Origin of the sequence: Facklamia sp. P9177 (assembly GCF_050409585.1) — a bacterium.
In the GTDB taxonomy this organism is placed as follows: Bacteria; Bacillota; Bacilli; order Lactobacillales; family Aerococcaceae; genus Facklamia.
Genome location: NZ_JBNUPE010000004.1, coordinates 114,035 through 171,705 on the forward strand (window position 1 = coordinate 114,035; position 57,671 = coordinate 171,705).

At 35.4% G+C, this 57,671-nt stretch carries 57 protein-coding genes, 1 tRNA gene and 1 riboswitch; of the genes, 45 read left to right on the forward strand and 13 right to left on the reverse strand.

Annotated elements, in window-relative coordinates:
• Positions 1 to 20: 20 nt before the first annotated feature.
• The 3 genes from ACQV18_RS03390 to ACQV18_RS03400 form a co-directional block, all read right to left on the reverse strand.
• Positions 21 to 623, reverse strand: coding sequence for a TVP38/TMEM64 family protein (locus tag ACQV18_RS03390; RefSeq protein WP_428872776.1), 603 nt, complete (start codon positions 621 to 623; stop codon positions 21 to 23).
• A gap of 89 nt (positions 624 to 712) precedes the next feature.
• Positions 713 to 1,639 carry a selenium metabolism-associated LysR family transcriptional regulator gene (locus tag ACQV18_RS03395; RefSeq protein WP_428872777.1) on the reverse strand — a complete coding sequence of 309 codons (927 nt, stop codon included), beginning with the start codon at positions 1,637 to 1,639 and terminating at the stop codon, positions 713 to 715.
• Between the two features lie 104 nt (positions 1,640 to 1,743).
• Positions 1,744 to 2,892 carry an aminotransferase class V-fold PLP-dependent enzyme gene (locus ACQV18_RS03400; RefSeq protein ID WP_428892575.1) on the reverse strand — a complete coding sequence of 383 codons (1,149 nt, stop codon included), beginning with the start codon at positions 2,890 to 2,892 and terminating at the stop codon, positions 1,744 to 1,746.
• A 199-nt stretch (positions 2,893 to 3,091) separates the two neighbouring features.
• Here ACQV18_RS03400 and ACQV18_RS03405 point away from each other — a divergent pair, with 199 nt between their 5' ends.
• The 5 genes from ACQV18_RS03405 (at position 3,092) to ACQV18_RS03425 (ending at position 8,214) form a co-directional block, all read left to right on the forward strand.
• Entirely contained in the window at positions 3,092 to 4,171 is a 1,080-nt protein-coding gene (locus ACQV18_RS03405; RefSeq protein WP_428892576.1) for a sulfurtransferase, read from the forward strand.
• A gap of 74 nt (positions 4,172 to 4,245) precedes the next feature.
• Positions 4,246 to 5,472 carry an ABC transporter substrate-binding protein gene (locus tag ACQV18_RS03410; protein ID WP_428874888.1) on the forward strand — a complete coding sequence of 409 codons (1,227 nt, stop codon included), beginning with the start codon at positions 4,246 to 4,248 and terminating at the stop codon, positions 5,470 to 5,472.
• A gap of 1 nt (position 5,473) precedes the next feature.
• Positions 5,474 to 6,379: an ABC transporter permease gene (locus ACQV18_RS03415; RefSeq protein WP_428892577.1), complete on the forward strand. Its 906-nt coding sequence runs from the start codon at positions 5,474 to 5,476 to the stop codon at positions 6,377 to 6,379.
• Complete coding sequence (locus ACQV18_RS03420) at positions 6,369 to 7,163, forward strand: ABC transporter permease (RefSeq protein ID WP_428892578.1); 795 nt, start codon at positions 6,369 to 6,371, stop codon at positions 7,161 to 7,163. Before ACQV18_RS03415 ends, ACQV18_RS03420 begins: the two co-directional genes overlap by 11 nt.
• A 10-nt stretch (positions 7,164 to 7,173) precedes the next feature.
• A complete protein-coding gene (locus ACQV18_RS03425; protein ID WP_428892579.1) occupies positions 7,174 to 8,214 on the forward strand; it encodes an ABC transporter ATP-binding protein in 1,041 nt (346 codons plus the stop codon).
• Between the two features lie 54 nt (positions 8,215 to 8,268).
• On the opposite strand, the gene ACQV18_RS03430 is transcribed toward ACQV18_RS03425, so the two are convergent.
• Positions 8,269 to 8,985 (reverse strand): rhodanese-like domain-containing protein, encoded by a 717-nt coding sequence (locus ACQV18_RS03430; RefSeq protein ID WP_428885228.1) that lies wholly within the window; start codon positions 8,983 to 8,985, stop codon positions 8,269 to 8,271.
• A 169-nt stretch (positions 8,986 to 9,154) separates the two neighbouring features.
• Between ACQV18_RS03430 and ACQV18_RS03435 the strand changes: the two genes are divergently transcribed.
• The 23 genes from ACQV18_RS03435 to selA all read left to right on the forward strand — a co-directional run bounded on the left by ACQV18_RS03435 (position 9,155) and on the right by selA (position 31,210).
• Positions 9,155 to 9,613 (forward strand): hypothetical protein, encoded by a 459-nt coding sequence (locus tag ACQV18_RS03435; protein ID WP_428874884.1) that lies wholly within the window; start codon positions 9,155 to 9,157, stop codon positions 9,611 to 9,613.
• Positions 9,613 to 11,130, forward strand: a complete 1,518-nt coding sequence (locus ACQV18_RS03440; RefSeq protein ID WP_428874883.1) for a TIGR04282 family arsenosugar biosynthesis glycosyltransferase — start codon at positions 9,613 to 9,615, stop codon at positions 11,128 to 11,130. Before ACQV18_RS03435 ends, ACQV18_RS03440 begins: the two co-directional genes overlap by 1 nt.
• Positions 11,127 to 11,807: a TIGR04283 family arsenosugar biosynthesis glycosyltransferase gene (locus tag ACQV18_RS03445; protein WP_428872789.1), complete on the forward strand. Its 681-nt coding sequence runs from the start codon at positions 11,127 to 11,129 to the stop codon at positions 11,805 to 11,807. Before ACQV18_RS03440 ends, ACQV18_RS03445 begins: the two co-directional genes overlap by 4 nt.
• Positions 11,808 to 11,819: 12 nt before the next feature.
• Positions 11,820 to 12,542 (forward strand): glycine/sarcosine/betaine reductase selenoprotein B family protein, encoded by a 723-nt coding sequence (locus ACQV18_RS03450; protein ID WP_428872790.1) that lies wholly within the window; start codon positions 11,820 to 11,822, stop codon positions 12,540 to 12,542.
• A gap of 127 nt (positions 12,543 to 12,669) precedes the next feature.
• Positions 12,670 to 13,323: a cytochrome c biogenesis CcdA family protein gene (locus ACQV18_RS03455; protein WP_428892580.1), complete on the forward strand. Its 654-nt coding sequence runs from the start codon at positions 12,670 to 12,672 to the stop codon at positions 13,321 to 13,323.
• A 10-nt stretch (positions 13,324 to 13,333) separates the two neighbouring features.
• Positions 13,334 to 14,011, forward strand: a complete 678-nt coding sequence (locus ACQV18_RS03460) for a TlpA family protein disulfide reductase (protein WP_428892581.1) — start codon at positions 13,334 to 13,336, stop codon at positions 14,009 to 14,011.
• Positions 14,012 to 14,059: 48 nt separating this feature from the next.
• The gene (locus ACQV18_RS03465; protein ID WP_428872794.1) at positions 14,060 to 14,749 is read left to right on the forward strand and encodes a TVP38/TMEM64 family protein; all 690 of its coding nucleotides are present in this window, start codon (positions 14,060 to 14,062) and stop codon (positions 14,747 to 14,749) included.
• Entirely contained in the window at positions 14,727 to 15,413 is a 687-nt protein-coding gene (locus ACQV18_RS03470; protein WP_428892582.1) for a TVP38/TMEM64 family protein, read from the forward strand. The genes ACQV18_RS03465 and ACQV18_RS03470 overlap by 23 nt, the downstream gene beginning before the upstream one ends.
• A gap of 6 nt (positions 15,414 to 15,419) precedes the next feature.
• Positions 15,420 to 16,322, forward strand: coding sequence for a nucleoside hydrolase (locus ACQV18_RS03475; RefSeq protein WP_428872797.1), 903 nt, complete (start codon positions 15,420 to 15,422; stop codon positions 16,320 to 16,322).
• 20 nt (positions 16,323 to 16,342) lie between these two features.
• Positions 16,343 to 16,729 carry a hypothetical protein gene (locus ACQV18_RS03480; protein ID WP_428872798.1) on the forward strand — a complete coding sequence of 129 codons (387 nt, stop codon included), beginning with the start codon at positions 16,343 to 16,345 and terminating at the stop codon, positions 16,727 to 16,729.
• 19 nt (positions 16,730 to 16,748) lie between these two features.
• Positions 16,749 to 17,459: a YdjY domain-containing protein gene (locus ACQV18_RS03485; RefSeq protein ID WP_428874878.1), complete on the forward strand. Its 711-nt coding sequence runs from the start codon at positions 16,749 to 16,751 to the stop codon at positions 17,457 to 17,459.
• 137 nt (positions 17,460 to 17,596) lie between these two features.
• Positions 17,597 to 17,693, forward strand: a tRNA-Sec gene (locus ACQV18_RS03490).
• Between the two features lie 150 nt (positions 17,694 to 17,843).
• A riboswitch (adenosylcobalamin-variant (AdoCbl-variant) riboswitch) is annotated at positions 17,844 to 17,939 on the forward strand.
• Positions 17,940 to 18,087: 148 nt separating this feature from the next.
• A complete protein-coding gene (locus ACQV18_RS03495; RefSeq protein ID WP_428892583.1) occupies positions 18,088 to 18,321 on the forward strand; it encodes a glutaredoxin family protein in 234 nt (77 codons plus the stop codon).
• Positions 18,315 to 18,683, forward strand: coding sequence for a class Ib ribonucleoside-diphosphate reductase assembly flavoprotein NrdI (gene nrdI, locus ACQV18_RS03500; protein WP_428872801.1), 369 nt, complete (start codon positions 18,315 to 18,317; stop codon positions 18,681 to 18,683). Before ACQV18_RS03495 ends, nrdI begins: the two co-directional genes overlap by 7 nt.
• A complete protein-coding gene (nrdE, locus tag ACQV18_RS03505; protein ID WP_428892584.1) occupies positions 18,676 to 20,871 on the forward strand; it encodes a class 1b ribonucleoside-diphosphate reductase subunit alpha in 2,196 nt (731 codons plus the stop codon). Before nrdI ends, nrdE begins: the two co-directional genes overlap by 8 nt.
• Before the next feature lie 9 nt (positions 20,872 to 20,880).
• A complete protein-coding gene (gene nrdF / locus ACQV18_RS03510) occupies positions 20,881 to 21,876 on the forward strand; it encodes a class 1b ribonucleoside-diphosphate reductase subunit beta (protein ID WP_428872803.1) in 996 nt (331 codons plus the stop codon).
• 18 nt (positions 21,877 to 21,894) lie between these two features.
• Positions 21,895 to 24,060, forward strand: coding sequence for an anaerobic ribonucleoside-triphosphate reductase (gene nrdD, locus ACQV18_RS03515; protein WP_428892585.1), 2,166 nt, complete (start codon positions 21,895 to 21,897; stop codon positions 24,058 to 24,060).
• Entirely contained in the window at positions 24,060 to 24,632 is a 573-nt protein-coding gene (gene nrdG, locus ACQV18_RS03520; protein WP_428873008.1) for an anaerobic ribonucleoside-triphosphate reductase activating protein, read from the forward strand. The genes nrdD and nrdG overlap by 1 nt, the downstream gene beginning before the upstream one ends.
• A 1,209-nt stretch (positions 24,633 to 25,841) precedes the next feature.
• A complete protein-coding gene (locus ACQV18_RS03525; protein WP_428872807.1) occupies positions 25,842 to 26,348 on the forward strand; it encodes a hypothetical protein in 507 nt (168 codons plus the stop codon).
• Between the two features lie 198 nt (positions 26,349 to 26,546).
• Positions 26,547 to 27,524 carry a selenide, water dikinase SelD gene (gene selD / locus ACQV18_RS03530; protein ID WP_428873009.1) on the forward strand — a complete coding sequence of 326 codons (978 nt, stop codon included), beginning with the start codon at positions 26,547 to 26,549 and terminating at the stop codon, positions 27,522 to 27,524.
• 22 nt (positions 27,525 to 27,546) lie between these two features.
• Positions 27,547 to 27,885 (forward strand): sulfurtransferase-like selenium metabolism protein YedF, encoded by a 339-nt coding sequence (yedF, locus tag ACQV18_RS03535; RefSeq protein ID WP_428872808.1) that lies wholly within the window; start codon positions 27,547 to 27,549, stop codon positions 27,883 to 27,885.
• 26 nt (positions 27,886 to 27,911) lie between these two features.
• Positions 27,912 to 29,825 (forward strand): selenocysteine-specific translation elongation factor, encoded by a 1,914-nt coding sequence (gene selB / locus ACQV18_RS03540; protein ID WP_428892586.1) that lies wholly within the window; start codon positions 27,912 to 27,914, stop codon positions 29,823 to 29,825.
• Positions 29,825 to 31,210, forward strand: a complete 1,386-nt coding sequence (gene selA, locus ACQV18_RS03545; protein WP_428892587.1) for an L-seryl-tRNA(Sec) selenium transferase — start codon at positions 29,825 to 29,827, stop codon at positions 31,208 to 31,210. Before selB ends, selA begins: the two co-directional genes overlap by 1 nt.
• A 204-nt stretch (positions 31,211 to 31,414) precedes the next feature.
• On the opposite strand, the gene ACQV18_RS03550 is transcribed toward selA, so the two are convergent.
• On the reverse strand, positions 31,415 to 32,659 hold the full coding sequence (locus tag ACQV18_RS03550; protein WP_428872811.1) for a glycosyltransferase family 4 protein: 1,245 nt from the start codon (positions 32,657 to 32,659) through the stop codon (positions 31,415 to 31,417).
• 263 nt (positions 32,660 to 32,922) lie between these two features.
• On the opposite strand from ACQV18_RS03550, the gene grdA reads away from it, so the two are divergent.
• The 3 genes from grdA to grdD all read left to right on the forward strand — a co-directional run bounded on the left by grdA (position 32,923) and on the right by grdD (position 36,262).
• Positions 32,923 to 33,396, forward strand: a complete 474-nt coding sequence (grdA, locus tag ACQV18_RS03555) for a glycine/sarcosine/betaine reductase complex selenoprotein A (protein ID WP_258435592.1) — start codon at positions 32,923 to 32,925, stop codon at positions 33,394 to 33,396.
• A 148-nt stretch (positions 33,397 to 33,544) separates the two neighbouring features.
• Positions 33,545 to 35,092, forward strand: coding sequence for a glycine/sarcosine/betaine reductase complex component C subunit beta (gene grdC, locus ACQV18_RS03560; protein ID WP_428875758.1), 1,548 nt, complete (start codon positions 33,545 to 33,547; stop codon positions 35,090 to 35,092).
• Positions 35,093 to 35,107: 15 nt separating this feature from the next.
• Positions 35,108 to 36,262: a glycine/sarcosine/betaine reductase complex component C subunit alpha gene (gene grdD / locus ACQV18_RS03565; protein WP_428874629.1), complete on the forward strand. Its 1,155-nt coding sequence runs from the start codon at positions 35,108 to 35,110 to the stop codon at positions 36,260 to 36,262.
• 684 nt (positions 36,263 to 36,946) lie between these two features.
• Here the strand turns inward: grdD and ACQV18_RS03570 are convergent.
• Positions 36,947 to 37,477, reverse strand: a complete 531-nt coding sequence (locus tag ACQV18_RS03570; RefSeq protein ID WP_428881684.1) for a hypothetical protein — start codon at positions 37,475 to 37,477, stop codon at positions 36,947 to 36,949.
• Between the two features lie 106 nt (positions 37,478 to 37,583).
• Positions 37,584 to 37,811, reverse strand: a complete 228-nt coding sequence (locus tag ACQV18_RS03575) for a DUF3343 domain-containing protein (RefSeq protein WP_428872815.1) — start codon at positions 37,809 to 37,811, stop codon at positions 37,584 to 37,586.
• A gap of 204 nt (positions 37,812 to 38,015) precedes the next feature.
• Between ACQV18_RS03575 and ACQV18_RS03580 the strand changes: the two genes are divergently transcribed.
• From ACQV18_RS03580 to ACQV18_RS03625, 10 genes are all read left to right on the forward strand, one after another.
• A complete protein-coding gene (locus ACQV18_RS03580; RefSeq protein WP_428892588.1) occupies positions 38,016 to 38,531 on the forward strand; it encodes an SGNH/GDSL hydrolase family protein in 516 nt (171 codons plus the stop codon).
• A gap of 299 nt (positions 38,532 to 38,830) precedes the next feature.
• Positions 38,831 to 39,229, forward strand: a complete 399-nt coding sequence (locus ACQV18_RS03585; RefSeq protein WP_428872818.1) for a GrdX family protein — start codon at positions 38,831 to 38,833, stop codon at positions 39,227 to 39,229.
• Between the two features lie 36 nt (positions 39,230 to 39,265).
• The gene (locus ACQV18_RS03590; RefSeq protein ID WP_428872819.1) at positions 39,266 to 40,552 is read left to right on the forward strand and encodes a glycine/sarcosine/betaine reductase component B subunit; all 1,287 of its coding nucleotides are present in this window, start codon (positions 39,266 to 39,268) and stop codon (positions 40,550 to 40,552) included.
• A 23-nt stretch (positions 40,553 to 40,575) separates the two neighbouring features.
• Positions 40,576 to 41,877: a glycine reductase complex selenoprotein B gene (gene grdB / locus ACQV18_RS03595; RefSeq protein WP_428874630.1), complete on the forward strand. Its 1,302-nt coding sequence runs from the start codon at positions 40,576 to 40,578 to the stop codon at positions 41,875 to 41,877.
• Between the two features lie 701 nt (positions 41,878 to 42,578).
• Entirely contained in the window at positions 42,579 to 43,433 is an 855-nt protein-coding gene (locus tag ACQV18_RS03600; RefSeq protein ID WP_428874631.1) for a glutathione S-transferase C-terminal domain-containing protein, read from the forward strand.
• A 111-nt stretch (positions 43,434 to 43,544) separates the two neighbouring features.
• Entirely contained in the window at positions 43,545 to 44,075 is a 531-nt protein-coding gene (locus tag ACQV18_RS03605; RefSeq protein ID WP_428872823.1) for an NADPH-dependent FMN reductase, read from the forward strand.
• A gap of 189 nt (positions 44,076 to 44,264) precedes the next feature.
• Positions 44,265 to 44,468 (forward strand): cold-shock protein, encoded by a 204-nt coding sequence (locus ACQV18_RS03610; RefSeq protein WP_258435605.1) that lies wholly within the window; start codon positions 44,265 to 44,267, stop codon positions 44,466 to 44,468.
• A gap of 198 nt (positions 44,469 to 44,666) precedes the next feature.
• A complete protein-coding gene (nagE, locus tag ACQV18_RS03615) occupies positions 44,667 to 46,151 on the forward strand; it encodes an N-acetylglucosamine-specific PTS transporter subunit IIBC (protein ID WP_428872824.1) in 1,485 nt (494 codons plus the stop codon).
• A 135-nt stretch (positions 46,152 to 46,286) separates the two neighbouring features.
• The gene (locus ACQV18_RS03620; RefSeq protein WP_428872826.1) at positions 46,287 to 47,222 is read left to right on the forward strand and encodes an AEC family transporter; all 936 of its coding nucleotides are present in this window, start codon (positions 46,287 to 46,289) and stop codon (positions 47,220 to 47,222) included.
• A 10-nt stretch (positions 47,223 to 47,232) separates the two neighbouring features.
• Positions 47,233 to 47,898 carry a YggS family pyridoxal phosphate-dependent enzyme gene (locus ACQV18_RS03625; RefSeq protein ID WP_428872827.1) on the forward strand — a complete coding sequence of 222 codons (666 nt, stop codon included), beginning with the start codon at positions 47,233 to 47,235 and terminating at the stop codon, positions 47,896 to 47,898.
• 65 nt (positions 47,899 to 47,963) lie between these two features.
• Here the strand turns inward: ACQV18_RS03625 and lepB are convergent, their stop codons facing one another.
• The 3 genes from lepB to ACQV18_RS03640 form a co-directional block, all read right to left on the reverse strand.
• Complete coding sequence (gene lepB / locus ACQV18_RS03630; protein WP_428872828.1) at positions 47,964 to 48,470, reverse strand: signal peptidase I; 507 nt, start codon at positions 48,468 to 48,470, stop codon at positions 47,964 to 47,966.
• 354 nt (positions 48,471 to 48,824) lie between these two features.
• Positions 48,825 to 51,110: a glycogen/starch/alpha-glucan phosphorylase gene (locus ACQV18_RS03635; RefSeq protein WP_428872830.1), complete on the reverse strand. Its 2,286-nt coding sequence runs from the start codon at positions 51,108 to 51,110 to the stop codon at positions 48,825 to 48,827.
• A 187-nt stretch (positions 51,111 to 51,297) separates the two neighbouring features.
• Positions 51,298 to 52,131 (reverse strand): DUF368 domain-containing protein, encoded by an 834-nt coding sequence (locus tag ACQV18_RS03640; protein ID WP_428875749.1) that lies wholly within the window; start codon positions 52,129 to 52,131, stop codon positions 51,298 to 51,300.
• Between the two features lie 140 nt (positions 52,132 to 52,271).
• Between ACQV18_RS03640 and ACQV18_RS03645 the strand changes: the two genes are divergently transcribed.
• Genes ACQV18_RS03645 through gloA form a run of 4 tightly spaced genes read left to right on the forward strand, consistent with a single transcriptional unit; the run spans position 52,272 to position 54,644 of the window.
• Positions 52,272 to 52,523 carry a hypothetical protein gene (locus tag ACQV18_RS03645; protein WP_428872832.1) on the forward strand — a complete coding sequence of 84 codons (252 nt, stop codon included), beginning with the start codon at positions 52,272 to 52,274 and terminating at the stop codon, positions 52,521 to 52,523.
• Positions 52,510 to 53,790 (forward strand): hypothetical protein, encoded by a 1,281-nt coding sequence (locus ACQV18_RS03650; protein WP_428874634.1) that lies wholly within the window; start codon positions 52,510 to 52,512, stop codon positions 53,788 to 53,790. The genes ACQV18_RS03645 and ACQV18_RS03650 overlap by 14 nt, the downstream gene beginning before the upstream one ends.
• A 36-nt stretch (positions 53,791 to 53,826) precedes the next feature.
• Positions 53,827 to 54,234: a cytidine deaminase gene (gene cdd, locus ACQV18_RS03655; protein WP_428872834.1), complete on the forward strand. Its 408-nt coding sequence runs from the start codon at positions 53,827 to 53,829 to the stop codon at positions 54,232 to 54,234.
• A 20-nt stretch (positions 54,235 to 54,254) separates the two neighbouring features.
• Positions 54,255 to 54,644 (forward strand): lactoylglutathione lyase, encoded by a 390-nt coding sequence (gloA, locus tag ACQV18_RS03660; RefSeq protein WP_428872835.1) that lies wholly within the window; start codon positions 54,255 to 54,257, stop codon positions 54,642 to 54,644.
• Between the two features lie 61 nt (positions 54,645 to 54,705).
• Here gloA and ACQV18_RS03665 read toward each other — a convergent pair whose 3' ends face one another.
• The 3 genes from ACQV18_RS03665 to ACQV18_RS03675 all read right to left on the reverse strand — a co-directional run bounded on the left by ACQV18_RS03665 (position 54,706) and on the right by ACQV18_RS03675 (position 57,554).
• Positions 54,706 to 55,785, reverse strand: a complete 1,080-nt coding sequence (locus tag ACQV18_RS03665; protein WP_428892589.1) for a tyrosine-type recombinase/integrase — start codon at positions 55,783 to 55,785, stop codon at positions 54,706 to 54,708.
• Between the two features lie 412 nt (positions 55,786 to 56,197).
• Entirely contained in the window at positions 56,198 to 56,821 is a 624-nt protein-coding gene (locus tag ACQV18_RS03670) for a DUF5067 domain-containing protein (RefSeq protein ID WP_428892590.1), read from the reverse strand.
• A gap of 94 nt (positions 56,822 to 56,915) precedes the next feature.
• Positions 56,916 to 57,554 carry a S24 family peptidase gene (locus ACQV18_RS03675; protein ID WP_428892591.1) on the reverse strand — a complete coding sequence of 213 codons (639 nt, stop codon included), beginning with the start codon at positions 57,552 to 57,554 and terminating at the stop codon, positions 56,916 to 56,918.
• Positions 57,555 to 57,671: the final 117 nt, after the last annotated feature.

The window sequence follows — 57,671 nt, forward strand, 5'->3', positions numbered from 1 at the left end:
ATATAGTGATAGCCTCTTTTTTAAAAGAATGATGTTAACCAATGTAAAATATAAGTTGTTCCAAAACCATAACAAGCTAAGGAAACAGGTTTGCCAAATAGCAAGGATAAAATGAAGTACTTGCGAGTCATAGTAGTGATTCCAGCTCCATAACAGAGAATATCAGCTGGCGAGAAGGGAAAAAACATTAAAAAAGTAAAAAGCCAATTTCCCATGTTTTTTCTTTCGTAAAGTCTGATCATTTTACCATAAGACTTATCGCCGAGTATGGCTCGGACAGTAGGTTTTCCATATCTTCTACCAATCCAAAAGTTGACCCAAGATCCGAGATAGATGGGTAACAAATTGAGGACGAAACCCCAAAAGGGACCAAAGGCTAAGATTCCGATGGGAATAGTAATCGCTCCCGGCATAACTGGAATAATGGTTTGGGCTATCTGAATGATAATAAAAATCAAGGGCGCCCAAAAGCCAAAACCTTTAATCATTACTAGCATTTTTCTCTCGTCGGTAAAAACACCTGCTTGAATTCCCCACATAACTAATATGAAAGTAACTATGAGTCCCAAAATATTGAGGAAATGCATCCATTTTCGGGTTAAAATTTGTCTTTTTTCATCCATCGGGTCACACTCCTCAAAAACATTTTAACATATGTTGATGATATGACAATCATAGATGAAAATTAACCAAAATCAGACAGACTTAAGTCTTAATTAATTGATTGATCGGACTGAAAAGGTTCAACCGATAATTGATAGTTACGAATATAATTGATAAAGTTTTTAACGGATTCAGGAAGGTGTGTATTTTTACGATAAACCAAGTAAAAGTTTCGTATAGAATTCACTCCTTCAATATCGAAGGTTAAAACTTCTTTATGTTTCACATCAGGCTGAACAGCTAGCTCTGATAGAATGGAAATCCCAACCCCCAACTTAATAAATTGTTTTATCGTTTCATTATTATTTACTTCAAAAACTTTATTCAGTTTGAGTGGATCGATATCCAACTCTCTCAGTATCAATGCTGATTCTTTAAGTGTTCCTGAACCTTCCTCGCGAGTAATGAAAGGTTTTTCTAAGATCTTCTTAATTGGATAAGCTGTTTCTTTATATTGTATGAATTCTTGATTATAAGGGGTAACAATGACTAATTTATCCGAAAAGAGCTTCTCAAAAGTCAAGTTACTATTCATCGATTGAGAGCCAACAATACCAATATTTAAAGACCCTAGGGCAATATCATTAATAATATCAATGGTATCACTTTGGTGAAGGGAGACCCGCATCTCTTTATTATCTTTGGCAAATTCCGAAAGAGCTAACGGAAGAAGATAAGAAGCAGCAATGGATGAGGCACCGATTGTGATTTCATGGTTGTTTCTTTGAGAAAAGGTGGTTTCAATGTTACGTGACATTTTTAATAAGGATTGTGCGTACTTATAAAATTCCTGTCCTTGGGTAGTTAATTCATGGCTTTTAGTTGTGCGTGAAATTAATTCGATGCCTAATTCATTTTCCAATTGTTTAATGTGCAAAGAGACAGTTGGTTGAGAGAGGTAGAGTTGGTTAGCAGCTTCTGAAAAACTACCCCATTCTACTATTGTTATAAAGGTTTGGATTTGTTTTAATTCCACAAAAGTCACTACTTTCTGATATCGATTTAATATTGATTTTTGATTTTAAGGTGAGAGAGGTATTTATTAGAAAAAATAATAAATAATTGTCGAATCGTTTAAAATTACTCAGATAGATCTTTTTGAATGTCTTTAAGACATTCAACGGCGACCATGAGGTCTTCTTTTTTCGTATAATGCGATAGTGAGAATCGCACAACTCCTTGTTCCTTGGTTCCTAATGCTTCATGCATTAAAGGAGCACAGTGACCACCACCTCGTGTTATAATTTCAGCTCGGCCAATCAGTTCTTCAACTACGATGGCCGAGTCAAAATCGCCTAGATTAATTGAAAGAATTCCACAGCGGTCTACAGTAGGATTAAAATGACCATAAAATTTTATTTGGGGAATGGATTGAAGTTCCTTATAAAAGATGTTTAAGAGATTCCTTTCATAATCTCTTACTTTATTCACTCCATAATCAATTAAATAATTTACACCTGCTGCAAGACCAGCAATTCCATGACTATTTAAAGTTCCGGCTTCTAAGCGTGAGGGGTAATCAAGAGGTTGATGATGACTAAAGGTATCAATGCCTGTTCCACCTGATTTTAGTGGATGAATCTCTACATCTGGGTGAACATATATACCACCAGTTCCTTGCGGACCTAAAAGACTTTTATGTCCTGTAAAACAAAGAACATCTATGTCCAAAGCTTCTACGTCGATAGGTATACAGCCAATTGTCTGTGAGGCATCTACAATACCTAAAAGATTGTGTTGGTGTAGAATTTGAGTGATTTCCTTGATCGGATTAATGTCACCAGTAACATTGGAAGCATGAGTGATGACCATTCCTTTAGTGTTGCTTTGAATGGTATTATTTACTGTTGCCGGATCAATAATTCCTTTCGAATTGATGCCTAAAATAGTCAGTTCAAGACCATTTTCTTCTAGTTCATAGAGAGGTCTTAGAACGGAATTATGTTCCATGACAGTCGTAATAACATGGTCACCTTTCTTAAATAATCCTTTAATAACTGTATTTAAACTATCTGTAGCGTTATGAGTGAAAATTATTTGCCGAGGGTCTTTGCCGTTAATCAATTGATTCAAAGATTGACGGGCTTGAAAAATGCTTCGAGAAGCTTGCATGGCTGAATCCGAAGAACCTCTGCCAGCATTGCCAGAATGCTGAATGGCGTCAATGACCGCATCAATGACTACTTGAGGTTTATTTAGGGAAGTGGCTGCATTATCTAAATAAATCATAAGATCTTCTCCTCTTTAAAATTTATATTATCATTCCCATTATATCTTAATAGATAAGGGCCTTCATGGTTAATTTGAATTGATATCGCTTTCATCAGTTATTCTGATAAATGCTCAAGGCTGTTCTAACAAAGCTTGTCGGTGCATATTTGAAGTGATATGATTAGCCAGTAAAAAAATATATATAAGGAGGTGTCTTATGAAAAAAATGTTTTCATGGTTGATGTTGACTGTATTATTTGTTGGGCTTATGCAACCATTTGCTAGAATTAATGCTGAAGATGAAGTTGAAGAAAACACTACCGAAGCTTCAAGTGAGGAGCAATACCCTGTCGATCCGGACAAACAAGTTTATGTTGATGCAGAATGGATTAAAAATGTCTTAGATGGTAATTCAGACATTGAAAAATATGTATTGGCGGAAGTCACTTGGGGCGAAGCCGATGCAAGTCCAGATTATTTGAGAAAACACTTGCCTGGAGCGATTCATATTAATACGGATTCGGTTGAAGAGGGTCCTGTATGGAATTTGCGATCTGCCGAAGAAATTGAAGAATCTTTATTAAAATATGGGATTGATAAAGATACGACGTTGATTTTATATGGACCTGATACAGGTGTAGACCGTGTAGCTTATGCTGCATTGTACACAGGAGTTGAATCCGTTAAAATTCTAGATGGCGGCTTAGCTATTTGGGAAGCAGCAGGTTACGAAATAGAAGAAGGTGAAGTGGTCCCTGCAGCTGTTAAAGAATTTGGAGTCGAAGTGCCTGCTCATTCTGAATATCTTATATCTTTAGATGATACTGTGGATGCTTTAACTAATAATGACAACTTTCGCTTAGTCTCTCTACGTTCTGAAAATGAATGGTTAGGTATAGAATCAGGATACTCTTATATTCCTAAAGCGGGAGAACCTAAAGGAGCAGTTTGGGGACGTCCATTATTGAGGGGCTCTGGAGAAGCTAATAGTTCAGGAATGGAAGATTTTAAAAATGAAGACGGTACAAATAAAAGCTTCGATGAGATTTTGGCTTTTTGGCAAGAAGAAGGTTTTGATGTTGAAAATGATTTAACCTTTTATTGTGGAACTGGTTGGAGATCTAGCCTTCCATTCTTGTTGATGTATGAGCGGGGTTTAGATGTTACCATGTTTGATGGTGGATGGAATGAATGGCAAATGAATGATGATTTGGAAGTTCAAATTGGTGATCCTCAATCAGATTCGGTAAAATATAAAACAGTTGGAGATTTAGAAGAAGGAAAAGAAACCAATTAGAAAGCATCTTCAAAAATACAAGGAAGCGTGCTCGCCATTGACGACGAGCATGCTTTTTATTAAGGAGAATATTAATGAAAAAAATTCTAAAATTATTAAGTTTAGCTGTTATAACCAGTTTAATAGTCAATACTACATATGTTTTTGCCAATGAGGGAGGCCCATTAAACAACTTATCTTTTGAAGAAATAGTAGAGCAAGCAAAAGGAAGTGAAGTTAATTTTTATGGATGGGGCGGCGATGAAAAGCTTAACCAGTGGTTAGATGAAGTATATGGACCAAGACTTAAAGAAAAATATGATATTACGTTAAACCGTATTCCGATGGATATCGATCAAATTTTGAGTCAATTAGTGAGTGAGAAGCAAGCTCAAACTAGCGAAAGTGAAATGGATATGATTTGGATCAATGGCGAGAATTTTAAATCTGCTCGAGAAAATGAACTCTTATATGGTCCATTCACAGAAATTTTACCAAATTATCAAGAATTTCTAGATATAGAAGATATAGAAAACAATCAGGATTTTGGCTATCCAATTGAAGGTTTTGAAGCTCCTTACTCAAAATCTCAGCTTGTTTTAATTAAAGATTCAGAAGTAACTAAAGAAACTCCTACAGATGCTGAATCCTTGTTAGCATATGTAAAAGAAAATCCTGGAAGCTTTACTTATCCGGCATTGCCAGATTTTACCGGTTCCGCTTTTGTTCGGAATATTATCTATGAATTTGTTGATTATCAAGAATTTCAAAAGATGGAAACAGATAAAGAAGAGCTGAAAGTTCTCATTCAACCGGCTTTGGATTACTTAAATGAATTGGCTCCTTATTTATGGAGTGAGGGGAAAACTTATCCAAGCGATGGTCCTGCCTTAAACAATTTATTTATGGATGGAGAAGTTGCTTTTCATATCAACTATAACGCTTATGAAATTGCTCGATCAATTGAACAGGGAATGTATCCATCGACTGCCCAATCATTTGTTTTTGAAAAGGGCACAATAGGTAATACTAACTTTATAGCAATTGGTAAAAATGCATCACACAAAGCAGCCGCTATGGTAGCAATAAATGAAATGCTATCGCCAGAAATGCAATTATCAAAATACGAACACCTCGGTCTAATTCCGGTAATCGATAATGATAAATTAAATGATCAATTAAAAGCAGACTTTGAGGAAGTAGAAATTGGCGAGGGGATAATACCACAAGAACAACTTTTATCTAAGCGACTGCCAGAAATGCCCGCACAATTAGTGCCTTTGATCGAAGAAATTTGGCTAGATGAAGTGGCAGGAAAATAAAATGGAGCTTACGAAGAAGCGTTTTTATGCAGTTCTCTTATTTATGCCTCAGTTCATTTTAAGTTTGTTTTTACTGTTAGGTGTAATGATTGGAATAGTGCAGTCTTTTGGATACATTCCTTCTTTAAATTTAAATGAGTTCAGTCTGACTTACTATCAAGATTTATTAAATGACAAACAATTTAAGCAATCAGTGTTTTTTTCATTGAAAATTGCTTTTTATTCAGCTTTCCTTTCAACGATTATGGGTCTAGCTTGGGCTTACTTTTGGCTTGTTCAAGAAAAGTTAAGTAGATGGCAACAGACGCTAGTAAAAATTCCTATAATTGTTCCTCATTTAGTGGTCGCACTGTTTACTTTACAACTGTTTGGACGAACCGGAATATTTGCACGAATTTTATTTGCAATGGGAATTTCAAATGCCCAAGCTTGGTTTGATGCATTAATGTTTCAACCAAATGGTTGGGGCATTATTTTTTCTTTTATGTGGAAAGAAATTCCTTTTGTTTTATTTTATTGTTATCCTATAATAAGTTCAATCAATAATAAACTTGGCGAAGCTGCACAGACGCTTGGAGCCAGTCGCTTACAAAGTTTTATTAAGATTGTGCTACCCTTATCAAAAAACACAATCTTAGCTGCCTTTTTCATTATATTTATGTACGCTTTTGGTTCCTACGAGCTAGCAGCTTTATTAGGACCAACTTTACCTAAGGCATTACCAATTGCAGCTTATCAAGCATATATGCATCCTGATTTAAGCCAACGACCTTTGGCAATGGCATATAATGGAATTTTAATACTCATTAGTTTGATAGCCGTTGTAGTAATTTATCTGATAGCATTTTATCCACAACTAAAGAAACAACTATTCAGTGAAGAAAAGGTGGGTCGAGATGTATCGTAAGACTATTCATTTCTTAATATTTATAGTTATTTTTTTGCCAATTAGTATTTTATTAATCTGGGCATTTACTGCTCGCTGGCCATGGCCTCATTTGATCCCGCACAATTTGTCCCTAAGAGGGTTTGAAAATCTGGTACGGCAACCTAATCAATTACTAACACTTATACTATCTTCAGTATTTATTTCGTCATGTGTAGCCATGCTGTCATCTTTGATTGCCTTAATGACTGCTAGAGCGACGGTAATGGCTAAAGGCTTCTTTAAGAATTTTATTCAGTTGACTATCGCCCTACCTTTTCTAATTCCTGTGATTGTTTTTGCTACAGGTATTCATCAAAAAATGTTTGAATGGGGCTGGGCTAATAAGCTTTGGGGCGTGATATTAGCCCATTTGATTTATTCCTTACCCTATGCTTCATACTTAGTGATTGATGCCTACCATGCGGTTGGCCTTCATTTAGAAGAGCAAGCATGGGTATTAGGAGCAAATAAGTTGGAAGCATTCTGGAAAATAACTTTTCCACTGCTGCTCCCTGTTCTTGCGACCAGTTTAGCTACGTCATTCATTGTTTCTTTTAGTCAGTATTTCCTGACTTTAATGATAGGTGGGGGGAAGATTCAAACCCTATCAGTAATTATTTTTCCTTATTTACAAAGAAACGATCGTACAATTGCTAGCATATACGCTTTGTTCTTTTTAATTATTAGCTTTTTAGTTATGGGACTACTCTCTTGGCTTTCCAATTTTTATCAAAGTAAATATGAAAAATTCGACTATTATTAGGAGGTGAACCGTGTCTTTAATCATTAGAAATATATCAGTGAGTTTGGGTCATAACAAAGTCTTAAAAGAACTTAATCTTGAAGTTAAAAAAGGAGAGTATTTAGCTTTACTTGGGCCTTCTGGATCTGGAAAAACTACTTTTTTGAAAACACTAGCTGGACTAATTGAAAATGCTGAGGGAGATATTTTACTTAATCAAACTTCTATTATGAAAGAACCAAGTCATTCCCGTCCAGTTTCGGTGGTTTTTCAAGATTTAAGACTTTTTCCGCATTATAACGTTAAAGAAAATATTGCTTTTCCAATGAGGTTAAAGAAAATGAAAGCTAAAGAGATCGATGAGCGGGTAGCATCTTTATTGAATGATGTGCATTTACCTGGTTTACAAGCTTCTTCCATCCATAAACTATCAGGTGGTCAACAACAAAGGGTAGCACTCGCAAGAGCCTTAGCCAATGAACCTCAGGTTCTTTTGTTGGATGAGCCTTTTTCCGGACTCGATGAGCCTCTTAGAAGGGAGATGGGCCAGTTAGTACATAACTTACATGTTAAAAAAGGGCTGGTAACCATCTTAGTGACACATGATAAGCGAGAAGCGGTACAATTTGCTGATCGTATCGCTTTTCTGCATGAGGGTAATTTAGTGCAAGTGGATTATCCTAAAAATGTCTTTGATCATCCTAAAAATGAATATGTGGGTAGTTTCTTTGGAGTGTTGAACCGTTTAAAAGTTATTGAAGAAAGTAGAAAAGACTGGTTAGAGATGGATTTTAATGTTAAATTAAAAGACTATATTGGCAAAGAAATTTTTGTCAGACCAATTCGTGTGGAAGTTAAGACAGAACGTTTATTTTCCTCTTCCAGTCTCATTTTCCCTGCTAAACTAACCCATTTTTTTGAATACCCAGAGTATGTAGATTTAAAATTTCAATTAATCAATTCAAGTGAACAATGGAGTGTCAATGTCTTGCACCAGTCATTAAAAGATTATAAAGTAGGCGAAAAATATTGGCTTTATGTTAATCATGCAGATATTATTAGTTTTGAATGATAGATTTAAATAGAAAAAGCCCAATTATAAGTTGGGCTTTTTGCTTACAATCGTTTATGAAGCTTTTTCAATAATTGGAATTTTTTTATTTTCTTTTGTACCATCTAGAGAATTCTTGACATTAGTATAGCCCTTTTCGGTTAAGAAGTTAGCTATTTGAGCGGATTTATTACCAGAATAACAGAAAGTAATAATTTCAACTTCTTTGTCTTCAGGTAATTGTTCTAAAACAGTTTCTGGCTTATCAACTGAAGCATGAATGGCTCCTTCTACACTTGCTTTTTCAAAGTCTTTAAGATCACGTGCATCAATGAAAATGGTTTCGCCTGCTTCGGCTGCTTCAATGAAGGTATCTGGCAAGATAGATTCATAAGTCACTAAAGTATATTCAAAGTCTTTAACCCCTACAGCATCTTTAACATCTTCAAAGCCATTATCGATTAAAAGATTAGCAGCTTCTGCAGACTTATTACCTGTGTTGCAATAAACAATAATTGGCATCTTTTGGTAGTCTTCTAATCGTTCTAATTGTTCTTCTAATTGATCTAAAGGGATATTAATGGCATGTGAAAGATGTCCTTCTGCATAGTCTTCTTCAGGTCGGACATCAATTACCAAATATTTTTCCTTTTTCTTTTTATCTAGTTGGATTTTTTCAAGTTCTTCGCCTGTCATTATCTCAGCTTGGGCGTAAACGTTCGAAAGACCCAAAGCAAAAACTGCTACAAAAGTGACAATAAGTTTTAAAGATTTTAAAAGTGTTTTTTGCATTATACCCACTCCTTTATTTTGATGTCTTTATTTTATTAAAATGGTCATCTAATCACAAATAGACTTATTAAATAAATACGGGCTATTTATTAGTAATATCAATAAAACATTCATTCAAAAAAAAGTAGCTGTATGCTATAATGAGCAAGGTTATAAGAGGAGGTCCAAAATGTTAAGTAAAATATATTGGGCGATTGAAATATTAATAGTCACAGGTGGTTTTTTTGTGAATGAATATGCTAGTAAGCGGATAGGACTCTATCGCCATGTGTATTATCGAGAATTTCAATTTAATCAGTTTTGGTTTGCTGAAAACTATCATTGGATTTGGTATGTTGTAGCTATTTTCATTATTTTAATTGCTATTATTGCTCTATTTAAAACTAAAAGCTGGATTCAATTTTGTTATCAATTTTCTTGGAAAACACATTGGGCGATACTGTTGATCGTTTCTCTGTCTGAACTAATTATTATGAGCTTTTTTACAGATAAAAGTCTTTTAATTATGTATCCGTATTTCCTAGTAGGATTACCACTTTTAGGAGTTGGAAATTTGATAGGTTGTTTATTAATTTTTTTATTCCATCCTCAGACTAAAGAATGCGAAATTAAGATAGGAGCCATATAATGTCGACTGCAATTATTTATTTTGTCAAATTACCTTTAATTGGATATAACAAAACTAGATTACAAGGGTTTTTACCTAAGGAAGATATTCACCATCTATCGATTCACCTTTTACAACAAACTTACAAAGAAATTTGTAAGGTGGATGCAGACATCTTTCTTTTTGTAGCACCTGCTGATCAAAAATTAGCCATTCAAAAATACTTAGCTATTGATAGTGATAAGATATTCGGCCAGCTTGAAACAGCTCATTTAGGAGAACGAATGTCGCGAGCCATGCAGCAAATTTTTAACCGTGGCTATGATAAAGTTCTTTTATTAGGCTGTGATCTAGTTGACATCAAGCAATCTTTGGTTGAGCAAATGATTGACATGCTAGACACTGAAGATGTTGTTTTAGCTCCTACCTTAGATGGAGGTTATGGCATTATAGCCAGCCGTTTGTTCTCTAAGTCTCTTTTTGATTTAGAGAATTATTCACACGATGAAGTATGCCAAAGGACGATCAATAAAGTTTCTGCAGCAAAACTTTCCTATGCGTTGACAGAAACCATTCGTGACCTAGACACGCGGGAAGATGTGGTGCGTTATCTATCAGGAGATCCAGATGCAGTTTATTTTAATCAGGGGGAATATAATGCCAACTTTCTAATTGATAAGGGCAGAAAGATTTTTAGGATTGCTTTAGGTTCGCAAATGAATTTAGACAATCAAATTGAATATGAATACTTGGCACTGAAGGGTTTGGCTTCTTCAGGGGTTGTGCCGAAGGTATATCAATGCCAGCCTCATACTAAGTTGTTAGGTAAGGGTTATTTAATTGAAGAATACCTCCCCGGTCATCCCTTAGACTATCAAAAGGACTTATCCAAAGCTGCTAATATTTTGGCTAGAATCCATAGTGTAGATAGCCAGACCATTCCTCATCTTATTAAGGCTAATAATCCCTTCCAACTGATGTATCAGGAATTTGTTGACATGTATAGTCATTATCAAAAATGGAAGGGCAGAGATCTTGAGGTTATTGATCTAATCGATGCATTGATGGCAGGTCTGAAAAAATATTCGTTCAATAATAAATTAAGCAATCCTTGCGTTATTAATACAGAACTTAATTCACATAATTTTTTGATTAATTCTAAAGGTGATTCCTATTTAATTGACTGGGAGAAGCCTTTGGTTGGTGAGAGGGAACAAGATATCGCTCATTTTCTAGCTCCCACAACCACATTATGGAAAACAGATCACTTACTTTCATATGAGCAAATCTCCGCTTTCATTAAAGAGTATGATAAGTCCTCCCAGGTGAAAATTAATAAAGATAAGCTTAAACAATATCTTCATTTTACTTGTTTAAGAGGAGTCACTTGGTGTTCGATGGCTTATGTTCAATATTTAGAAGCACAAAAAGTTAAGTCAAATGACCACTCTTTTGAAACCATCTCCCGCTTTATTAGCCCTGTTTTCTTACAAGAAATTAAAGCTTATATTGAAAAGTTGGAGGATATTACCTTATGAATTATTTGATCAGTGTGATTATTCCAGTTTATAACGAAAGAAAAATTTTACCTCAAACTTTAAAGCATCTACAGCATTTAAAGGACGAAGAAATTGAAATTCTGTTTGTAGATGGTGGTAGTGAAGATGGAACTCAAGAATTTATTAGCGAAAATCAATATAAAGTCCTGAATGGTCCAAAGGGTCGTGGTAGTCAATTAGCTGTAGGGGCTAAAAAGGCCAAAGGAGACTATCTTTTATTCTTACATGCAGATAGCTACTTTAAACGTTCTCCTAAAAAGGTCATCCTGAGTAGTCTGCTGAAAGGGAAGATTGGAGCTTTTCCATTAGACTTTCAAACAGATAATTTATGGCTAAGAGCGATTGCTTATGGATCAAATTGGCGACTTAAACATCGACAGATAGCTTTCGGTGATCAAGGGATTTTTATGACAAAAGATTACTATTGGGAACTAGGAGGTTTTCATGCTTTATCTTTAATGGAAGACTATGATTTATTTTTACGAAACAAGGCTAAGGGTGAAGAATTAGTTGTAGCAGATCAGTTCATTTATACCTCGGACCGTCGTTTTAAAGAAAAAGGTGTCTTTAGAACACTTCTTAAGATGCAATATTGCCAGTATCTATTTCGTAAGGGTTACTCAATGAAAGCAATCACTCAAGTCTATTATTCGTAGAAGGGGATTCGAATGAAAAAGAGAAGTATTAAAGAAAATATCATTGCAGCCATAGCCAAAAGAATGGTGGTTACCATCGATGAAGCCCCCTCTAATGTTGAATTAACTAAACCTCTTTCAGAGTGTAGGGTAGCATTTATCACAACAGCAGGAACCCATTTGAAAAGCGATGCCCCTTTTAATATTAAGGGAGATCATACTTTCCGAATGATTCCTGGGGATAGTCGGGTGGAAAATATTATGATTACTCATGATCATTATGATCATGGACCGGCAGATGAAGATTTAAACTGTGTCTTTCCCATACAGATGCTTCAAGAGATGGCAACAAAGGGCAAAATCGGCTCTGTTGCACCGCGCCATTATGGCCTAATGGGTTATATACCAAAAGTAAATTTACTAATTGATGAAACAGCACCTGCGATTGCCCGTCAGTTAGTTGAAGATCAAGTAGATTTGGTACTCCTTTCTCCTGGCTGATATATTTGCCATCAGTCCGTTGGGCTAATCCAAAGAGAAGTAGAAAAGCAAGGGATCCGTACCGCTTCAATTATGCACTTACCTAAAGTGGCAGCCAAATCGAGACCACCTAGAATGTTTACCATTGATTTTCCTTTAGGTTTAACTTTTGGAGAGGCGAATGATTCTATTAAGCATTGGCAAGTTATGGATCAATTCTTAGATTTTGCTGTATCAGGTGGGGCAGAGGAGATAAGACCTTTTAAAAAAGCTTAATTATTCAATCACATAATGCGAATAGCGGCTTACTTTCAAATAATTATTTTATTTATACTAGCGTGATTACTTTTAGTTGAATGACTCCAATGGCATGATAATCTTTGTGAGAAAGGAGCTTAAAAATATGGACTATCTATTATTATTTATCGAGGGATTAATGACTTTTGTCTCTCCTTGCTTACTGCCAATGCTTCCGCTTTATATTGCATTCTTTGCAGGCAGTGAAGGGGAGAGCTCTACTAAACAAACCCTCATTAAAGCAATCTTATTTATGTTAGGATTTTCTACGATATTTATCTTATTAAGTCTTTTTGTGTCCACTGTAGGATCCTTTTTTATGATGCACCGACAAGTCGTTAACTTTATCGCAGGAAGCATTATGATTATTATGGGTGTCGATTATCTTAATGGTCAAAAGCTAATGACTAAGTTAAGGCCTCATTCGCGAGATTCCCATGTGGCCAATCCTTATTTATTTGGTCTAGTCTTTGCCATTTCTTGGTCGCCATGTGTTGGAACATTTTTGGCTTCTGCATTAACTTATATAGCCAGTGTCGCTACTAGCTGGACTTCATTTTTGCTTATAATTAGCTATTGTTTAGGTTTAGGTATTCCTTTCATTCTGTCTGCATTATTGGTAGATGAAAGTAAAAAAGTCCTTACATTTATCAAGGAACATTATCACTTAGTCAATCTATTTTCAGGCTGGTTTTTAATCCTTTTCGGTTTATTAACAATATCAGGCATCTTAGAAACGCTTTTACTACAACTAGTCTAGGAGGAATACAATGAAAAAGTTATTAACGTATGGTTTGCTTTTAATCGTTATTATAAGTCTGGGGGGCTTTATTTATAACAAAGTTCAAGATCAAAGTTTATCTATCGATAAAAAAGAAACAATTCAGGAAACTGTCAATGAGATCGATTTAACATTTAACAAAACAAGCGAAGGGGTTATTGAAGGAAAAGAAGTATCTCTTCAAACTTCAAAGGAAGAAAGTAGTCAGCTTAATAGCACAAATGAAGAAAAACAAGATCGATATGGTCATCTTAATGTAGATAGTGTAAGGATTAAAGATCAAGTAGATAAATCAATGACTTTATCTGAAAATTTTGGTCGACCTATGGTTGTTAATGTTTGGGCAACTTGGTGTCCACCATGCAAAAAAGAAATGCCTTATTTTCAAACGGCTTGGGAAGATTACCAAGAAGATATTGATTTTTATATGATCAATGCCACTAATTCGCAACCTGGCGAAACTAAAGAAGCAGTGATTGAATATTTAGAAGACCTTAATTTGACTCTTCCTGTATTCTATGATGTTAACTTTTCAACCATGATGTCCCTACAAGCTACCTTTTTGCCCGCTACTATTTTTATAAATGAAGAAGGAGAGGTAGTATACCATCATATTGGCCTAATCAATGAAAAGCAATTACTAGAGCAAATCGAGGAATTGTTATAAAAATGTAAAATTTTGATGGTGGTGGAGTTTAATATTTAGGAGGTTCTTATGAAAAAAAATAAATTGGCAGTGATTGTTGTACTTGTATTATCACTTTTATCTTATCTCTTTATTCCCTCGGTGCAGTCATTTATTAACGAGTCTATTTCAGCCATGAAAGCAGTTAATTTAGAAGAGACAATTGCTTATATTCGTTCTTACGGAAATGTTGCTGCTGGTGTTTCCTTTTTCTTGATGATTTTGCAATCGATTCTTTCACCCATTCCTGCTTTCTTAATCACTCTATCTAATGCTGCCATTTTTGGATGGTTTTGGGGAGCGGTATTGTCTTGGACATCTTCAATGGCTGGAGCGACCTTATGCTTTTACATTGCTAAAATTTTGGGACGCGACGCAGTTGCCAAGATTACCAGTAAAACAGCCTTAAAATCTTTAGATGTGTTTTTTGAAAAATATGGAAAGTACACCATTGTAGTTTGCCGTTTATTACCATTTGTTAGTTTTGACCTAGTCTCTTATGCAGCTGGTTTAACTTCTATGAAATTCTGGCCATTCTTTTTAGCAACCGGAATCGGTCAATTGCCGGCTACTCTTGTTTATTCTTATATTGGACAAAACTTCGGTGGTGGCGGTAAACAATTATTTATTGGATTAATGTCACTATTTGCTGTAACAATTGTCATTTATATTGTTAAATCGATTTATAATGAACGCCATGCAAAAAAAGCAGCTAAGTAAATGGTTTAAGGTTTGCTTAGTGATTGCTTTAGTAGCTTTAACTATCTGGCTGACCTTAAATTTTTCAACCGAGCGTGTACGAGAAATAATCTTACAATCAGGGTCTTCTGCAAAATGGATTTATGTATTACTTTGGGTTTTCTTACCGATGGGGTTTTTCCCTGTTCCTTTCCTAGCTTTTGCTGGAGGAATGGGATTTGGATTATGGTTAGGCTCCATCTTGACTTTTATAGGTGCGGCTTTGAATCTAACTTTCATGTTTTTAATTTCGCGCTATTTATTTAGGCAACCGGCACAAAAATTTATATTTAAAAGATATCCTAGTTCCAAAGGGATATTGACTACCGATAACCAACATTTAAAGTTAGTTCTTGCATTGGCTCGAATTATGCCTGTAATTCCCTATAATGTTGAAAACTATGCTTTTGGCTTAACGGATATCTCATTCTGGGACTATCTTTGGATTTCTCTCATATGCATTTTGCCGGGGACATTTATTTTTGTAAATGTTGGCGATAAGGCTTTAGAACCTAGTGATGCCTCTTTTTCACTATCAATAATATTAGTGGCTTTACTAGTATTCGGCACAGCCTTTTTAGGGAAATTTATTAAGAAGAAAAATCCAGAAGTAGCCCAAAAGCTTGAAGTAGATGAGGAGGAATAAGGGATAATGAAAGTTTTAATTGATTTTGATAATACTTTTTTCACACCCCATCGCGACATTGATGATGGTTTGGCGCTGATGTATTTATTAGGGAGTCCAGAAGTCGCTATAGTGGGTATCACTTCGACATTTGGGAATTCGACCATTGAGCAAGTAGACCAATCGACCCGTCAATTAATAAGCAAACTTGGCCTTCATTCAATTCCTTATGCAAAAGGTGCAAGTGAAACAGCTGATTATTTAACACCAGCAAGCCAGCTATTGGTAGATTTGGCTAATAAATATAAAGATGAGTTAATCATTATTGCAGTCGGTTCAATGACCAACTTGCAAGGGGCCTATCTAAGAGACAGTAATTTCTTCAAAAAAGTTAAACAACTTGTCTTAATGGGTGGGATTACTCAGCCGTTGATCTTTGACAAGCAAGAAATGCGAGAAATGAACTTTTCCATTGATCCGCAGGCTGCTTTTACCGTTTTAACTAAGGGAAGAAATGTTTCTATTTTAACAGCTAATCACTGTTTAGATCTTTTATTTACTCGATCAGAATATGAAGAAGCTTTTTCTAACCAACAATCGGCCATTGCTCATTTAATTCAAAACTATGCAGAACCTTGGTTTGTCGATAATGAAGATGAGTATGGTATTAAAGGCTTTTATAATTGGGATTCATTAGCAGCGGTCTATTTAGTAAATCCTGAATTATTTGAGGATCAATGGACTTCTTTTAATGTTTCTGTTAATAGTCTCTCAATGGGTTCTTTAATAGCGGAAGATTTTGATTTCAGTCCTTACTCAAGCTCTAGACCTTTAAAAAAAGCTTTAATCAATACACCTGTTGTTAAAAAGGCAGATCAAATACGAAAGAATTTATTTCAGCGCTGGCTAAATGTTAAATTGGAAGATTAAATAGCAAAGGAGGTTTTTAGATGTTCAAATGGCATAATTTACTAATAGCAATTTGCTCAGGGTTTATTTTTGCTCTTCTAGCAAGCGCTTTAATGTCATATTGGGTATGGTTAGAAATGCGAGTGCATACTTGGGTTTTATGTTGGATAGTTTTTGTTCTATTTATCATGGTAAGTTTTTTGTTCAAGATAAAACCAATAACTTACTTCCTAGGACTTATTAGTGTCGTTACTTTAATGCTTGTTAAATCACCTAATATTTTTTATTATAATGTTCGCGATATGTTTTTTTTAGATATGAAGATAGGTCAAATTAAAATGATTACTTTAATTTTGATGATAGTCATGACTCTTTTAATGATTTACTTTTGGTTGAAAGATCGAAAGCTAAAAAGTCAGCAAGTTTAATTTTGAAAGGATGAATAATATGAACAAAATGATTAAAAAATTAATGACACTTGTCTTTGCCTTCGTTACCGTTTTATCTTTATCTGTCCCAACACTTGCAAAGGAAGATGCTCCTGCAAATTTACCGACAGAGGAAAACCCGATGGTGGTCGATAAGGAAGCAGGCACCATTTCGATATATGCTTACGTAAATGGAAAATACTTAGAAACATCTACCCGTCATGCCGTGGTCTTCGATGATGGTAATTTTGGTGGAAAATCGGTATTCGGAACAACTGCTAATCAAAATAAATTCTATGAAGCTTTAATAGAAATCGGGGCAGAACCAGGCGATAATATGACGGCTGAAAATGCGGAAGAAACGCATGTTGCAGGGGATTTAATGGATATTAAAGTAACTTGGGAAGGCGCTGAAAAAGAATACAACCTAAGTGAAACAATTATTGATTCTAATGGCAATGACTTTGAATTCCGCTTTGGTGGAAATAAAGGGCGTGCCCATGATAAACATACAGGTTGTATCACTTGTTTAGATTCATGCCCAGTCGGACTTATTTCAAATGCTACTTATACCTACGGGGCCGTTGAAAAAAGAGGGGAAGTAGCGTTTTCAGGAAATGGTGAGATTTTACCAGAAGAAGGGACTCCGGTAATCATTACTTATTCAATCCACAAAGAGGATAGTAAAGATAAGAAAGTTGAATCAAACGAAAAAGCTGAAGCAGAATAATAATTCATTGGAGGTCTGTATCTAAAAGATACAGCCCCTTTTGCTTAAAGAATGTTGCTTAATAGACTCATAAAAGCACTTGCATTTTCCTTTAAATATTGTTAATATTGTAAGAGTCTTCTTTAAAGATTTTAATTGGGAGCGGATGGGTTCTGGTGTGCCCTCTGGTCTTCAAAACCAGTATGAGGCGTTAAGAGCGTCTTGGGTGAGTTCGATTCTCACACGTTCCCGCCAGGAAACTAAACTAGCCTAGTTAATCACAGTTTAACTGTGATTAACTAGGCTATTATTTTTGCTTTTAATTGATTTGTTTTATTTCGATAATTGCTCTTGTCTAACCCAACATCTTGTGTTAATCTAGCTTTAAGACACAATATATAGACAAAATGTAAATAATTCTGGGGAAGCAGGTTAGAATCCTACACAGTCCCTATGCTACTGTATTTGAGCTCGCTCATAAGTCAGATCGCCAGGTTATTTATTACACTTATCACTTCTCAGGGTTTAGTGATCTTTGGAAATATTCTTTAGTAGTGAGTATAGGTACACCTATGCTTTGCTTTCTTTTGATTTTACCATCGGCTTTCCTGGGAAGGGAAAGCCGTTTTTTGTCGAGGAGGAGCATTTTATGAAAAAAATCACATTATATAGTAAAACGGGTTGCGGACAGTGCGTTTTCTTAAAAAGATATTTAGATAGCAAAGGTCTTAACTATTTAGAAAAAAATGTCGAAGACGAAAGTTACTTAGAAGAAGTAAGAGAACTCAATTGTCAGAGTTTGCCAGTTGTTCTCATCGGGCAATCAGCTCCTGTTGTTGGTTTCCAACCGGATGTAATTGAGAGGCTAATCAGTCAATGTTAGCGATTGTCTTTATTAGCTTAACAGGTCAAACCCGTCGTTTTGTTGAAAAACTATCAGCTGATTACCAATTAGAATTGGACGATCTTACATGTGACATGATAGTCAATCAGCCCTATTTATTGATTGTTCCCACTTATCAAGAAGTGGTAAGAGACTTAGTGGATGATTTTTTTGAAAATGAAGTTAATCGACAAAATTGTCGCGGAGTAGTAGGTGGTGGTAATTTGAATTTCGCCCAATTATTTTGTTTTACTGCTAAAGACATTAGTCGTGACTATCAAATTCCTTTAATTCATAAGTTTGAATTCCAAGGAAACGAGTCAGATGTTTCATATATTAAGGAGGTAATGCTGAATGACTGAGAGACAATCATTAAAGAAAAAAAGCTATTTCCAATGGAATAATCAATTGAATATACCGGAAGATGGAGCTATTCCTCTTTATAAAGATCAAAAGGCATTGGAAGCTTATTACCAAGAAGAAATTGAAGCCAATAGTCCAAAGTTTGCGTCTTTAGAGGATCGCTTAAATTATTTATTGGAGAATGATTACTTAGAAGAAGACCTCATCAATAAATATTTAGAAGCTGATGTAAATGATAAAGATCCTTATGCTTTTATCAAGAAACTATATGACTTCTTACAAGCTAAGAATTTTAACTTTAAATCTTTTATGGCTGCTTACAAGTTTTTCAATCAATATGCTTTAAAATCAAATGATGGTCGTCAATATCTGGAAGGGTTCATAGATCGAGTGGCTATGAATGCCTTGTATTTAGCAGATGGAGACCGACAATTGGCTATGGCTATTGCTGAAGAATTAATTTCGCAACGCTATCAACCCGCTACACCTACTTTCTTAAATGCAGGTAAAAAGCGTCGAGGTGAAATGGTGTCATGCTTCTTGTTAGATGTTGATGATTCCATGCTGTCGATTGGTCGAGCCATTAACTCAGCTTTGCAACTTTCAAGAAAAGGAGGCGGAGTTGGCGTTAATTTGTCTAATATTCGAGCAGCGGGCGACCCTATTAAAGCGATTGAAAATGCTTCTTCAGGTGTCGTTCCTGTCATGAAATTGTTAGAAGACTCGTTTTCTTATTCCAATCAGTTAGGGCAGAGGAATGGGGCAGGTGTAGTTTACCTAAATGTTTTCCATCCAGATATCTTAGCTTTCTTATCGTGTAAAAAAGAAAATGCCGATGAAAAAATCCGTGTCAAAACTCTCTCTCTAGGAATTGTAGTGCCTGATAAATTTTATGAGTTGGTAAAAAACAATCAACCAATGTATCTTTTTAGCCCTTATGACATCGAAAAAGAGTACGGTCTCCCTTTTTCATACTTTGATATAAGTGAGAATTATCAAGCTTTAGTAGATAATCCAAGAATCCGTAAAAAGAAAATTCAAGCGCGTGAGTTAGAAACAGAAATTTCTAAATTACAACAAGAATCCGGCTATCCCTACATCATTAATATCGATACAGTTAATCGAACGAATCCAGTCCATGGAAAAATCATTATGTCCAACCTCTGTTCAGAGATTTTTCAAGTTCAAGAACCTTCACTCTTAAACGATGATTTATCTTATCAAAGATTAGGTAGCGATATTTCCTGTAACTTAGCTTCCACTAACATGGAAAAAATGTTGACCAGTCCTGATTTTGGTAAGTCAGTAGAAGTGGCTGTGCGAGCTTTAACCACCGTTTCTGATAAAACTAAAATTGCCGAAGTGCCAACGGTTCAAAATGGTAATGATCTTTATCATACTATTGGCTTAGGAGCGATGGGCTTTCACACTCTCTTAGCAAAAAATAAAATCACTTATGGGTCTAAAGCATCTATCGAAATTATTGAAGCGTATTTTATGGCTCTCAACTACTATAGCTTGCTTGCATCTAATAAATTAGCAAAAGAAAAAGGGCAGACATTCCACAAGTTTGAGCAATCAAAATATGCAGACGGGTCTTATTTTGCTCCTTATATTGAGGAAGCTTTTAAATTTGAAGAAATGGCAGCGGCTGAACTTTTCAAAGCTGTAAAATTACCCACTCCTAAAGATTGGCAAGATCTAGCAGCTAAGGTTAAAGTAGATGGTCTTTATCATCGTAATCGTTTAGCCGTTGCACCGAATGGGTCAATCTCTTACCTTAATGAAACTTCTGCTTCCTTACACCCGATTACTCATCGAATGGAATTAAGGCAAGAACAGAAAAATGGGGCCATTTATTATCCAGCTCCAGGACTTTCAAATGAAACGCTGCCCTATTATCAAACAGCTTACGAGATGGATCAAAGAAAAATTATAGATGTTTATGCCGCCGCTCAAAAGCATATTGACCAGGGAATGTCTTTGACTTTATTTATGCTATCAGAGATTCCAGCAGGTCTTTATGAGTGGAAAAAAGCAGGGCTTAATCAAATGACTACACGTGATTTGAATATTTTACGTCACTATGCCTTCTCTAAAGGGATTAAGTCACTTTACTATGTGCGAACACATAGTCTGGATGGTGAGATTGTTGGAGCTAATCAATGTGAGTCATGTATGATTTAGGAGGAAATTATGACCAATTATTTACATTATCAAGCTATTGATTGGAATCGTATTGAAGACATAGTAGATAAAATGACTTGGGAAAAATTAACTTCTCAGTTCTGGCTAGATACGCGTATTCCAGTTTCAAACGATTTGAAAGATTGGCGTTCACTGACTGAGGTTGAAAAAGATGTGGTCAATAAAGCTTTTGTGGGATTGACTCTTTTAGATACTTTGCAATCAGAAGAAGGCGCAAATGTCATGCGAAATGATATTCGCTCCCCTCACGAAGAGGCAGTGCTTAATAATATTTTATTTATGGAATCAGTCCATGCCAAATCTTATTCGACTATTTTTATTTCTTTAAACGATTCAGCTACCATTGATGAAATCTTCGAGTGGGGGAATAATCATCCCTCCTTGCAGTACAAGGCTAAAGTAATTGAAGATGTTTATCTTTTACCTTCTGGAAAAGAGAGTAAAGAACAAATAATTAACGGCCTCAAGAAAAAAATAGCCAGTGTTTTTCTAGAATCCTTTCTCTTTTATAGTGGTTTTTATACCCCTTTGTACTATTTAGGAAATAATAAACTAGCCAATGTGGCTGAAATTATCAAGCTAATTATTCGTGATGAGTCGGTTCATGGAACCTATCTAGGCTACAAATTTCAATTAGGTTATCAAGAATTAAGTGATCAAGAACAAGCTCAACTTAAAGAATGGGCCTATAATTTAGTGTTTGATCTCTATATGAATGAAACCCAATATACTCAGGAGGTATATACAGAGATTGGTTGGGTAGAAGAAGTAGATTGCTTTGTTAAATATAATGCCAATAAGGCATTACAAAATCTAGGCTTTGAAGCAGTATTTGATGGAGCGAGTGCGCAAGATATTAATCCAATAGTTTATAACGGTCTGTCGACAGAAACAACTAATCATGATTTTTTCTCTCAAGTAGGTTCCGGTTATTTAATGGGCCGAGTAGAAGCAATGGAGGACGAAGATTACCAGTATTTATAAAGGAGTGACGATAAGACAATGGTTCAAACTGCAACATTAAAACAAGAACAATCGAGTAAAGTTAGAATTAAAATAAATAAAAGAGACGGCAGTATTGAAAAGTTTATTAGGGGGAAACTAAAAGCCTCACTAAAAAAAGCGTTAGATACCAAAGACCATGTTTTAATTGAAGGTATATGTAATGAAATAGAAAGACAAGTTGTTCACTTGATGAACAGTTCTGACATCAAGCAATCGGTTATTGAGCAATTAAACAAGCGAGGATTGGAAACAGCTGCAAATAAATATGTCGCTTTTGCTGAAACTAAATTAGCAGACTATCAATCGCAGATGCGGTTACAGGACCGTATGGATCAACTGATTAAACGCGATCCGACTTTAGTCAATGAAAATGCCAATAAGGATAGTCGTGTTTTTAACACCTTGAGAGACCTTACCTGTGGGGTTACGGCCAAAGCCATTGGCTTGAATATGCTGCCCGAGCAAGTAGCTAATGGACATTTGAAGGGGAACATACATTTTCATGATCTAGATTATTCGCCCTATAGTCCAATGACTAATTGCTGCTTGATTGATATTGAGACTATGCTGAAGCACGGTTTTCATATAGGGAATGCAGAAGTGGAAAGTCCGCGATCTATCAATACAGCTACAGCACAAATTGCTCAAATTATTGCCAATGTTTCTTCTTGTCAATACGGGGGCTGCTCGATTGATCGAATTGATGAGGTGCTGGCTCCTTATGCGGATTTAAATTTTCAGAAGAATCTTAGCTTAGCTAAAGAATTGACGGATGATCCTCAACAGGCTGAGAATTTTGCTAAGAATAAAACGCAAAAAGATATATATGATGCCATGCAGAGTTTGGAGTATGAAATCAATACACTTTATTCATCAAATGGTCAAACACCATTTACTACACTTGGATTTGGTTTAGGAACATCTTGGTATGCACGCGAAATTCAAAAAGCTATATTGAAAATTCGTTTGAATGGTTTAGGTAAAGAACACCGTACAGCTATTTTTCCTAAATTAGTTTTCAGCTTACGCAAGGGAACTAATCTTTTAATGAAAGATCCCAATTATGACATTAAACAATTAGCCCTCAAGTGCGCTTGTAATCGGATGTATCCAGATGTTCTAATGTATGATAAGATCAAGGAACTAACTGGAAGCTTTAAAGTGCCAATGGGATGCCGATCATTTCTTCAAGGTTGGCAAGATGAAAAAGGAAAAGAAGTAAATAGTGGACGAATGAATTTAGGGGTAGTCACCTTAAATCTTCCCCGTATCGCTATGGAGTCGGATCATTCCTTCGATAATTTTTGGGAATTGTTGCATGATCGCCTGGAAGTTGTCGGTCGAGCTCTTGTGTATCGAGCAGAGCGAGTCAAACAAGCTAAGACGGAGAATGCTCCAATTCTATACCGTGAAGGAGCTTTTGGTCATTATCTGAAAGCTGATGAGAATGTTGACCAATTATTTAAAAATAAGCGCGCCACCATATCTTTAGGTTATATCGGTCTGTATGAGATTACAGCTTATTTCTTTGGTTCTAATTGGGAGCAGAATGACGCGGCTAAAACTTTTTCATTGAAAGTAATCCAAGAACTTAAAAAGAAGGCCGATCAATTAGCTCAGCAATACGATTATCATTTCTCTGTTTATTCGACTCCGAGTGAGTCCTTGACGGATCGCTTCTGCCGTTTAGATCGAGCTAAATTTGGTGCTATTAAGGATTTGACAGACAAGGATTATTACACTAATTCTTTTCATTATGATGTGCGTAAAAGTCCAAATCCTTTTGAAAAAATTGATTTCGAAAAGGACTATGCTCCATATACTTCAGGAGGTTTTATTCATTATTGTGAATATCCCAATTTACGTCAAAATCCTAAGGCCTTAGAAGCAGTTTGGGATTATGCCTATGACAAAATTGGGTATTTAGGGACCAACACCCCTATCGATCATTGCTATGAATGTGGCTTCCAAGGAGAATTTAATCCTACAGAAAAAGGTTTTGCTTGTCCGCAATGTGACAATCGTAATCCTGAAACTTGTGATGTAGTGAAGAGAACCTGTGGTTACCTCGGTAATCCGAATATAAGACCGATGGTCAAAGGACGTCATAAGGAGATTCAATCCCGTCAAAAACATTTAACCGAAAGAATGTGTGACCAGTGATTGAAAATTTCAAAAATCCTAAACCAAAAGAATGGCTAGCCCAAGATTATTGTTTAGGAAAGATAGCAGACTATAAACCTTTTAATTTTGTGGATGGGGAAGGAGTACGTAATAGTCTTTATGTCAGCGGCTGCCTCTTTAATTGTAAGGGTTGTTTTAATCGTCGGGTCCAAAACTTCAATTATGGTGTGCCTTATACTAAAGAACTTGAAAATCAGATTATTGAAGATTTAGCCCATGATTATGTTCAAGGTTTAACCTTATTGGGTGGCGAACCCTTTCTTTCTACACCAATTCTAATTCCCTTAGTCAAAAAAGTGCGATCTATTTATGGAGACCGTAAAGACATTTGGTCTTGGTCGGGTTATTATTGGGAAGAGCTATTAAAAGATTCCTCTGATAAACTAGAACTCTTGTCATTAGTGGATGTGCTTGTCGACGGTCGCTTTGATAATGACAAAAAAGATCTCAGTTTGCAATTTAGAGGAAGTAGTAATCAAAGGATTATTGATGTTCAACAATCTTTACGGCAAGGGCAAGTGTCCTTATGGCACCAAGGTTCTTATCATTAAAAACTGTTATTATAATTTATTAAACAATTAAGAGGCTGGACCAAAAGCCTTAAAAACAGTGGCGAATCATCAAATATGAGATTCGCCACTGTTTTTGTGGTTTAAAGAATAAAAATAGTGACCAGCAAGCATTAAAGGGGTGGGAAGTTCGTAAATAATGAACTGATTGGGTGAGTTTTATAGCCATTAAGAAGAGACCCAGGTTATTTATTGTCTTTTTTCTCCTCCAAGCTGTTCGCATACTAGAATTACACCCTTCATGCGATCGAATACTCTCTCAACAACAATCTTAGGTTGAGCATAAGCGCAAGGAATACTTATCAGCACCGGCGCATACAGCTTTGTGCCGTCAAGAAATAAAACTTTAACTTGGAAGAGATAATTGTCTTTTAAAGCGAAAGAACAAACTGATTAAAGACGCTTCACGATCCTTAGGAAGACCAAAGTCTAAATTAAGTAGAAGATTGTACTCAGTCAGCTTCTCATTTTCATACATAACAGAAGCTTTTTAAGAGTTAAAGATCGTCAGAACAAGTAATTGATCTCAATGATAAAAGGTGGCTTACCAGTAGGTATTTTTGGAATGGGTGAACCATTAATTTATGCAATAAGATGACCTTTAGGATGACCATTTATTCTAACGTGTATCGGTGGTGAAGGTGCAGTAATTGGCGCACTGGCTAATACTGGTGAGACAGCCATCGGGTCAAGTAGTGGGACTTTAATACCATTAAGTGCAGATGTTCATTCTTTACCAGCCGTTTTAGCCGCAATAAAAAGCATCAAAAACTTTACTACAAGCTAAATCGACGACTGTTTCACCTAATTGAGGTTTAGCTTTCTCATGAGGATTGGCGAAACCCAACCTTATATTTGATTCCTCCGGTGCAAAAGCTATATTTTCAACAGATTATCCAATAGTCCGTCTTAATTTATTATTATCTAGCTGTGTTTTTATTTTTCTATAACAATCTCATGATAAAAGTCAGCGGCTGACTTTTTGATACGATTAGCAAGCATTTTTAGTAGGTGCTTATTTGATATCGGACTAGCTCCTTTTAAATAAAGTCTTTTTTATTATAAATCTAAATAAATAAAAAATCACATCTTTTGTTTATAAGTGAAAAGATGAGGCCAACCCCTTTGCAAAATGTAAAATTTGTGATATTGTGAACCTATACACATAACTAACTATATGGAGGTTTAATTATGAACGCAATTTTAGGTAAATTTGTTGAAGATGGATTATTTAACGAGAAAGTAGCAAACGCAATTGAAGAGGCTTTTGCAGAAAAATCTTCAGTAATTATTGCTGGACACCGCTCAACTGGATCTCGCCCTTTGATGGCTAACATCATGCAATTAGCTAAGAAAACGCATGATTCTGTTCAAGTTCGTAAAGCTGAAGATTTAGAAAAAGAAGGCGACTACTATTTAATCTTTGGAGCGCCAGCTGATCAAGTTGAAGATTTAGTTGCAGCAGCATTGAAAAAAGGTAAAGCAATCGTTACATTAAAAGAACCTGAAACACCAATCTCTATCATGAAGGTTATGAAATCAGTTCTCAAAGAAACTGAAGGCTTTGATCATAAAGCTTTACAAGTTTCACTTCGTAAAGATGGTGTAGGAGCAGACGCAACACCTTTCACTGACCGTGTAGACTTATACTATGTTAATGAAAAAGGTCGTGTTAAATCTGAAAAAGTTGAGTTCTAATCAAAATTTTAACTTAGCAGCACAAGTCAGACTTGTGCTGCTTTTATTATGAAAACTAATAAATCCAAGTTTTTGATTACTGAAAACAATAATTAAAAAGGCTATAATAGGACTATCATAAAAGGAAGTGGGGAGATATAAATGATAGATAAAGAAAAAATGAATGAATTAGAAATATGTGGTGGATGAAACGCTAAAATTGGACCAGGCAGTTTGTCTGAAATTTTAGAAGGATTACCCAAGCAATTTGATGGTAATTTACTAGTAGGTTATGATTCTAGTGATGATGCAGCAGTTTACCAAGTTTCACCGGATGTTGCAGTTATTCAAACAACTGATTTCTTCCCTTCAATGGTCAAAGATCCATATGTTTTTGGTCAAATATCAGCAACCAATGCTTTATCGGATGTTTATTCAATGGGAGGAAAAGTGATTACGGCACTCAACATAGTAGCTTATCCTGATGACAGTCAACCGCTCGAAAATTTAGCTGAAATTCTACGTGGGGGAGCTGAAAAAGTCTTAGAAGCTGGAGGAGTTCTAGCGGGAGGACATACGATTCGTCAATCCACACCGCTATATGGTTTAGCAGTAGCAGGAGTTGTGCATCCTGATAAAATAATTACCAACAATGGTGCAAAAGCTGGCGATGCTATCATTGCGACTAAAAAATTGGGAGTAGGCATTGTAACCACTGCACATAACAAAGGATTAATTGATGAAAAGGCTTTTGATGAAGCAATAGAATTAATGACAACTTTGAATAAGTATGCAGCTGAAGTCATGTTGGATTATCAAGCTACCGCATGTACAGATATAACTGGCTTTGGCATTTTAGGTCATTTGATGGAGATGTGTGATGAGCAGTTGACGGCAGAAATATTTGCCGATAAAATACCAATTATTGAAGGTGCCTACCAAGCAGCTAAAGAACATTTAACCACTGGTGGTGCCAAACGTAACCGCGCTCATTATGCTAAGAATATTGATTTTCAAATTGAGGATTCAACCATGGAGGAAGTGCTATTTGATCCACAGACCTCAGGAGGCTTATTAATAACAGTTCCTGAAGATCAGCTAGAAGCAATTTTAGTGGCTTATAAAGAAAAATCCATTCAAGCCGCTCATATTGGTTATATGGTTGAAAAAAAAGACAAGGCAATTGTGGTAAAATAAGTGAAGTTTAGGAGGAAATAATTTGACTGATTACATTGTAGTTATTGCAAGTGACAAACTAGGAGAAGGTAATAATGATCTAGGTCGTACACTAATTAAATCGTTTATTAGTGTATTAGCTCAAGAAGAAGAACTACCAAAAGAAATTTTATTATACAATGGTGGAGTAACCTTAGCAGCAGAAGGTGCTGACACCGTCGAAGATTTACAAACGCTCCTTGACAAAGGGGTTGCAGTTAAAGCTTGTGGGACTTGTGTTTCGTTCTACGAATTAAAAGACAAGCTTGCGGTCGGTGAAGAAACCAATATGCGCTATATTCTTGAACAATTAAGATCTTATGACCGAGTTGTAAGACCCTAGTTAGTTGATAAGAAAGGAATTACTTAATGAAAAATGTCGTTTTAGGAACGGCAGGCCATATTGATCATGGAAAGACCACGCTCATCAAAGCCTTAACAGGTATCGAAACAGATACTTCTAAGGAAGAGAAGCAGCGTGGCCTTTCTATCAATTTAGGCTTTGCTTATATTGATTTAAATAATGGGGAACGAGTTGGTATAGTAGATGTTCCCGGACACGAAAAGTTCATCAAAAACATGTTAGCAGGTGCGGCCGGTATTGATCTAGTAATGCTAGTGATTGATGTGAACGAAGGCATAATGCCGCAAACTAAAGAACATGTTTCTGTCCTTAACTTGTTAGGTATTAAAGATTTCATCATTGTCTTAACAAAGGTAGCTGATGCAGATGAAGAGCTTAAACTACTAGTTTACGAAGATATTCGTGAACAATTTGAAGGAACGCCATTGGAAGACGCACCTATCGTTGAAACGGACGCTATTTCAGGCATTGGTATTGAAAAAGTAAAGGCCTTACTGGCTGAAAAGGTTGAGAAGATTCAACGGGATAATGAATCCTTACCGGCACGCTTAAATGTTGATCGCGCTTTTTCTGTTAAAGGATTTGGGACTGTCGTAACAGGCACTCTAATTGATGGTTCTATTCGAGTAGGTGACGATTTAACGATTTATCCATCTGGCATACCAACTCGGATCCGTACAATTCAAATTCACGAACAAGATCAAGAAGAGGCGCATGCTGGCAATCGGACCGCTATCAACTTAACCAAGGTCGACCTTGATCAAATTGGTCGTGGCGATGTCCTAAGTGCAGCGCCTTTAGAGTCTTCATATATGTTGGACACCAAGGTGCAATGTCTTAAAGATGCCAGCCAACCGATGGAACTTTGGGATAGAGTACATGTGCATATTGGAACGCGTGAAGTTATTGGTAGACTTGTCCCTTTAGGCGTTGAAAAAGTTCAACCGGGACAGACAGCTTTTATGCAAATACGTTTAGAAGAACAAATTGCTGTAAAGAAAGGCGATCGTTTTATTTTAAGAAATTATTCACCTGTAATTACAATCGGAGGGGGCGAGGTTCTCGATCCTACCCCTAAGAAACATAAACGTTACAATCAAGATGTCATTGAGTCATTAGAAGTACTAGAATCAGGCACTATGTCAGATGTGTTATTGGATTTCTTATCCCATCGTTCTGCCGGCTTTACATCCATTAAAGAAATGGCTGACTATCTGAATGAAGAAATGCGTACGATTGAAGGATATGTGAAAGAGATGGTCGAAGCCGGCGACTTAATGAAATTTGGCCAGTTCTATATGGCCCGAGTTTCATTTGATGCCATTCAAAAAGAAATGGAAGAAACATTATCAGAATTTCACCAGGTGAATAATATGATTGCTGGTATGTCCTTAGAAGAATTCCGTTCACGCTTTAATAAAATTGCACCTAAGGAGCTGAATGCAATCATTCAAACCATAGTTGGTCAGGGCCACTTTGTAATTGAGGGCGATTTAATTCGCTTAGTTGACCACACGATTGCTATTACGCCAGCTCAAGCGAAAGCAAGAAAAGCTATTGAAGCAAAATTAGCTGAAACCCCTTTCGCACCGCCACTTTTTGAAGAAGTGGTTGGTAAAGATAAAAACATGCGAGAAGTTTATAGGTTGATGCGTAAACAAAATGAATTTTACCGTTTGGATAAGCAAACTGAGATTCACGTTTCTTACTATAATGAGGCGCTCAAAAGGTTGAGAGATTTCCTTAAAGAACATGATACAATTGCCTTGGCAGATTTTAGAAACCTTTTAGGAACCAGTCGTAAATACACTCTCTTACTGTTAGAGGATTTCGATAAGCGTGGGATAACCATAAGAAATGAGGATGTACGTGTAATGAACCCTAAATATCTGCAAAAGATTGAGGAGGCTTTCATTTAATGAAACATTTATTATCATCACTACCAAAAGTTGATAGAGTTCTACAAGATGAACGTATTAGAAAATGGACCGAAAAATTAGATCCAGCTTATGTTAAAGAAAGTATTCAAAAACAAATTGACTTTATCAGGCAAGGTGTCTTAAGTGGGGAGATTACTGAGGCTAGTTCATTAGAGTTTGAAAGTGTGATAAAACATATTGAAGAAGCTTTAGCTAAAAGACTGAATCCCTCTCTTAAACCAGTAATTAATGCCACCGGAACAGTTTTACATACCAATTTAGGACGGGCGCCTTTATCTCAAACAGTTATTGATGCTCTTGTTGATTTAGGGCCCAATTACTCTAACTTAGAGTATGATTTAGAAGAGGGCAGACGTGGCTCTAGATACACTCACTTAAAAGATGTATTGAAACAAATAACAGGTGCAGAGGATGCGTTAGTAGTTAATAATAATGCTGCAGCAGTACTTTTAATGCTTTCAGCCCTAACAGAAGCTAAAGAAGTGGTTATATCTCGTGGTGAGTTGGTTGAAATTGGCGGCTCATTTAGGATACCTGATGTGATAACCCGTGGAGGAGCCCTGCTCCATGAAGTAGGATCTACTAACAAAACACACCTTAGTGATTATAAAGCTGCTATCAATGAAGAGACCGGAGCTTTATTAAGAGTCCATACATCCAATTATCATTTAGTTGGCTTTACTGAAAAAGTGGATGATCAAGAACTAGTAGACTTGGCTCATGAACACAGTCTTCTTGCATTAAACGATTTAGGTTCAGGCCTATTTATGGATATGCAAACATTTGGTCTGCCTTATGAACCAACGGTTCAAGAAGCCATTCAAGCGGGATACGATGTAGTAACTTTCTCTGGCGATAAGTTACTAGGTGGGCCGCAAGCAGGGGTTATAGTTGGTAAAAAAGAATTGTTAGATAAGATGCGTGCCCACCCATTAACTCGTGCCTTACGAACTGACAAGCTAACGCTTGCAGCCTTGGAAGTGACCATGCGACAATATTTAAATCCAGAACTGGCCTTTAGCAAAATACCAGTCTTACAAATGATTAGCCAAGATCGTGAACAATTACTTAAAAAGGCTCAAAAATTCCAACAAGCCATTGGGGAATTAGCCGGTTCTTGGCAAGTAGATTTGATAGAAGGACAATCGCAAGTAGGGGGAGGATCATACCCTGGATCAACACTATCAACCGTCTTGGTTCAAGTCGACCACCGAAAGTTGTCGGCAAGTCAAATTGAATCTTACCTAAGGAGTCAAGATAAGCCAGTTATAGCACGTGTTCAGCAAAATCATGTACAATTTGATGTTCGCACACTTTCTTTAGCAGACATGGAGCAAATCATTAGTTATTTAAAACAATTGTAAATAAAAGAATAAGGTTTAAGATTGAAGACCAAGAGGCGACAACATAAATTACGCCAACACCCAGTAAAAATCTGTCCCCGCTGTGGTAACAGTGTTAGGGACGGATTTTTGTCATGTATAATAAAAAGAAAACGGGTGATTTCCATGACGTCAGTCAATGCAGACAGTAAACATTTGAAGGGTTTTTGCCTGCAGTCTTAAAGTTTATGCTTTATCTTTTTCTTTAAATAAGAAGTTTATGCAATGATATTGTTTATCTATTAAACGTTCCCATGAGTATTGCATTATTAAATCATATATATGAGGATCGATGGCTTGTTGCGACTGTAATCGATTTATTTGTAAAATAATAGATTGACTTAAGTTTGCAATAAATTCTGGGATATCTTCTTGATGTGCTTTATCTTGGTCAACAATGCGTGGAAGCGGAACATATTCAATCCATTGAGATTGGTTAATCTCATCAGCTAAGAAATTCTTTAAAGGGGCTAATTCAGAAACTACTGTACGCAAACCACAAGCCATGGCTTCTAAACAAATAGTTGCTAAACCTTCATAATATGATGGCAGAATAAAAATATCAGATTTTTTCATCCAACTGGCTAATTCTAATTGAGGAAGTGCTGAAAGAAAGTGAATATCTTCTATTCCATAAGAAGAGACAATTGTTTTTAATTCTTTAATTTCACTAGGATCGCCGTTACCAATTAGTAACAGTTGGCTTTGAGGAAAAGATTTTTTGACTTTTTCAAAAGCTAGAACTAATTCAAAGACACCCTTAGAACGAGTGATTTTACCAGCATAGATTAAATTTATTGAAGACTGCTTGGACTTTCGTGAACCTTCTAGATTAAAAATGGCAGAATTAAAACCATTGCCGGTAACTATAATTTTTTCAGCATCAATTTGAAACTCCTCGATTAAATTGTCACGATCATCTTGAGTTAAAGAGAAAATCAAAGCCAGTCGGTTCATATTACCCAAATAGCGTGTTTTTAAATGAGGGTGGCGTCTAGCTTGCCGAATATCCGTCCCATGACTGATACCAATCACCGGAATTTCAGGAAAAGTATCTAGCACCAAAGAAGTTAAGTACCAAAGATGATGGGTTAAGATAATATCCGGTTGAAATTCTTCTTTTGCTTGCATTAATCTTTTAATAAAAGCTTGTTGCCATTGTTCAGTCTGCTGATCTGTTAATTGAGAATAAATAGAATTTTGATAAGGCATCACATCTGACATACCGACAATTGAGAAGGGGAGTTCATTGGATTGGAAATGAACAGGGTAACAATTATCTGTTTGCAATAATTCTTTAAAAGGGGGTTGAGTGGCGTAGATAATGCCATTATCTATGCCTTTATCTTTTAAGCCCGTGATTAAATTTTGAAAATAAATGCCAGAACCTGTTTGAGCAGGTAGCTGGGCTAAAACATGTAAGACCTTCATGGAAAAACCTCCTAAATCTGTCATTATTATAGCTTAAAATTGATACACATGCTTATTAAAAAATTATTTATTATAAATTTAAATAAATGCTTAAAGCTTGCTGTTAAAGTGTTTTTGGAGGGTGGATTTAGTGAATAATGAATAAAACGTAATCGTTTATAAATTGGTTTGACAAATATGAAAGCTAGGGTTATACTACAGTCATAGTAGTGATATATTGTTGTTGCGAACATTTTATTTCGAATATCTTAGGAGGTAACATTATGTCAATGGATAATAAAAAATTATTGATCATTGGAGACCGTGACGGTATTCCAGGACAAGCAATCGAAGCTAGTTTAGAAGGTAAACCAGTTGAGATTTTAATGTCATCAACAGAGTGCTTCGTTTGAACGGCTGCAGGAGCCATGGATTTGGAAAACCAACGTCGTATTAAAGAAGCTGCTGAAAAACACGGTGCAGAAAATCTTGTTGTAATCTTAGGTGGGGCTGAAGCAGAATCTGCTGGTCTAGCAGCTGAAACAGTTACCAACGGAGACCCAACTTATGCGGGTGCTTTAACAAACACACCTCTAGGTTTAGCTGTATACCATGCAACTGAACCTGAGTTCAAAGAATACGCTGATCCAGACATTTACGATGAACAAATCGGTATGATGGAAATGGTATTAGATGTTGATTCAATCGCTGAAGAAATGAAATCAATTCGCGATCAATTTTCTAAATATTCAGTATAATTTTTAAAAATTATATCTAAAAGGAGGGCCAGTAAAAGCAGTTTGCTTATGCTGGCTTTTTTATTCAGAGAGTTCTAAAGACTTGCTTTTTTAACAGATATGTGAAATAATATACAATATAAACTAACCATAAAAAAGGAGAATGCAAATGACTCTTCCAGTATTGAAAGGTGCAGCTTATACTCTAGCACATACACCTAATATGTTAATTCATAATGGTACGACTCAAACCACTGAGCGCATCACCACTCCAGATTCTGAATATCTTAAGAATCTAGATAAACATTTACGTAGTTACGAAGAGGTTCTAACAGACCCTAATAACCAAACGTATATTAATAATATGCATTATTCTGAATTGAAAAAAATTGAAGAACCACGTTTCAAAACTAAAGCTGAAGGTGGACGTTACTCAAAACGTGGCGAAATTATGCCAGAGATTGAATTTTACGGACTACTTTCAATCGTAGACGTATTTGACTTAGTATATCTTGAAGAAGGATTTGCTGCTAAGGTAAAAGAAGTTATGGCAGAAAATGAAATCTTTAAAGATGATGTGGACAAGATTAAAAACACCGAATCGGCTGAATGGTTACAAAAACATATCGATGAGTATGAAGCTGAGGGACTATATTATGAAGGTGAATTAGTCGGCGTGGTTTCACGTGCCCACGATATTGACCCTAACTTAAATGCTCATATCATGCTAGAAAACTTAGTTAACAAAGCTTCAGGTGTTTTATCTTTACGCCACTTATTACGAGATACTGAAGATATCAATGCTGAAGACATTGAATATGTGATTGAGGCATCAGAAGAAGCAATCGGCGACATGAACCAGCGTGGTGGGGGTAACATGGCTAAAGCTATTGCAGAGCTTTGCGGTCTAAAAAATGCTTCAGGATCTGACTTACGTGCTTTCTGTGGGGCACCAACACATGCCTTGATCAGTGCAGCTTCATTAGTAAGAGCTGGAACATATAAAGCAGTAGCGGTTGTTGCCGGAGGTTCTACTGCTAAATTAGGTATGAATGGTAAATCTCATTATGAAAAAGATATGCCATTATTAGAGGATTCAGTAGCTGGTGTGGCCTACTTAATTTCTCAAAACGATGGAAAGAGCCCAGTGATCCGTACAGATGTTACTGGACGTCATACTGTTTCATCTGGTTCTTCACCTCAAGCGGTTATGACTGCTTTGGTAGGAGATCCTTTAGATAAAGCAGGCTTAACTATTCCAGATGTTGATATTTTCTCAGTTGAAATGCAAAACCCAGATATTACTAAATCTGCTGGTGCTGGAGATGTGCCAACTGCTAACCTTAAGATGATTGGTGCGGTAGGAGTATTACGTAAAGAATTAGAACGTGCTGATTTAGCTAACTTTGTTGCAGAAAAAGGAATTCCTGGTTGGGCACCAACTCAAGGTCATATTCCTTCAGGAGCTCCTTACCTAGGATTCGCTTATGACGATATGACAAGTGATTCAGGTATTAATCGGGCAATGATCGTTGGTAAGGGTTCATTATTCTTAGGACGTATGACTAACTTATTTGACGGGGTATCAATAATTATTGAACGTAACTCAGGAGAAGTTGAAACAGCTGTTGACGGCGACTTGAAAGAAGTTGTTAAAGCAGAAGTTGCTAAGGCATTACGCCAATTTGCTGAAAACTTTTCATCAGAAGAAGAATAGAGGTGAGCAATACGCATGTCTAACCAAGTGAATCAAGCAATTAAAGATGTTATAAACGAATTAGCTCATACGTTAGAGAGCGGTCAAGTTGGACCATCTATTAAGATTGGTCTAACCATCAATGGCTCTGAACTAGGGTTTGATGTTATGCGTGAAGCAGCTGCTCTGGCAAAATCAGAAGGTCTATTTGAAGTCGTTCTGATTGGTGAAAAATTAGACTGGACTGAAGAATACGAACATTATGAAGCTAATGATGAATCAGCGGTTGAAGAAACGCTTGAAAAATTATTAAATGATGGAACTATTCATGGGGCAGTAACACTTCACCATACATTCCCGATTGGTGTATCAACTGTAGGCCGTGTAATTTCACCTGCTTTAGGGCGTGAAATGTTCATTGCTACAACTACTGGTACTACAGCTACTGTCCGTACAGAAGCAATGGTCTTAAACGCTATTAATGGTATCGCAGTGGCTAAAGCCAAAGGAATTCAAAACCCAACAGTTGGAATTGTGAACGTTGACGGAGCTAATACTGTTGAACGTGCTTTAAGACAATTACAAGAAAAAGGCTATGATATTACATTTGGCGAGTCTGCTCGTTCAGATGGTGGCGTAGTTTTACGTGGTAATGACTTGTTATTGGGTTCTGCAGACGTAATGGTTTGTGATTCTTTAACAGGTAATATCTTAATGAAACTATTCGGATCATACACTTCAGGTGGTACTTACGAAACAACTGGATTCGGATATGGTCCAGGTGTTGGAGATGGATACGACCATATTATTAATATCGTATCACGTGCTTCAGGAGCACCTGTTATTGCCAATGCATTAAAATATGCTTTCCAAATGGCTAAAGGTAAATTAACGACTGTAGCTAAGCAAGAATATGAATCTGCTAAAAAAGCAGGTCTTAAGGATGTTCGTGAAGGACTTCAACCTAAGGCTACTGTAGCTGAGGAAGAAATTAAAGCACCAGCTAAAGAAGTAGTTACAGCTCAAATTAACGGAATTGATGTATTAGACCTTGAAGATGCTGTTAAAGCATTATGGAAAGAAGGTATTTACGCTGAATCAGGGATGGGATGTTCAGGTCCTATCGTAATGATTAGTGGCGCAAATGCTAAGAAAGCCAATGAAATTGTTAAAGAAAAAGGTTATATGTAAACACTTTACATAAGTAATTAAAACGGGACTGAGCAAAAAGTCCTAAAAACAGTGGCGAATCATTAAACATGAGATTCGCCACTGCTTTTGTCGTTTAATGAATAAGAATAGTGAATAACAAGCCCAAAATGTCGGGAAGTTTGTAAATAATGGGGTGATTGTGTGAGATTCATAGTCATTGTAAGGAGACTCCGGTCATTTATTATCCCTTTTCTCCCTTGAGCTTTATTCTTCGCACAATAAAATTGCGACCAAATACTATCTCAGCATCAAACTAGGATTGAGCGTAAATGTTAGGAATGCTAATCAGCATCGGCTTCTAGCTTCGTGCCATCAGTAAATAAACTTTATCTTGGAAGAGATGGTGGTCATTTAAGACGAAAGTACCGACTGATTAATGGCGCTTCCTGATCCATAGGAATATCAAAGTTTAAATGAAGTAGAATAATATATTTAGCTACGGTTTAATTTTTATCCATAAAAGCCCCTTTTTATCGGCATCCTAGCTGTTAATTACTATTATGTATAGTATGCAAGAATTATTATTTTAATCAAAACAGCAAAAATCAGCGAGCCTAAGCACTCTGGCTCGCTGATTTTTATGTAGTATTGAGGAGTTTTAGCCCAGTCTCCCAGACTGAAGCCAGGGTCTCGATTAAGTTATCCTCAAATGAGGTTTAAGCTTTATTCGAGTAATTCTTTAAGTTTTTCTTCTAAATAGTCCTTAAGCTTTTTACCTTCTATGAGTACCGTTTCGAAATCTGTGAAATCAATACCAAGTTTGAAGAAATTAATTGTCAGTGTATCACCATCAATTTGATCCACGATGTCGTATGCAGGAACAAAATTAATTTTTATTTCTTCATACTTTGTGTCTCCTGAAAAAGTTTCTTTCATTTCATCGACATTTAAAGTTTTAACAGTAGGGAGGGTGAGTTCGACATTTCCAGGATCATCAGCAAAGAATTTGTTGGATTGATAGAATTCTAATTCTTTCTTAGTTGCTTCATTGACTGGTTCATAGTTAATAACGGCCGATAAAACTTTTCTTACTGAGTTTGAATCGAATCCCTCAGTATAGATAACTTCCATTTCTGGACGATTAGCTATATCTAAAAAGTAAGAATCGGTTAATTTTTCACGACGAGCAGCTGTTTGCCAAAAGAAGTCCATTAATTCGATGGTTTCAAAATTAATTTTAATCGTTTTTAACATGTTCATTCTCCTTAATTAACAATTTACACCCATAATTATAACAGATATAAGAACTGAATAAATAGCTGATACTAGAAAATAGATATACTTTGTAAAAAATCTGAAGCTATAAGATTTCTACTTGTTTCAAATTTATATTATTTTTTTCAGCAACCGTTAGTAACACTTCCTTTAAATGAGGTTCAGATCTCCAAGACATTCCACAACCTGCTGAAAGTTCTCGAGGAATCATAACCAGACGACCTTTAATATTAGCGGCTTTAAATTGTGCTTCAGCAGCTATGGCATCAGTTGTAGAATCAAATGTTAAATACAAATATTTATTTTTAGTCATATTAAACCTTCTTTCTAAAACAATAAGATAGCTTAATGTTTCTAACTGATATTAATTATAATGGATAATTATTTATAATTCTAACAATTTAAGTTAAATAATACTAATAAACCCATAAACATGTGATCTTGTTCACAAAATTATAATGATGTTATAATAAGATTATATGAATCGGTAACTTAGGAAATTCAAAATGGAGGAAATATGAAAAAGCTTATATTTTTAGGACATTCTATTCTCTCATTTTATAAGAAAGAAAGTATGGGAGACTGGAAGATTATTAACGTATCTCAACAAGGTATTATTGCTAAAGAGGGCCTGCAGATGGCTAAAAAAAGTGCTAATGAATTAGTTGAAAGTGATGCAGTTCTTATTATGTTTGGAATTAATGAACTTTATTATCAAATGAAAAAAGAGTCTATTATTACCTATTTGACACAATTATTAGTTTTTATTAGTGAATTGAACCCTAAAATAAGAATAGTCCTTTCTGAAATTATTCAAACCGATGAAACCGAAAGGCTAAAACCAGAAAAAATCACTTGGGTAAATCAAGAACTTAGAAAACTATCAAAAAGATTTCAAATAAAATTATTAACATGGGAACGAGTTTATGACTCAAACGGTAAGATTTCGGATAGATATACTATTGATGGTATCCACTTAACGAAAGAAGGCTATGCAATTTTTGAAGATAACTTACTCCAATTGTTAAATTAGAGTCTAAATCACTCACATTTTACCAGTTATCTATTCCAATATATTGTTCACTAATCTAATAAATTTTTTTAAACTTGTTAGAGTTTTAGGTGATTTTTATATTTATTTTATAAACAGAACACATTTGGAAAATATACTTTATTGGGGAATTTTGTTGTAAATTTTTTTTGTTTTTGTTATAATGTTCACAAGAACTAAGGAGAGTGCGGCCAAGTTTTGGCTTTGTTCTTAACATTTAGAAAAGTCCGATGTAATCGTTCTTAGTTAAATGGCAAGCACTGGCGTCTAGAGGTGAAACCATGAAAATCATATCGAATAATCCAAAAGTGAATGAAACTATCGACCAATGTCCAATCATTTTTATTGATGGGGACTATGGTGATGTTCTTTATGAGACTAAAAAGCTCGTTATTAATGAACATTATGTGTTGTTGACTCATCCACTGAGTGGTTCAATCAAACCGAACGAAACTTTCTACAAATCAATAATTATCACTACTACTAAACAATCACAAATCGATCTAGAAAGTCTCGAGATAATTGAACAAGCCATCGCAGTTTATGAAAAATTCATCAAGGACCGAGCAACTCCAAATTGGCTAGATTCAGTCTTGGAGGATTTTGCTACGATCGATTTAGATTTAATGGAGAGTACCCTTCAGCGTATTCATTTTTCACCAGAATTACGCTTTAACTAACTCCTGAATTTAGAAAATAACAATAGAGGTGATTGAATGAAACTTGAATTAGGTAAAATTCAAATTAACGATGTAAAACTTGCAGATTCATCTAAAGTAGAAGGCAATGTTTTATACATCAATGAAGAAGAAATTAAAAATATCGTTTTAGAAGACGATCATATTGCTAATGTTTCAATCGAAATTGCAAAACCTGGTGAGTCAGTACGTATTACACCTATTAAAGATGTTATTGAGCCACGTGGTAAAGTAGATTCAACATCAGAAGTTTTCCCAGGTGTAGTCAGCAAAGTTGATCGCGTTGGGGAAGGCCGTACTCATGTATTAAAAGGTTGTGCGGTCGCTACAGTTGGTAAAATTGTAGGATTTCAAGAAGGTATTGTTGATATGCAAGGGCCTGGTGCTGAATTAACACCATTCTCCCAATTAATCAACATCTGTTTAGTGGTTGAGCCAGCTGAAGGTGTAAAAACATACGCTTATGAGCAAGCAGTTCGTGAAGCTGGATTGAAGGTTGCTAAGCATTTAGGAACATTAGCTGCAGCAACAGAAGCAGACGAAGTGGTAACTTATGAAACAAAACCACTATTGGAACAAATTTCAGAATATCCTGATCTTCCAAAAGTTGGTTATGTATATATGTTACAAACTCAAGGGTTATTACATGATACTTATGTTTATGGAACTGATGCTAAGCATATTGTTCCTTCAATTTTATATCCTACAGAAGTAATGGATGGAGCAGTTATTTCTGGTAACTGTGTGTCTGCATGTGATAAGAATACTACTTACCACCACTTAAACAATCCGATCATTGAGGATCTTTATGAGCGTCATGGTAAAGATATCAACTTTATGGGAGTTATCATCACAAACGAAGCTGTATATTTAAATGATAAGAAACGTTCATCTGATTGGACATCTAAATTATGTTCATTCCTAGGTTTAGATGGTGTAATTGTTTCTCAAGAAGGATTCGGTAACCCTGATACTGACTTGATCATGAATACTAAGAAGATTGAAGCTGAAGGCGTTAAAACAGTAATTGTTACTGATGAGTACGCTGGACGCGATGGAGCTTCTCAAGGATTAGCAGACGCTGATAAATCTGCAAACGCAGTTGTAACAGGTGGAAATGCCAATGAAGTAGTTGTTTTACCTCCAATGGATAAAGTTATCGGAACATTAGATTATGTTGATACAATTGCCGGCGGATTTGACGGAAGCTTACGTGAAAATGGCGAAATTGAAGTTGAAATTCAAGCAATTACTGGTGCTACAAACGAATTAGGCTTCAACAAACGCACAGCTCGTGGCGTATAATTATTAAATAAGGAGGTAAAACCATGACAAAAAAACGTGTAGTTCATTACATTAATCAATTCTACGCTGGTATCGGTGGAGAAGAAAAAGCTGATACAAAACCATTCAAACAAGATGGTGTTGTAGGACCAGGTGTTGGAATCAATGGTGCAATTGCTGAAAATGGAGAAATCGTTGGAACTGTGGTATGTGGTGACTCATACTTTAATGAAAATACAGATGCTATTAATGAAGTAATTGAAATGATTAAGTCATTCGAACCAGATTTAGTAATCACTGGACCTGCATTTAACGCTGGACGATACGGTGTAGCTGCTGGAGCTGTTGCAACTGCAGTTATGCAAGAATTGAATGTACCAGCTGTTGCCGGTATGTATGAAGAGAACCCTGGTGTTGACATGTATAAGAAAGTTCCTTACATTGTTAAGACTGGTAACTCTGCTGCAACAATGCGTAAAGCAATTCCTGCAATTGCAAATGTTGTTAACAAAATCTTGACAGACCAAGAATTAGACCCAATTACTGACGAATACTTTGAGCGTCACCGTAAAAACTTCTTTACAGAAGATCGCGGTTCTAAACGTGCAGTGGATATGTTAGTTAAGAAATTAGCTGGTGAAGAATTCACTACTGAATTCCCAATGCCTGATTTTGATAATGTAGAACCAGGAAAAGCAATTAAAGACTTAACCAAAGCTAAAATTGCGATTGTTACTTCAGGTGGTATTGTTCCATTTGGTAACCCTGACCATATTGAATCCTCTTCAGCTTCTAAATATGGTCGTTATGACATTTCTGGTGTTGAAGACCTTAAAGAAGGCGAATATGAAACAGCTCACGGTGGTTATGACCCGGTTTATGCTAATCAAGATTCAGATCGTGTTATTCCAGTGGATGTTTTACGTGAAAAAGAACGTAATGGAGAAATTGGCGAATTACATAACTATTTCTATACTACTGTAGGTAATGGTACTTCAGTTGCATCATCAAAAGCATTTGCTTCTGAAATTGCTAAGGACTTAGTAGACCATAATGTAGATGCAGTTATTCTAACCTCCACTTGAGGTACTTGTACTCGTTGCGGAGCAACAATGGTAAAAGAAATCGAAAAAACAGGTTTACCTGTAGTACATATGGCAACTGTAACACCTATCTCATTAACAGTAGGTGCTAACCGTATCGTTCCTGCAATTGCTATTCCTCACCCACTAGGTAATCCTTCATTATCAATGGAAGAAGAATACAAATTACGCACTCACTTAGTAGACAAAGCTTTGAAAGCTTTAACTACCGAAGTTACAGAACAAACTGTTTTTGAAGACTAATTAATCTTCATTATAAAGGGGCTAGGATAAAAGGTTTTCTCAGTCGCCTCAAAACTTACAGCGAGCCTAGATTGGAAAGTTACTTTCCAATCTAGGCTCGCTGCTTTGCGTATTTACGTAGATTATAGAACCGAAAAAGTCCGATTAACGATTGTATCGTTGACCGGACTTTTTTTAAGGCTTTTGTCCCAACCCTTTTTTGAAACAATAGGAGTTATGAGGATTTTAATAGATGCTTGTCCTGTGAAGGCTGAAGCCATTCAAATAGCTCAGCTTATAAGATTAAGGTCTTTGTTATAACGACAATAGATTATTTTCAAATAGAATATATGATTCTGATTTGTTAGAGACCATCTATATTGAAGCAGCTGCAGATACGATTAATTATTTTTTCCCAATGCTAAAAAGCTAATATTATAATTACTCAAGATTATGGCATAACTTCTTTATTATTTTCAAAATATCGCGTGAATTATCATTCTGACAGATTATATATTGAATATAATAGAGAACATCTTTTCTTCAAAAGACATTTAGGACAAAATGCGGAAAGCTGGTAAAAGAATCAAGGGGCCTAGCAAGTATAATCCAATGGATTGTAAAGAATTTATTTATAATCTTGCCAATTTAATTACGAATAGTGAGCATTAAATTCTAAAGAAGAGTAAGAGACTGCTATAATGAGACAAAGGAGTGATTTTATGCCAAAAGTATATAAAGAAGATTTTGCTTATCCAGTAGAAGCAAATCGTTATCGTCTTGTGTTTAGTTTTCCATGTCCTTATGCTCAAAGGGCTGATATTGCTAGAAGATTACTAGGTTTGGATAAAGTAGTTAGTCTAGCTATCGCTAGTCCAATAAAAACTAGTAAAGTATGGGATTTTTCTAATGAAACTGGAGGCAAAGATGCGATTTTAGAAGTTGAATATGTTTCGGAACTTTATAAAAATACTGATCCAGAATATGAGGGTCCTTTTTCTGTACCTGCATTAATTGATATTAAAACTAAGACAGTGGTTAACTCTGAGTCACTAGATATTTTAAGAGACTTTACAACCCGTTTTAAACCTTTTCATGCTGACAATGCTCCAGATCTTTATCCAGAAAATTTGAGATCAGAGATTGATAGTTGGATCCAAAAAATAATTGATGAAGTATTGGGAGGAGCAAATCGTGCGGGATATACTCGCTCTCAAGAAGAATTTGATCAAAATGCAGAGGCTTACTTTAAAGTATTAGCCGAGTTAGATCAACATTTCGCTGAGAATCAGTTTTTATTAGGTGATCAATTGACTGAAGCCGATTTAATATTATATACCCCTTTAATCCGTCATGATTTACTTTATATGCCAATCTATGGCTTATTCCATCATTCATTGCGCGATTACCCTAATTTATGGCGCTATATGAAACAACTTTATCAAATGCCAGCCTTCAAAGCCACTACTAGCTTTAGAGACTATCAAATTGGACAATATTCTGGAAGAACAGGACGTATTTTTTTCCGCAGAGAAGTAGTTCCAATGCTACCAGATCTTTCACATTGGGAGAAATAAAATATAAAAAAATTAACTATTCCTCTTGCTTTTATTCCGAATTCGAGATAAAATACATATGTTCAGTAAATTAACTACTAGAACAAATACATATAAAAAGGATGATTAAATATGACTAAACTAGGTGTAATTGTAGGATCAACTCGGAAAAATTCTTTTTCTAAACAATGGGCAGATAATATTGTGACTTTATACCCTGAGGGAACAGAAGTAGAGTTTTTAGATATTGCAAACTTACCTCTTTATAACCAAGATTTGGATGAAAATTCACCACAAGCCTACACTGATTTCCGTGAAGCAGTGAAACGCCAAGATCTGATTTTATTCGTAACTCCAGAGCATAACCGTACAATCTCAGCAGCATTAAAAAATGCATTAGACGTTGCTTCTCGTCCATGGGGACAATCTGTATGGAATGGCAAACCAGCTTTAATTGCGTCCCATTCAATTTCTGCTATGGGTGGCTCAATAGCCAATAAAGATTTGGTTAAGATTCTTTCATTTTTAAATATGCCAACAGTGGGACAACCTGAGGTTATGTTACCAAGTTCAGCTAATTTATTGAACGATGGTAAAGCTCCTCAAGATACCTTAGACTTCTTACAAACAGCTGTAGATGCACACTTAAATTTATTAAAATAAGTTCGTTTTTCGAATTATAAAGTATGAAGGATAGTAGTGATTGACTAATATGACTAATTACAGTATACTTAATTGAGTAGAGAGTAATAAAATATTTAAAAGCTTAATTCATTATCATAATTAATCCTTTTCTTTATCTTATGTAACATCTGCAAAAAAATCGCGCTCAGCGCAAGGAGGATTTCATTTATGAATAATGGAACAGTAAAATGGTTTAACTCAGAAAAAGGTTTTGGCTTTATTGAACAAGAAAATGGTGAAGATGTATTCGTGCATTTCTCAGCTATTAATAACGAAGGCTTCAAGACTTTAGAAGAGGGCCAAAAAGTAACTTTTGATGTTGAATCAGGAGAACGTGGCTTACAAGCTAGTAATGTGTCAGTTGTAGCATAATCTTAAATATAAACATTCAAACGACAAACTTTTAGTTTGTCGTTTCTTTTTTTTGCTAGATTTTAGAAGAGATCGTTAAAAAAATTAGCCCAACACCTCCTTTTAGTGTGAACACTAAAATGTAAATTTACATTTATGATTGTAAACGCTTCGAAATTGAGGTATATTATATATGATAAATAAAAAGGAGTGAAAAATATGTATCCATATTTACAAAGACTGGGACGTTCATTAATGTTACCAGTTGCGGTACTACCTGTTGCTGCCTTAATGCTAGGGATCGGCTATGCAATTGACTCTCAAGGTGGGAACCAGTTCAGTGCTTTATTGATGACTGCTGGAGATACCATTCTCAGTAACTTAGGCATTCTATTTGCTTTGGGTGTTGCTTTAGGTATGTCTAACGATCGAGATGGGTCAAGTGCCTTATCAGGTTTAGTCGCATTTTTAATGGTTACTACATTACTGAAACCGGATAAATTAACAGATATTGTCAATATTCCTTTAGAAGAATTATCCTATTCTTTTGAAAAAATAGATAATGCTTTTATCGGAATTATATCCGGTCTTACCGCTTCATCACTTTATAATAAATTCTCAAAAACTAGATTACCTGATGCATTTGCTTTCTTCTCTGGGCGTCGAATGGTTCCCATTTTGACTTCAATTGCTATGATTTTTGTTTCAGGATTATTATATTTTATCTGGCCACCTGTTTATGAAGGGCTAGTAGGCTTTGGAGAATGGATTTCAGGGATGGGCTGGTTCGGAGCAGCCTTATATGGTTTCTTCAACCGTCTACTAATTCCTACCGGTTTACACCATGCTTTAAATGCTGTTTTCTGGTTCGATTTAATAGGTATTAATGATATCGGTAATTTCTGGGCATCTGTAGGTGAAAAGGGTGTTACAGGAATGTATCAAGCTGGCTTCTTCCCGGTTATGATGTTTGGTTTACCAGCTGCTGGTTTAGCGATCTATCGTAAGGCTGATCCTCGCTACCGTAAAGAAGTAGGGTCCTTATACTTAGCAGGCGCAGTCACAGCTTTTGTTACAGGTGTTACTGAACCCATTGAATTTTCGTTTATGTTTATAGCCCCAGTTCTTTATTTTGCTCATGCTATTTTATCAATGCTATCTTTAGGATTTGCTGCCTTTATGCAATGGACAGCTGGTTTTGGCTTTTCTGCCGGAGCAATCGACTTTATTTTATCTTCACAAATTCCAATAGCGAACAAGCCCTTTATGTTAATATTACAAGGCTTAGTTTTCGCCGGTCTATATTATTTGGTCTTCTCTTTCTTAATTGAAAAATTGGATATTGCTTCACCAGGAAGAAAAGGTCCTTTGTCTTTAGACTTTGATGCTGGAAGTGGGCGAAAAGGTTCATTACCTGAAAAGGATTCTAAAGAATTAAAGGATTCAAAAGCCGAAAAAGAATACCAACAAGCTCGCCGCATTCTTGAAGCTTTAGGTGGTAAAGACAATATTGAAAACTTTACCAATTGCGCGACACGACTTCGCTTGAATGTTAAAGACACCTCAGTAATTGACCAAGAAAAAATAAAATCTTCTGGCGCTGCGGGTGTTAAGATCATGGGAGAAAATGCAGCCCACGTAATTATTGGAACGAATGTTCAATTTGTGGCAGATGCTTTACATGATGTTATGGACGAAGAATAATAAGTTAGATATAAATCGAGTAGGAGGCTAGCCATTAGTTGACTAGCCTCCTACTTGATTGGTGGTAACTTCCTTCAGGGGATAAGTTGAGTTATAATAATATCTAGTAAAATGTTATGAAAGATTGAGGGAGATATGGATTTAGCACTCATCATTTTTAAGCAATTAATTATACTGATTTCCATAGCGGTGATTGGGTTTAGTTTAGTTAAAAAAGAACTTCTGACGCAAACGACCATTAGTCAATTGAATACGGTAATTGTTAAATATTTGACCCCTTTGATAATTATCGAAGCTTTTTTTAAGCCGATTCAGCAAGACCTTATGACTCAGTTTTTCTTAGCAATGATTATTTATATTATTTTTCTGTTAATGAGGATCTACGTAGGGCATTGGTATTTTGGGAAAAATGAGGATGGGGTATCCAAGTTTGCAACAGTCTTTGGTAATGTTGGTTTTATTGGTATTCCTCTGACCTTAGCAGTTTTCGAACCTTCCTATGTCATGATTACCACAGGCTTATTTCTAGTTACAAATTTCTTTTCTTGGACACTTGGTTTAAAAATGATTAGAGCCAAAGAAAAAGAACCAAAAATAACATTCTCTGCTCGTCCAATTCTGTTTGCTTTTCTGATAGGAGTAGTCATTCAAGTTTTTAAGATCTCTGTTCCATCGGTTGTATCCGAAGGGATTCATCAATTAAATCAGGTTTATTCCCCGATTGCTATGATTATTCTAGGTGCTTATTTTGAAGACATCGCTACTTTATCTGACTATCTTGATTGGAAATTGTGGAAAATAGCTAGCATAAAGCTTATTATTTGGCCTTTAATTAATTTGATTATGCTATTGTTCATCCCTGGTTTAACCTTTGAAAGTTTTTTTATTTTAGTAATGATACTAGCTGGACCTTCTGCTATGATGACAGCTCTTTTAAGTCAAATTGTAGGTGGTGATTATTTAAGTGGAGCAAAAATTGTTTTACTGACAACAATGTGTTCACTTGTTACCATTCCTTTAATACTCAATTTAGCTACATGGCTTTTTGAAAACTATTATCTATTTTCTTAGGAGGAATCACGTGGATAAAAAATTATTAGCAACCAATTTAGCAAGTGTACTCGAAGACATTTCGACCTATCCGACTCATATGGTGGCGATTACTAAATTTGTGGATGCTGAAACGACGAGAGAGTTATATAATTTAGGCGTTCGAGATATGGGCGAAAATCGCTCGGATAAATTCTTAGCAAAACTAGAAGCTTTGAATGATATTGCATCAGAAATTACTTGGCACTTTGTTGGTCACCTCCAATCTCGTCAAGTGAAATTGATTATTAATCAGATCGATTATTTACATTCACTGGATCGATTATCATTAGCCAAAGAAATTCAAAAAAGAGCAGATCGGACAGTAAAATGCTTTCTACAAGTCAATGTTTCAGGTGAAGAGACGAAAGGCGGATTTGATCCGGATCGTGTCATAGAGGCGGTAGAAGCCATTAAAGACTATAACAAAATTGAAATAGTCGGTTTAATGACGATGGCGCCGATTGATGCCAGCGAAACGGAACTTCATCATTATTTTGCCGAATTAAAAGAATTACAAGTATTAATACTTAGCAAGAATTATCCATGGGCTCCTTGTGGAGAGCTAAGTATGGGGATGTCACGGGACTATCGCATCGCCTTAGAAGAAGGAGCGACTTACATTCGAGTGGGCAGTGCCTTGTATGATCAAAAATAGATATTTTTAAAGAGGAGTTTAAACGATCGTTTAAACTCCTCTTTATTATAATTATTATATTTCGGTTAGAAGGTAGTTAGTTTGTCAAAAGGAAAGAGGATTATTTTAATTTCTGAAAGTAGATTTTTTTCAGGTATTAAACCGATTTTTCTTGAATCTACCGAACTTTTACGATTATCGCCTAAGCAATATAAGTAACCTTCTGGGATCGAATCAACTTTAAGATCCTGTGTTACTTGGTCTGTTAAATAGGGCTCATCAATTTTTTCACCATTGATGTAAAGTATATTATCAATATATTCAATGGTATCTCCCGGAAGGCCAATAACTCTCTTAATATATTTTTTCTTTTTTTCCGGAACGTTAAATACTACTATATCAAAACGGTCAATCTTAGTAATTTGACTTCCTATAACGATATCGTTTTGTTCAAAGGTATTCATCATAGAAGCTCCTTCAACTTTATAAACACTGAAGATAAAAAGTCTTAGCATCATTAGGACGATAAAGAGTGAAATAAACCACTTATTATCTCTTACTAAAGACTGGATTGTATTCATTTCAATTCTCATTATATGTCTCCTTACATTCCATAAATCACGAAAACATTTTTTAATAATTATGCAAATAGAACTAAGTTATGAATAAAAAATTTTATAAGAAAAAGATTTAAATAAAGGTAATAGCTTTTCTCCTATTCTTTCTTCATAGCATATTTTGAAACTAATTGTAAAAAATATCCATTCTCTAAAGTTCTTTCTGATTTAGTAGGTGTTACATTGAGTAGAATGATATTATCGAGTGTCTTTACCTAATTGAATTATCAAAAGATCAGCGCTAAGAAAGATTTATTTAAATAGTCTTATTCAATTAATTAGATAGGAGAGCTACCGTTTAATAATAGATAAAACACCCTCTCTTTTTATTTATTCATCACCATAAGAGACCGGCAAATGCCAAATGGCATCATTATAGTCTCCAATGGTCCGATCACTTGAGAAGAAGCCAGAATTTGCAATATTAACAACTGATTTTTGATACCAAGTGTCAATATCCTCATAGTCTCTTAGCATCTGTTCCTTAGTTGCAATATAGTCTTCTAAATCAATCAAAGTCATAAAATAATCCTTATGAATTAACTCCTGATGCAGACGGTTTAAACGCTCTTCGTTACCAAAATACAACATACCATGGGAAACAATGAAGTCTACTAGAGGTTTGATCGTTTCTCTTTGATAATATTCATTGGATGAATAACCATTACTTTTATAGAGTTGAATAATTTCCTGACTTTCTTTTCCAAAAATATAGATATTATCTTGGCCAACTTTTTCAAAAATTTCAACATTAGCACCATCTAAGGTACCAATCGTTAGGGCACCGTTTGCCATAAATTTCATATTTCCTGTACCCGAAGCTTCTTTTGAAGCCAAGGAAATTTGTTCAGAAATGTCGGCTGCCGGAATAAGATAGGAAGCATTGGTAACATTATAATTTTCAACCATTATTACTTGTAAGTGTGGAGCAACCACCTTATCTAAACTAATCAATTGTGACAAAGTTAAGATAAGATGAATAATATCTTGTGCAATTGTATAGGCGGGTGCAGCTTTTCCTCCAAAAATAACGGTAATAGGTGTTTCAGGAATATTCCCCTTTTTAATATCTAAATATTTATGAATTACCCATAAAGCATTCATCTGTTGTCGTTTATATTCGTGGAATCGTTTGATTTGAATATCAATAATTGAGTGTTCATTAATTGTAATCTTCATTCGGTCTTGCAATCTTTTCTTCAACCGCATCTTGTTATTGTGTTTGATGGCTCTTAGTTTACTTAATGTGCGCTCATCGTCTTTAAAATCTATAAATTGTGAAAGATCAGCATTTCTATGCCAAAGCGTTCCGATTTTAAGGTCTAGATATTCTGAAAGTTCCTTGTTAGCGTCCATTACCCAACGGCGGAAGGTGATGCCATTGGTCATATTGTGGAACTTGTCAGGATAGATCTCATAAAAAGGTTTTAAAGCCGTTGTTTTTAAGATTTCAGTATGTAATTCTGCGACACCGTTGACAGAAAAACCAAAGTGAATGGCTAAATGAGCCATGTGGACATAATTTGAATTATCAATAATCCAAACTTCAGCCTGATCGGGATAGTGTTTTCTAATCACTTGGTCGAGCCGTTGAATAATATTGGCGATTTCTGGCATGATTAATTGAATATCATTGAAAGGCCAAGTTTCTAAGGCTTCGGCTAAAATAGTATGATTTGTAAAAGCAGTAATCTTAGTCACAATTTGATAGGCTTCTTCAAAGTCAATGCCTTCCTTCATTAAAAGGCGCACTAATTCAGGAATTATAAAGCTTGGATGGGTATCATTGATTTGAATAACGGCATAATCAGCTAAATCATGTAAATTGCTACCTTTTTCTTTAGCTTCATGTAGAACAAGTTGCGCTCCATTTGAAACCATAAAATATTGTTGATAAATCCGTAGCAATCTTCCTTCATGGTCTGAATCATCAGGATAGAGGAAGAGTGTAAGGTTTTCTTTAATATTTGTCTTATCAAAATCAATTGAGTCTTCAGAAACAATAGACTCATTGACAGTGTCTAAATCAAATAGACGCAAGCGATTACGATGAGTTTGTTTATAACCTAAAACATCTAAGTCATACAGAGTTGATTTTAGAGTGAAAGAAGCATAGGGGACTTCGAAAGTCAGGTGAGATTTTTTAATCCAGTCTTGACCAGTTAACCATGCATCTGGCACGGTGTGTTGTTGATTATCAAAAAACTCTTGTTTGAATAAACCAAAATGATAATTCAAGCCAATTCCATCACCATTAATCCCCATCTTGGTAATAGAATCGACGAAACAAGCAGCGAGTCTACCGAGGCCGCCGTTTCCTAAGGAAGGTTCTCTTTCAGCATGTTCTATGTCCATTAAGTTCTTTCCGTTAGCGATTAATTCGTTATTAATTTGATTGTAAATACCTAAATTAATTAAATTGTTACTCAATACTTTTCCAATTAAGAATTCTGCAGAAAAGTAATAGAGTTTTCGCTTTTGGTCTTGATCTCGGTAGGGTAATCGGCGAGATTCATCTTTTACCACTTCCATTAATACGGTATATAGTTCTTTATTATCACAATCATAAACTTTTTTTTGAAAGAGGTCTTGAGTATAACGCTCTAGTAAAGTCATAAGTTTCTCCTTTATAGCGATTTATTGAAAAGAATCGTTTTATAACAAAATTCAAATATCCTTTTGTCTTCTTCATTATAAGTGAAAGGGCAATGACCTGCAATTTAATCTACTACTGAATGGGACGAAAAAAGTCCCTATCCATCGATTAAAGCTGATGAATAGGGTGGAGTGTGAATATTTATAATTAATTAATTTTTTTATACTTCTCTTCTAAGCGTGCCATCCACCAACCTAAAGCACTTCCTAATAAGAGCATGAGGCCGCAAATTGCATAGCCAGTAAGTTGAAAACTTGTGTATTCGGTTGGAATGATCATAAAGGTAGATGCCAGAACAACACCGAAAATAAAGTGGAAGAACTTTGCATAGTAGCGGTCAAAAATTCTCTCAATTAGTTTAGACAAGAGCAGTATTGTTAATAGACCACCAACTCCAATTGGAATAATTACAGTCAGGTCTAAACTTTTGAACCCATCAGACATTAGCTTGTACATGCCCATGTAAAGAATAAAATTTGAAGGGCTCAATCCCGGAATCAGAACTCCTAATGCAATCAAAGCACCTGCGATCATCCAAGTAAAGAAGTTTGCTGAAACCTGTCCGCCAAACCATGATTGTCCAAATATAAGCAAACATAAGGCCGCAATAAAAGAAAGAACCATTACGATCAAATCTGACTGATTGCGTCCTTCTTGACTAGCTTCTTTCCACAGTGAAGGAATCATACCCACTATGCATCCTACAAAAAACCACATGACATAAGTTTCATAATTTTCGAGAACATGGCTAACCCCGAAGGATAGGATGACTATGCCAAACAGGGCACCTAAACCGACAGGTATGAAGAAAATGATGTTTTCAACGAAGTCTTTGGTGATATTAGCTAGAAAACGGATAATTCGTTCATATAAACCAAAAATTGCCGCTAAAGCACCACCAGAGACTCCGGGTAAAATAAAGCCTGATCCAATGAACATGCCTTTGACAAAACGCCAAATCCAATCAATTGTTTTTTTCATAAATTGCCCTCCATAGTTCAATACTTTTTCAGTTTAGCCCTTCTTGGTAAAATTTTCAATGAAAGTTACCATGATGCTTGAGTAGGTCTTTTGAGGAATCTATTGTATAATAATATTAGTATGATATAGGAGGAAAAGTTATGAACATAGTTTATTTTTCTGATAAATGTCCGAATACGGAGGCTTTTATTAGCCGCTTAGATCAAATGGAAGTGAGCTACGAAGCAGTCAATATAACTGATTCAATGAAGAATTTAAAAGAGTTTCTTAAATTAAGAGATAGTCGTAATGAATTCGATGAAGTTAAAAAAAATGGCAATGTGGGTATTCCTGTTTTATATTCTGAGGATCGGTTAATCTATGATTTGGATACAATTAATGAAAAAAAGTAAACAAGTCTTCAAGAGAATAGTTATAAGTATTACCTTCATTATTTTCAGCCTCTTTTTAAGACTGCCGACTAGCCACGCCCAAACGGAGTCTGATTTTTATGACATGTCTATTGAGATAGTAAATGACTTAACAACTGAAGTTAGTGATCAAGAAGATCAACAGTTACGAACCTTAAAAGATTCCTTAACAGAGTTTGATGTGGAGTATAAAGTAGAACAATTGGCTAAGAAATATGATCTAGAACCTAAAAGAACGACCCTCGATTTAGAAGAAAATTACCGTATGGAGTCCTTCCTTTTAAGAGAAGATGCCCCATATGGTATGGAATTAATTGCTATCTATCAAGTCGATCAGTTAGTCTATCTAGCCAGTCAATATTATGGGGCCCTCGAATTTATTGAAGAACAAAATCAATCCATTGAAATAGCTCGTGCTGTTGCCAAAGATTTTCAAATAATGGCCAGTCTGCAAGGGAATATTATGGAAGATGACGGCCTGTTAGTAGAAGTATCGTCTAAAGACAAGCAAGATGACTATCGTTTAGCTTATTTTAGAGAGCAAGCGGTTTTATCAGACTATCTGATCAATGAATTTTTAAAAAGCCAAAAGATTGAGGGCATCAATTCTCAACTAACCCTTGAATTAGCAGAAAAGAAAGAAATTCCTGATCCAACAGATGAAAAGTCAGAGGATTTAGAAGACGATAAGCGTCCTCTAGAAGAGAAATTAAAGGGCATGATACCCGCTTCCTTAGCTGAGTCTGAAATAGTTGCATTTGATGACTATCAAGATAATATTATAAGTCTTGAAGATCAAATTAAGCTTTATCAATCAAGAATCCAGACAGAGATTACGGCTGATAATTTTTCTCGAGAATCTATTATCGAGCAATTAGGACAAGCAAGTAAGAGTAAAAAGCAAGATAACTTAGAGTCGGACGAATATTACTTTCTTTCTAAAAATAATTTAGTCTATCTTAACTTTATTTATAGTGAAGAACAATTGTTGCAAGCTAATTTCCATTATTTCGATGAAAATTGTTTTAAAGAAGGTAAAGATTTCCAGTCTCTGCTAACAGATTATGAAAACAATGGTTCTATCACAGTAGCAGAAATTGAAGAAGACCTCGGTTCAGCTGATAGTGCGGCATATTATATGATGACTGGCTTTTCTTATTATTCATGGGTGAGCTTTTCGGATAATATCCGCCAATTAATTGCAAGTATACAACAAGATCAAATTATTAATCTTCAAATTGATGAATAAAATCACTAATTATCACACACAGGAAGAAGGATCAAAGTGGATCAAACAACAATTAATTCTTTGATGGAACAAGCTCGTGAAGCAGTAAAAAGAGCCTATTGCCCATACTCAAATTTTCCCGTTGGAGCAGCATTGTTAACTAAGGACGGCAAAGTTTATACAGGTGTTAATATTGAAAATGTGTCCTTTGGTGCTACTAATTGTGCAGAGCGCTCAGCAATCTTTACGGCTGTATCCGAAGGATACCGTCCAGGTTTTATTGAGGCAATTGCAGTAGCAGGGGATACGGAAGACTTTTTAATGCCTTGCTCAATTTGCCGTCAAGTATTGGTAGAAATGGCAGAGCCTGACACTCCTGTCTATTTAACACGTAAGGACCAATCCATCTATCAAACAACAGTCAGTGAACTTGTACCAATGGCTTTCCAAAGCCTAGATATGTAAAAAATACAGGAGGAATTATAATGACACAAAAATTGTTACATACTTGCTATCGAATTAAAGATAGAAAAGCGAGCTTGACTTTCTATACGGAAGTTTTTGATTTTAAAGTGATGCGTGATCGTCGCTTTCCAGAACATCAGTTCGATTTGCTTTATTTACAAGTTCCTGGATCAGATTTTGAATTAGAATTAACCTATAACTATGACTCGGAAGGCTATACTATCGGAGATGGATTCTCTCACATGGCTATTGGAGTGGATAATCTTCAAGCGCAACATCAAAAATGTAAGGAAGCTGGTTACGAAACAACAGAGCTCAAAGGACTTCCAGGTCAAAAAGCTTCTTACTTCTTTGTATCTGACCCTGATGGCTATCGACTGGAAGTGATGGATAATAAACAATTAGCTTAATACCAATGTTTGATTAAAGTTAAATGGATATAAATAATCAAAAGGGGCAAAAAAGGGGCAATTAGAAAAGTTTGTTAAGCTTGTTTTTAGCCTCTTTTGTCATTTTTTCAGAAACGTGTGTATACACTTTTAAAGTCGTTTTAGGGTTTGAGTGCCCCACTCTTTCCATTATATATTTGATCGGAAAACCTTGTTCAGCAAGCAAAGAGATATGTGTGTGTCTAAAAACATGAGAAGATAGTTTAGGATCTATTGTTTTTAAAAGATGCTGCAAGTAAGTATAGGTTATAGGTCCATTATGTTTGCTTGCAAAAATATAAGTTGCTTCATCACCAAAATTGATATGATTGTATTGAATTCTTTTTTTAAATATTTCATCTATTCTGTCTGTGCTATCTATTACTCGATTAGAACTGTTATTTTTAGTTTTTACAACTTTGTTAGTCATTCTTTCAATCGACTTGTTTATGTGAATTTTTCCATCTTTATAATCATCTTCTGTCAACGCTCTTAATTCGCCTATTCGCATACCTGTTAAAATTTGAACCTCAACAACATCTGCATAGAGATCACTTATGTTTTCTCTTAATCGTTTAATCAAATCAGGAATATCTTTGCTATCTATAAAAGGAGTGCGTTTGGAAGTATCTTCTTTTATAAAGATATCGCTAAAGCCATTGATCAACGGAATTTCATATTGATTTCTAGCATATTTTAAAGCAGATCCAATCATTGCTTTAATACTTATCGCCGTCAGAGCAGACAAATTTTTATCGTATTGAACACGATCTATTATCGTTTGAATGTCCTTAACAGACATTTTATCAACCATATAATTATATTCTGGATAATTTTTTATATGACGTTTATAAAAACCATAATTTTTTATATAAGTTGAGTGCGCCCAATGTTTCTTTTTAAAATCAATGTATTCTTTAATTAATTTACCAAACCTAATTTTTTCTGGGGTTGGTATTTGATTTCTAGCTATTTTATCATTTAATAATTTCGTAGCTTGTTTCTTTGCTTGAGCAGATTTACTGGTTAAAGTAACAGAGACTTTTTTATTTTTTCCAGTTTTTTCATCAAGGTATCGCTCACAAAATTTATACTTTCCGTTGGGTAAATCTTCAACCCACATGGTTAATTCTCCTTTCATTTGGTATAATAGGGTACAGAAAAGACACCCTTTAAACAGGGGCTTTTCGTATTTATCAAACGTGCACCGTGAACCTGGGGAGGGGAACGGTGTATTTTTATAATTAAATTACAGTAAATATCGTTAAAATAATGCTCAATTTTATCTAGACACCTTCTAAAAAAACTAGACACCTCATAAATTTTAAACTAGACACCTAGACGCGAAATAGACACTTCATAGACACCTCTTGTCCTTATTGCGATAGGGTTTCGGGGTATCCTGTCTATAGTGTCTATATTTTTTATTATACAGTATGATATATAGTAATAGCATATATATGAGGGGTATATACCATGCTATAGAGCATATATAGTGTTGGTAGACAAAACTAGACACCAATAAATAATTAAAATTATTTTGGATCGTAGGTAAATCCTTGCGGATTGCCTGTCAATTTAGAAGAGTTCAAAATGAACTGAACTTGGGCGGAAGGCTCGAACAAGACATATCCAATCGAAGCTTTAACTGTTTTATTAGGAAGGACATCTTTATCTCCAATCGCTACACTTTCTTGGTCCTTGGCATTTGCTAATTGACCGTTGGCACCTAAAAGGACTTCCACCGTAGCTCCTGATTGCTGCTGAGCTGTAAAGTCTCCGACAAATGCCATCCAAGGGCTAACAGGATTTTTAGTTTTATTAGTAAACTCCATATCAATTACTAGTACCTTTTTATCAGGAAACATTGCATTATCAACTACATACATTTCTCTTATATTGTATAAAGCATTTGGTGTTTCATAGAGCTGTTTGTTATAACCAAGGTCTTTTAGTTCTTCGTTGATTTCACTGACTCTTTCATTTAAAGGTTCTAGTTTCTTCATCATTTCTTCTTGCAGTTTATTAGCTTCCATATTGATTTCTTGAAGTTCTGTTAATAATTCATCAATTCTCTCTTGATCAGGATTTTCCTCTGCATAGACTGGAGCGCCGCTTAGTAAAAAGCTACAAGTTATTGTTAATAGTATTTTTTTCATTTTGATCTCCTCCTAAAATTGATATAATTTTCTTAAGATATATGACCCTCAGGGTAGCCACTCAACAAGTCATCAGCTTGCGAGTGGTGTTTTTTTATTTAATAACTTTCCCTAAAATTGTAAAATCATCTTTATCAGTAAGAACAATATCTTCGTATTTGTCGTTGAGTGATTGTAATCTGATATCTCCATTTTTCTTAAATTTCTTCATAGTGACACCACCGTTTAAAACGAATATACCTATTTCTCCGTTTTCTAAAGAAGGTTGCTTTTTGTAAGTAACAATATCTCCGTCATGATAAAGATCTTCCATTGAGTCTCCGTTTACCAATAATCTTACTGTTAGACTGTCGCTTATGATTGGAGCAACCTGTTCTCCTATTAGTGGATCACCGGCTGCCGTTTGACCATAATATTCTAATTCTGATTTTTGTTCTTGCAATTGTTGTTCAGCAAAAGAATAAACTTTATTTTGCCTTGGCTCGTTTAGTTGGTTGTATAAATAGGTAATATCATTTGATATATTTCCACCGAATAAAATAGTTTCAACATCAGTCTCAAAGATTTCAGCCAGTTTTTCAACTTCTTCTATCTTTGGGTATCTTTCACCCGAAATCCATCTTGAAACTGAGGATTTAGTTTTACCCATTTTTTCGCCCAATTCTTCCATTGTCATTGCTTTTTGTTTTCTATAATAGTCAACCATTTGACCAAATATGATTTTGCTTTTCATTTTACACCTCCCAACATCTACATTATATACACAAAATATTTTAAAGTAAACAAAAAGTTGACAAAAATACAATTTAAAAGTTGACAAAAATACAACTTTTTTGTATTATGTATTTAA

Bases quoted from the DNA above. Each gene is read 5' to 3' on its own strand.
- ACQV18_RS03405 (WP_428892576.1), top strand. From the start codon at position 3,092: ATGAAAAAAATGTTTTCATGGTTGATGTTGACTGTATTATTTGTTGGG.
- ACQV18_RS03580 (WP_428892588.1), top strand. From the start codon at position 38,016: ATGAAAAAGCTTATATTTTTAGGACATTCTATTCTCTCATTTTATAAG.
- ACQV18_RS03480 (WP_428872798.1), top strand. From the start codon at position 16,343: ATGTTCAAATGGCATAATTTACTAATAGCAATTTGCTCAGGGTTTATT.
- ACQV18_RS03445 (WP_428872789.1), top strand. From the start codon at position 11,127: ATGAATTATTTGATCAGTGTGATTATTCCAGTTTATAACGAAAGAAAA.
- ACQV18_RS03475 (WP_428872797.1), top strand. From the start codon at position 15,420: ATGAAAGTTTTAATTGATTTTGATAATACTTTTTTCACACCCCATCGC.
- ACQV18_RS03440 (WP_428874883.1), top strand. From the start codon at position 9,613: ATGTCGACTGCAATTATTTATTTTGTCAAATTACCTTTAATTGGATAT.
- ACQV18_RS03585 (WP_428872818.1), top strand. From the start codon at position 38,831: ATGAAAATCATATCGAATAATCCAAAAGTGAATGAAACTATCGACCAA.
- ACQV18_RS03610 (WP_258435605.1), top strand. From the start codon at position 44,265: ATGAATAATGGAACAGTAAAATGGTTTAACTCAGAAAAAGGTTTTGGC.
- ACQV18_RS03640 (WP_428875749.1), bottom strand. From the start codon at position 52,131: ATGAAAAAAACAATTGATTGGATTTGGCGTTTTGTCAAAGGCATGTTC.
- ACQV18_RS03635 (WP_428872830.1), bottom strand. From the start codon at position 51,110: ATGACTTTACTAGAGCGTTATACTCAAGACCTCTTTCAAAAAAAAGTT.
- grdC (WP_428875758.1), top strand. From the start codon at position 33,545: ATGACTCTTCCAGTATTGAAAGGTGCAGCTTATACTCTAGCACATACA.
- ACQV18_RS03590 (WP_428872819.1), top strand. From the start codon at position 39,266: ATGAAACTTGAATTAGGTAAAATTCAAATTAACGATGTAAAACTTGCA.
- ACQV18_RS03415 (WP_428892577.1), top strand. From the start codon at position 5,474: ATGGAGCTTACGAAGAAGCGTTTTTATGCAGTTCTCTTATTTATGCCT.
- grdD (WP_428874629.1), top strand. From the start codon at position 35,108: ATGTCTAACCAAGTGAATCAAGCAATTAAAGATGTTATAAACGAATTA.
- ACQV18_RS03550 (WP_428872811.1), bottom strand. From the start codon at position 32,659: ATGAAGGTCTTACATGTTTTAGCCCAGCTACCTGCTCAAACAGGTTCT.
- ACQV18_RS03430 (WP_428885228.1), bottom strand. From the start codon at position 8,985: ATGCAAAAAACACTTTTAAAATCTTTAAAACTTATTGTCACTTTTGTA.
- selA (WP_428892587.1), top strand. From the start codon at position 29,825: ATGAAACATTTATTATCATCACTACCAAAAGTTGATAGAGTTCTACAA.
- selB (WP_428892586.1), top strand. From the start codon at position 27,912: ATGAAAAATGTCGTTTTAGGAACGGCAGGCCATATTGATCATGGAAAG.
- ACQV18_RS03525 (WP_428872807.1), top strand. From the start codon at position 25,842: ATGAACGCAATTTTAGGTAAATTTGTTGAAGATGGATTATTTAACGAG.
- nagE (WP_428872824.1), top strand. From the start codon at position 44,667: ATGTATCCATATTTACAAAGACTGGGACGTTCATTAATGTTACCAGTT.
- ACQV18_RS03650 (WP_428874634.1), top strand. From the start codon at position 52,510: ATGAAAAAAAGTAAACAAGTCTTCAAGAGAATAGTTATAAGTATTACC.
- ACQV18_RS03495 (WP_428892583.1), top strand. From the start codon at position 18,088: ATGAAAAAAATCACATTATATAGTAAAACGGGTTGCGGACAGTGCGTT.
- ACQV18_RS03675 (WP_428892591.1), bottom strand. From the start codon at position 57,554: ATGAAAAGCAAAATCATATTTGGTCAAATGGTTGACTATTATAGAAAA.
- ACQV18_RS03470 (WP_428892582.1), top strand. From the start codon at position 14,727: ATGCAAAAAAAGCAGCTAAGTAAATGGTTTAAGGTTTGCTTAGTGATT.
- ACQV18_RS03670 (WP_428892590.1), bottom strand. From the start codon at position 56,821: ATGAAAAAAATACTATTAACAATAACTTGTAGCTTTTTACTAAGCGGC.
- ACQV18_RS03400 (WP_428892575.1), bottom strand. From the start codon at position 2,892: ATGATTTATTTAGATAATGCAGCCACTTCCCTAAATAAACCTCAAGTA.
- nrdE (WP_428892584.1), top strand. From the start codon at position 18,676: ATGACTGAGAGACAATCATTAAAGAAAAAAAGCTATTTCCAATGGAAT.
- ACQV18_RS03620 (WP_428872826.1), top strand. From the start codon at position 46,287: ATGGATTTAGCACTCATCATTTTTAAGCAATTAATTATACTGATTTCC.
- ACQV18_RS03460 (WP_428892581.1), top strand. From the start codon at position 13,334: ATGAAAAAGTTATTAACGTATGGTTTGCTTTTAATCGTTATTATAAGT.
- ACQV18_RS03465 (WP_428872794.1), top strand. From the start codon at position 14,060: ATGAAAAAAAATAAATTGGCAGTGATTGTTGTACTTGTATTATCACTT.
- ACQV18_RS03645 (WP_428872832.1), top strand. From the start codon at position 52,272: ATGAACATAGTTTATTTTTCTGATAAATGTCCGAATACGGAGGCTTTT.
- nrdF (WP_428872803.1), top strand. From the start codon at position 20,881: ATGACCAATTATTTACATTATCAAGCTATTGATTGGAATCGTATTGAA.
- ACQV18_RS03665 (WP_428892589.1), bottom strand. From the start codon at position 55,785: ATGTGGGTTGAAGATTTACCCAACGGAAAGTATAAATTTTGTGAGCGA.
- ACQV18_RS03390 (WP_428872776.1), bottom strand. From the start codon at position 623: ATGGATGAAAAAAGACAAATTTTAACCCGAAAATGGATGCATTTCCTC.
- ACQV18_RS03485 (WP_428874878.1), top strand. From the start codon at position 16,749: ATGAACAAAATGATTAAAAAATTAATGACACTTGTCTTTGCCTTCGTT.
- ACQV18_RS03575 (WP_428872815.1), bottom strand. From the start codon at position 37,811: ATGACTAAAAATAAATATTTGTATTTAACATTTGATTCTACAACTGAT.
- ACQV18_RS03600 (WP_428874631.1), top strand. From the start codon at position 42,579: ATGCCAAAAGTATATAAAGAAGATTTTGCTTATCCAGTAGAAGCAAAT.
- ACQV18_RS03570 (WP_428881684.1), bottom strand. From the start codon at position 37,477: ATGTTAAAAACGATTAAAATTAATTTTGAAACCATCGAATTAATGGAC.
- nrdD (WP_428892585.1), top strand. From the start codon at position 21,895: ATGGTTCAAACTGCAACATTAAAACAAGAACAATCGAGTAAAGTTAGA.
- ACQV18_RS03420 (WP_428892578.1), top strand. From the start codon at position 6,369: ATGTATCGTAAGACTATTCATTTCTTAATATTTATAGTTATTTTTTTG.
- nrdI (WP_428872801.1), top strand. From the start codon at position 18,315: ATGTTAGCGATTGTCTTTATTAGCTTAACAGGTCAAACCCGTCGTTTT.
- ACQV18_RS03455 (WP_428892580.1), top strand. From the start codon at position 12,670: ATGGACTATCTATTATTATTTATCGAGGGATTAATGACTTTTGTCTCT.
- ACQV18_RS03410 (WP_428874888.1), top strand. From the start codon at position 4,246: ATGAAAAAAATTCTAAAATTATTAAGTTTAGCTGTTATAACCAGTTTA.
- ACQV18_RS03605 (WP_428872823.1), top strand. From the start codon at position 43,545: ATGACTAAACTAGGTGTAATTGTAGGATCAACTCGGAAAAATTCTTTT.
- lepB (WP_428872828.1), bottom strand. From the start codon at position 48,470: ATGAGAATTGAAATGAATACAATCCAGTCTTTAGTAAGAGATAATAAG.
- gloA (WP_428872835.1), top strand. From the start codon at position 54,255: ATGACACAAAAATTGTTACATACTTGCTATCGAATTAAAGATAGAAAA.
- ACQV18_RS03435 (WP_428874884.1), top strand. From the start codon at position 9,155: ATGTTAAGTAAAATATATTGGGCGATTGAAATATTAATAGTCACAGGT.